Annotated in this window: 46 protein-coding genes and 1 tRNA gene; 25 read left to right on the forward strand and 22 right to left on the reverse strand. The window is 66.9% G+C overall.

Translation table 11 applies throughout. The features are described 5' to 3' along the window. Positions 1-96 precede the first annotated feature (96 nt). The gene (locus tag AC4LGL_RS30535; RefSeq protein WP_491842022.1) at positions 97-2,022 is read right to left on the reverse strand and encodes an Hsp70 family protein; all 1,926 of its coding nucleotides are present in this window, start codon (positions 2,020-2,022) and stop codon (positions 97-99) included. Between the two features lie 30 nt (positions 2,023-2,052). Continuing rightward, a complete protein-coding gene (locus AC4LGL_RS30540; protein WP_491842023.1) occupies positions 2,053-3,543 on the reverse strand; it encodes a dynamin family protein in 1,491 nt (496 codons plus the stop codon). Positions 3,544-3,669: 126 nt separating this feature from the next. Between AC4LGL_RS30540 and AC4LGL_RS30545 the strand changes: the two genes are divergently transcribed. Next, positions 3,670-3,984 carry a hypothetical protein gene (locus AC4LGL_RS30545; protein ID WP_491842024.1) on the forward strand — a complete coding sequence of 105 codons (315 nt, stop codon included), beginning with the start codon at positions 3,670-3,672 and terminating at the stop codon, positions 3,982-3,984. Beyond that, positions 3,981-4,259 carry a hypothetical protein gene (locus tag AC4LGL_RS30550; protein WP_491842025.1) on the forward strand — a complete coding sequence of 93 codons (279 nt, stop codon included), beginning with the start codon at positions 3,981-3,983 and terminating at the stop codon, positions 4,257-4,259. The genes AC4LGL_RS30545 and AC4LGL_RS30550 overlap by 4 nt, the downstream gene beginning before the upstream one ends. On the opposite strand, the gene iniA is transcribed toward AC4LGL_RS30550, so the two are convergent. The 3 genes from iniA to AC4LGL_RS30565 form a co-directional block, all read right to left on the reverse strand. Beyond that, positions 4,252-6,117 (reverse strand): isoniazid-induced dynamin-like GTPase IniA, encoded by a 1,866-nt coding sequence (iniA, locus tag AC4LGL_RS30555; RefSeq protein WP_491842026.1) that lies wholly within the window; start codon positions 6,115-6,117, stop codon positions 4,252-4,254. The genes AC4LGL_RS30550 and iniA overlap by 8 nt on opposite strands. Before the next feature lie 91 nt (positions 6,118-6,208). Beyond that, positions 6,209-7,330 carry an IniB N-terminal domain-containing protein gene (locus AC4LGL_RS30560; RefSeq protein ID WP_055110714.1) on the reverse strand — a complete coding sequence of 374 codons (1,122 nt, stop codon included), beginning with the start codon at positions 7,328-7,330 and terminating at the stop codon, positions 6,209-6,211. A gap of 284 nt (positions 7,331-7,614) precedes the next feature. After that, a complete protein-coding gene (locus AC4LGL_RS30565) occupies positions 7,615-8,163 on the reverse strand; it encodes an Rv0340 family IniB-related protein (protein WP_491842027.1) in 549 nt (182 codons plus the stop codon). Positions 8,164-8,360: 197 nt separating this feature from the next. Between AC4LGL_RS30565 and AC4LGL_RS30570 the strand changes: the two genes are divergently transcribed. From AC4LGL_RS30570 to AC4LGL_RS30605, 8 genes are all read left to right on the forward strand, one after another. After that, positions 8,361-10,148, forward strand: coding sequence for an Hsp70 family protein (locus AC4LGL_RS30570; protein WP_491842028.1), 1,788 nt, complete (start codon positions 8,361-8,363; stop codon positions 10,146-10,148). Between the two features lie 10 nt (positions 10,149-10,158). Further along, positions 10,159-12,651 carry an isoniazid response ATPase/transcriptional regulator IniR gene (gene iniR / locus AC4LGL_RS30575; RefSeq protein WP_491842029.1) on the forward strand — a complete coding sequence of 831 codons (2,493 nt, stop codon included), beginning with the start codon at positions 10,159-10,161 and terminating at the stop codon, positions 12,649-12,651. 175 nt (positions 12,652-12,826) lie between these two features. Continuing rightward, positions 12,827-15,790, forward strand: coding sequence for a (Fe-S)-binding protein (locus AC4LGL_RS30580; protein ID WP_491842030.1), 2,964 nt, complete (start codon positions 12,827-12,829; stop codon positions 15,788-15,790). A 158-nt stretch (positions 15,791-15,948) separates the two neighbouring features. Continuing rightward, positions 15,949-17,238 (forward strand): pyridoxal phosphate-dependent aminotransferase, encoded by a 1,290-nt coding sequence (locus AC4LGL_RS30585; RefSeq protein ID WP_055110719.1) that lies wholly within the window; start codon positions 15,949-15,951, stop codon positions 17,236-17,238. Positions 17,239-17,279: 41 nt separating this feature from the next. Beyond that, positions 17,280-18,509, forward strand: coding sequence for a YibE/F family protein (locus AC4LGL_RS30590; RefSeq protein WP_491842031.1), 1,230 nt, complete (start codon positions 17,280-17,282; stop codon positions 18,507-18,509). A gap of 42 nt (positions 18,510-18,551) precedes the next feature. Further along, on the forward strand, positions 18,552-19,076 hold the full coding sequence (locus AC4LGL_RS30595; protein ID WP_491842032.1) for a 2Fe-2S iron-sulfur cluster-binding protein: 525 nt from the start codon (positions 18,552-18,554) through the stop codon (positions 19,074-19,076). Next, positions 19,073-20,068: an FAD binding domain-containing protein gene (locus tag AC4LGL_RS30600; RefSeq protein ID WP_491842033.1), complete on the forward strand. Its 996-nt coding sequence runs from the start codon at positions 19,073-19,075 to the stop codon at positions 20,066-20,068. The genes AC4LGL_RS30595 and AC4LGL_RS30600 overlap by 4 nt, the downstream gene beginning before the upstream one ends. Beyond that, positions 20,065-22,167: a xanthine dehydrogenase family protein molybdopterin-binding subunit gene (locus tag AC4LGL_RS30605; RefSeq protein WP_491842034.1), complete on the forward strand. Its 2,103-nt coding sequence runs from the start codon at positions 20,065-20,067 to the stop codon at positions 22,165-22,167. The genes AC4LGL_RS30600 and AC4LGL_RS30605 overlap by 4 nt, the downstream gene beginning before the upstream one ends. 9 nt (positions 22,168-22,176) lie before the next feature. Here the strand turns inward: AC4LGL_RS30605 and AC4LGL_RS30610 are convergent, their stop codons facing one another. The 8 genes from AC4LGL_RS30610 to AC4LGL_RS30645 form a co-directional block, all read right to left on the reverse strand. After that, positions 22,177-22,545 (reverse strand): nuclear transport factor 2 family protein, encoded by a 369-nt coding sequence (locus AC4LGL_RS30610; RefSeq protein ID WP_166908455.1) that lies wholly within the window; start codon positions 22,543-22,545, stop codon positions 22,177-22,179. A gap of 18 nt (positions 22,546-22,563) precedes the next feature. Further along, positions 22,564-23,316 (reverse strand): maleylpyruvate isomerase family mycothiol-dependent enzyme, encoded by a 753-nt coding sequence (locus AC4LGL_RS30615; protein ID WP_463790425.1) that lies wholly within the window; start codon positions 23,314-23,316, stop codon positions 22,564-22,566. A 1-nt stretch (position 23,317) separates the two neighbouring features. Further along, positions 23,318-24,634 carry a cytochrome P450 gene (locus AC4LGL_RS30620; protein WP_491842035.1) on the reverse strand — a complete coding sequence of 439 codons (1,317 nt, stop codon included), beginning with the start codon at positions 24,632-24,634 and terminating at the stop codon, positions 23,318-23,320. Positions 24,635-24,672: 38 nt separating this feature from the next. Further along, complete coding sequence (locus AC4LGL_RS30625) at positions 24,673-26,004, reverse strand: UDP-glucose dehydrogenase family protein (protein WP_491842036.1); 1,332 nt, start codon at positions 26,002-26,004, stop codon at positions 24,673-24,675. A 165-nt stretch (positions 26,005-26,169) separates the two neighbouring features. Then, positions 26,170-27,777 (reverse strand): DUF7159 family protein, encoded by a 1,608-nt coding sequence (locus AC4LGL_RS30630; protein ID WP_491842037.1) that lies wholly within the window; start codon positions 27,775-27,777, stop codon positions 26,170-26,172. A 220-nt stretch (positions 27,778-27,997) separates the two neighbouring features. Then, a complete protein-coding gene (locus tag AC4LGL_RS30635) occupies positions 27,998-29,341 on the reverse strand; it encodes an ammonium transporter (RefSeq protein WP_491842038.1) in 1,344 nt (447 codons plus the stop codon). Between the two features lie 352 nt (positions 29,342-29,693). Beyond that, the gene (dcd, locus tag AC4LGL_RS30640; protein ID WP_491842039.1) at positions 29,694-30,263 is read right to left on the reverse strand and encodes a dCTP deaminase; all 570 of its coding nucleotides are present in this window, start codon (positions 30,261-30,263) and stop codon (positions 29,694-29,696) included. A 16-nt stretch (positions 30,264-30,279) separates the two neighbouring features. Next, a complete protein-coding gene (locus AC4LGL_RS30645) occupies positions 30,280-31,269 on the reverse strand; it encodes a DUF7159 family protein (RefSeq protein WP_491842040.1) in 990 nt (329 codons plus the stop codon). Between the two features lie 361 nt (positions 31,270-31,630). On the opposite strand from AC4LGL_RS30645, the gene AC4LGL_RS30650 reads away from it, so the two are divergent. The 4 genes from AC4LGL_RS30650 to AC4LGL_RS30665 all read left to right on the forward strand — a co-directional run bounded on the left by AC4LGL_RS30650 (position 31,631) and on the right by AC4LGL_RS30665 (position 34,165). Next, positions 31,631-31,704: transfer RNA gene (locus AC4LGL_RS30650), tRNA-Gly, on the forward strand. A 162-nt stretch (positions 31,705-31,866) separates the two neighbouring features. After that, complete coding sequence (locus AC4LGL_RS30655; RefSeq protein ID WP_491842041.1) at positions 31,867-32,115, forward strand: hypothetical protein; 249 nt, start codon at positions 31,867-31,869, stop codon at positions 32,113-32,115. A 257-nt stretch (positions 32,116-32,372) separates the two neighbouring features. Further along, on the forward strand, positions 32,373-33,473 hold the full coding sequence (locus tag AC4LGL_RS30660; protein WP_491842042.1) for a TIGR03857 family LLM class F420-dependent oxidoreductase: 1,101 nt from the start codon (positions 32,373-32,375) through the stop codon (positions 33,471-33,473). Positions 33,474-33,517: 44 nt separating this feature from the next. Then, positions 33,518-34,165, forward strand: a complete 648-nt coding sequence (locus tag AC4LGL_RS30665) for a TetR/AcrR family transcriptional regulator (RefSeq protein ID WP_491842043.1) — start codon at positions 33,518-33,520, stop codon at positions 34,163-34,165. A 51-nt stretch (positions 34,166-34,216) separates the two neighbouring features. On the opposite strand, the gene AC4LGL_RS30670 is transcribed toward AC4LGL_RS30665, so the two are convergent. Next, positions 34,217-35,005, reverse strand: a complete 789-nt coding sequence (locus AC4LGL_RS30670) for a rhomboid-like protein (protein WP_491842044.1) — start codon at positions 35,003-35,005, stop codon at positions 34,217-34,219. A gap of 142 nt (positions 35,006-35,147) precedes the next feature. Between AC4LGL_RS30670 and AC4LGL_RS30675 the strand changes: the two genes are divergently transcribed. The 3 genes from AC4LGL_RS30675 to AC4LGL_RS30685 all read left to right on the forward strand — a co-directional run bounded on the left by AC4LGL_RS30675 (position 35,148) and on the right by AC4LGL_RS30685 (position 38,990). Next, complete coding sequence (locus AC4LGL_RS30675) at positions 35,148-35,633, forward strand: MarR family winged helix-turn-helix transcriptional regulator (protein ID WP_491842045.1); 486 nt, start codon at positions 35,148-35,150, stop codon at positions 35,631-35,633. Positions 35,634-35,745: 112 nt separating this feature from the next. After that, on the forward strand, positions 35,746-38,265 hold the full coding sequence (locus AC4LGL_RS30680) for an arylsulfatase (RefSeq protein WP_491842046.1): 2,520 nt from the start codon (positions 35,746-35,748) through the stop codon (positions 38,263-38,265). 101 nt (positions 38,266-38,366) lie between these two features. Continuing rightward, positions 38,367-38,990 carry a maleylpyruvate isomerase family mycothiol-dependent enzyme gene (locus tag AC4LGL_RS30685; protein WP_491842047.1) on the forward strand — a complete coding sequence of 208 codons (624 nt, stop codon included), beginning with the start codon at positions 38,367-38,369 and terminating at the stop codon, positions 38,988-38,990. On the opposite strand, the gene AC4LGL_RS30690 is transcribed toward AC4LGL_RS30685, so the two are convergent. The 3 genes from AC4LGL_RS30690 to AC4LGL_RS30700 are packed head-to-tail and all read right to left on the reverse strand — an operon-like array spanning position 38,987 to position 42,482. After that, positions 38,987-40,810: an ABC transporter ATP-binding protein gene (locus AC4LGL_RS30690; RefSeq protein WP_491842048.1), complete on the reverse strand. Its 1,824-nt coding sequence runs from the start codon at positions 40,808-40,810 to the stop codon at positions 38,987-38,989. The genes AC4LGL_RS30685 and AC4LGL_RS30690 overlap by 4 nt on opposite strands. Before the next feature lie 25 nt (positions 40,811-40,835). Continuing rightward, the gene (locus AC4LGL_RS30695) at positions 40,836-41,750 is read right to left on the reverse strand and encodes a hypothetical protein (RefSeq protein ID WP_491842196.1); all 915 of its coding nucleotides are present in this window, start codon (positions 41,748-41,750) and stop codon (positions 40,836-40,838) included. 57 nt (positions 41,751-41,807) lie between these two features. After that, entirely contained in the window at positions 41,808-42,482 is a 675-nt protein-coding gene (locus AC4LGL_RS30700; protein ID WP_491842049.1) for a VldE C-terminal domain-containing protein, read from the reverse strand. A gap of 306 nt (positions 42,483-42,788) precedes the next feature. On the opposite strand from AC4LGL_RS30700, the gene AC4LGL_RS30705 reads away from it, so the two are divergent. Together AC4LGL_RS30705 and AC4LGL_RS30710 are read left to right on the forward strand one after the other, a co-directional pair. Continuing rightward, positions 42,789-43,616 (forward strand): helix-turn-helix transcriptional regulator, encoded by an 828-nt coding sequence (locus AC4LGL_RS30705; protein WP_491842050.1) that lies wholly within the window; start codon positions 42,789-42,791, stop codon positions 43,614-43,616. A gap of 131 nt (positions 43,617-43,747) precedes the next feature. Then, positions 43,748-44,902 carry a hypothetical protein gene (locus AC4LGL_RS30710; RefSeq protein WP_491842051.1) on the forward strand — a complete coding sequence of 385 codons (1,155 nt, stop codon included), beginning with the start codon at positions 43,748-43,750 and terminating at the stop codon, positions 44,900-44,902. A gap of 50 nt (positions 44,903-44,952) precedes the next feature. Here AC4LGL_RS30710 and AC4LGL_RS30715 read toward each other — a convergent pair whose 3' ends face one another. Beyond that, positions 44,953-45,807 carry a helix-turn-helix domain-containing protein gene (locus AC4LGL_RS30715; protein WP_491842052.1) on the reverse strand — a complete coding sequence of 285 codons (855 nt, stop codon included), beginning with the start codon at positions 45,805-45,807 and terminating at the stop codon, positions 44,953-44,955. A gap of 186 nt (positions 45,808-45,993) precedes the next feature. On the opposite strand from AC4LGL_RS30715, the gene AC4LGL_RS30720 reads away from it, so the two are divergent. Then, a complete protein-coding gene (locus tag AC4LGL_RS30720; RefSeq protein WP_491842053.1) occupies positions 45,994-47,304 on the forward strand; it encodes a hypothetical protein in 1,311 nt (436 codons plus the stop codon). A gap of 413 nt (positions 47,305-47,717) precedes the next feature. Next, positions 47,718-48,578 carry an AraC family transcriptional regulator gene (locus tag AC4LGL_RS30725; RefSeq protein WP_491842054.1) on the forward strand — a complete coding sequence of 287 codons (861 nt, stop codon included), beginning with the start codon at positions 47,718-47,720 and terminating at the stop codon, positions 48,576-48,578. A gap of 15 nt (positions 48,579-48,593) precedes the next feature. Here AC4LGL_RS30725 and AC4LGL_RS30730 read toward each other — a convergent pair whose 3' ends face one another. Continuing rightward, entirely contained in the window at positions 48,594-49,310 is a 717-nt protein-coding gene (locus AC4LGL_RS30730; RefSeq protein WP_463790444.1) for a GntR family transcriptional regulator, read from the reverse strand. Positions 49,311-49,487: 177 nt separating this feature from the next. Here AC4LGL_RS30730 and AC4LGL_RS30735 point away from each other — a divergent pair, with 177 nt between their 5' ends. Genes AC4LGL_RS30735 through AC4LGL_RS30750 form a run of 4 tightly spaced genes read left to right on the forward strand, consistent with a single transcriptional unit; the run spans position 49,488 to position 53,864 of the window. Beyond that, positions 49,488-50,465: a phosphate/phosphite/phosphonate ABC transporter substrate-binding protein gene (locus AC4LGL_RS30735; RefSeq protein WP_491842055.1), complete on the forward strand. Its 978-nt coding sequence runs from the start codon at positions 49,488-49,490 to the stop codon at positions 50,463-50,465. Positions 50,466-50,470: 5 nt separating this feature from the next. Continuing rightward, entirely contained in the window at positions 50,471-51,283 is an 813-nt protein-coding gene (gene phnC, locus AC4LGL_RS30740) for a phosphonate ABC transporter ATP-binding protein (protein ID WP_491842056.1), read from the forward strand. Beyond that, positions 51,280-52,875 carry a phosphonate ABC transporter, permease protein PhnE gene (gene phnE, locus AC4LGL_RS30745; protein ID WP_491842057.1) on the forward strand — a complete coding sequence of 532 codons (1,596 nt, stop codon included), beginning with the start codon at positions 51,280-51,282 and terminating at the stop codon, positions 52,873-52,875. Before phnC ends, phnE begins: the two co-directional genes overlap by 4 nt. Then, positions 52,851-53,864, forward strand: a complete 1,014-nt coding sequence (locus tag AC4LGL_RS30750; protein ID WP_491842058.1) for a zinc-binding dehydrogenase — start codon at positions 52,851-52,853, stop codon at positions 53,862-53,864. Before phnE ends, AC4LGL_RS30750 begins: the two co-directional genes overlap by 25 nt. A gap of 115 nt (positions 53,865-53,979) precedes the next feature. Here the strand turns inward: AC4LGL_RS30750 and AC4LGL_RS30755 are convergent, their stop codons facing one another. The 3 genes from AC4LGL_RS30755 to AC4LGL_RS30765 form a co-directional block, all read right to left on the reverse strand. Further along, positions 53,980-54,849 (reverse strand): glycoside hydrolase family 16 protein, encoded by an 870-nt coding sequence (locus tag AC4LGL_RS30755; RefSeq protein ID WP_491842197.1) that lies wholly within the window; start codon positions 54,847-54,849, stop codon positions 53,980-53,982. An 87-nt stretch (positions 54,850-54,936) separates the two neighbouring features. After that, the gene (locus AC4LGL_RS30760; protein ID WP_491842059.1) at positions 54,937-55,386 is read right to left on the reverse strand and encodes a cupin domain-containing protein; all 450 of its coding nucleotides are present in this window, start codon (positions 55,384-55,386) and stop codon (positions 54,937-54,939) included. Between the two features lie 183 nt (positions 55,387-55,569). After that, positions 55,570-57,426, reverse strand: coding sequence for an Hsp70 family protein (locus AC4LGL_RS30765; protein WP_491842060.1), 1,857 nt, complete (start codon positions 57,424-57,426; stop codon positions 55,570-55,572). Positions 57,427-57,671 lie beyond the last annotated feature (245 nt).

Genomic DNA, 57,671 nt, shown 5'->3' on the forward strand with positions numbered 1-57,671 from the left:
AATCCCCTGCCACATCCAACGACATGCCAGGGGAATCATCAGCCGCACAGAAAATGCAACAGCCACTATCAAGCAGCAATCCGCCACGTAAGCGGTTCAGGGCGCGGGCGCAGCTGAGGTGGGCGTGGCTGCGGGCGTGGGCTCGGGTGCCTTGGTGGGCTCCGGCGTGTGCGTGGGCTCGGGCGAATGCGACGGCTCAGGCGTCGGCTCTGGGGTATGTGTCGGCTCTGGCTTCGGCTCCGGCGTATGTGTCGGCTCTGGGGTATGTGTCGGCTCTGGCGTCGGTGAAGGAGTCGGCGACGGGCTGGGCGCAGGCACCGGCGGCGTGAACGTCGGGATCGGCAACTGCGGAAGCGTGACGGGCGGAAATACCAACGGCGGCACCGGAATCGGCGGCAGTGCTACCGGAGGCGCAGGCAGCGGCGCGGGTGCCGGAGCGGCCGGCGGTGGCAGAGGTGCCTGCGGCGCGGGAGCCACTCGCTGCGGAACGGGTGGACTCTGTGCGCTCTGCACCATCCGTGGCGCGGCCGCCGGGCGCGGCGCAGCCTGCGCGGGCTCACCAGTACCAGTACCAGTGCCAGGACCTGGCCAGGATGGATCACGCACCACCACGGTCCGGGTCGGCGGTGCGGGCGCGGACTGGGCCAGCGGGGACTCAGCCGGATCCGTCTGCGGCGCCGTCAGTCCGGATACCGCGGAGTCGAGGCGGTCGGCGCGCGCCGACAACACCATGCCGACGGTGCCGACAACGGCCAGGAACACCGCCGCATAGGCCACCACGCCGCCGCGCCGGTACCAGGCAACACGCGCCGGAGCGGGCGCCACAGGTGGTTCGGAGAACACGAATTCGGGGCGGGCCGAATCCTCGGTCACCGATTCGGGAATGAACTCGGCGACCTCAGCCGCCGAATCTTCCACCGACCAGGCCAGGGCGGACGCGGCCACCGTGCCGGTCGCCGAAGCCCAAGCCGAAGCCGAAGCCCAAGCCGAGACAGCAGACGCAGCCACAGGAGCAGCCACCGGCCCAACCGCCACCTGCGTCGCGGTCTCGTCGACCCCGCGTCGGGCCAGCAGGCCGGCTCCGACCGCAGCGATCACCTGGGCCTGCGGCACGGTGGTGACCGGAAGCCGGAAAGCCGATGAAAGCCGTTGGGTGACAAGTGGTATCCGCGCTCCGCCGCCGACGGTGACCAACGCCGCAAGCTGTGCGGGGTGAATACCGTTGCGGCGCAGCAGGTCCAGCAGGACTTCGATAACGCCACTCAAAGGTCCGTCCACGACCGCGTCGAGCTCGGCACGGGTGAGCCTCATCGCGCTGCGAACTCCGGCCAGGCTGGTGGCGCTCTGATCGCTCAACCGTTCCTTGGCGTCGCGGCACTCATCCCGCAGCCGGGCCAGTGTGGTCACCGCTGCGGTACCGGCGGGTTCGGCCTCCAGATTGCGCAGGACGAGTCGCAGCAGTTCCTGGTCGATCAAATCGCCGGAAAACTCGTCGAACCGCACCGTCTGGCCGATGGTCGCGAATCCCGCGGCAGCGTCGGCCAAGGTCAGGCTGGTGCCGGTCCCGCCGAAGTCGCACAGGGCGACCACGCCACGGGCGGGCAGACCCGGGTACGACTGAATGGCCGTCAACGCTGCGACGGAATCGGGAACCACACGGACGCCGGGCATCGCCCGTCGCACAGAATCGAAGGCCGCCGAGTTCCAATGCGCGGGCACCGCCACCACCGACGCATCCGGACGGTGCGCGGGGCTGACCTCACGCGTCAGCGCCTCGATCGCCGAGGCCAACAACTGCTCCGCGCGATGGGTCGAGCCGTCGGCGGCGACCAGCGGCACCGGATCGCCGACCCGTCCCACGAAATCGGTCAACACCAGCTCGCCATCGGCCGAGGACGGCGCACCGATCACCGGCCCACGATGCCCGGACACGGTGAGCACCGCCCGCCGCACCAACGGCGTGTGGTCGGCGATCGCCACCAGATTGGTCGCCCCCACGGACAACCCCAGGCAATCACGCATACCTCTATGTCGGCGGCGGGGCCCGATTCGTTAGTGCCGCGCCGAGTACTCGGCCACCAGCGCCTCGGCGCTGCGCACTGCGGCCCGACAGGCCCGCGTGGTGAAGGGGTCGTTGAGGGGATGCTCGGCACGCCGCCGCCAGCGCTGCGCCGCCGCGAAAGCCGCGCGGGGACCGTCGAACGGCGCATCGGGCTGCAGCCCGAGCCGGCTGGCCGCATCGGTGCCCGAGCCACCGATGATGCGGCGCAGCGACGCCATCTCGTCCTCGTTCAGCGTCGTGGGGCGCGAGCGCAACAGGCTGAGCAACCGCAGCTCTTCGAAGGCGTGCGTGTCGGCGAGCAGCGGGTCGATGTCGGCGAGGATGTAGGGCGTCGCGTAGATCGGGTTGTGCTGCACGAACTGCCGCAACGACAGCAGCGCCGTGTGCGCCTTGAGCAGCTCCGAACGTTGCGCGAACTGCTGGTCGATGACGTCGCGCAGGGCGATCAGGCCGCTGCGTTCCAGCAGTTCGTCGGCCAGGGCCACCGAATCGGACACCCCGGCGTGCATCACCGCGATCGCGATCCGGATACCGAACATGCCGAACCGGTCCAACAGCGCCGCGCGGGTGGCCGCGTCCACCGGCAGCGAGCTGTCCTCGCGCACGAACCGGTCCACCGAAAGCATGGCCTTCGTCAGCTGGGCCGGCTCGATGCCCGCGAGCTTCTGCAGCGCGACGAACTCGCCTTGCCGCAGGGTGCGGGCGGTCAGCGCCAGCAGGCCGGACACCGGGACCACGGCCTGGCAGATCCCGGTCTTGTCCATCTCCTCGGTGAACCGCTTGGCCACGTCCTTGGCCGACATCATCGCGTCGATGCGCCCGGCACCGATCTCGTCGGCGCGCGACGCCACCCCGATGACGCCGAGCGCACCGGACGACCCGCCGACGAGTTCGCCGATCTGTTTGAGCAGGGCGATGTCGGCGGCGTTGAGGGTGCGCAGCAGGAACACCACGGCATCGACGCGGGGCACGCCGTCCTCGGGCACCAGGAGCCGGTGGGTCCGCATCGACACGTCTCGCGACAGCGACGAGGTTCCCGGGGTGTCGATGATCGTGGTGTCGATGAGCTCGGCGGCCGGCCACTCGACGTCGAGATCGACTACGTCCTCGGGGTTCAGCCCGGCGAAGCTGAAGGTGAGACCGCGATCGTGCGGGTCCCGCGCGATCGGCACATTGGCGCGCCGCCCGCCGCGGTGGTTGGCGGTCACCTTGGGGGTGGGCCCATGCCGGAACCAGGTGACGATGCGGGTCGCCTCGGTGGCGTCGGTGGGCGCGATGTCCTCCCCGACCAGGGCGTTGACGAGCGTCGACTTACCCGCCTTGAGCGTGCCGGCCAACGCGATGCGGATCGGCTGGTTGAGCCTGCGCCCGATGCGGTCGAGCTCGTTGTGTACGTCGGGCCGATTGCGGTAGGCCGGATCGCCCCGGTACGCCTTGATGGTGCCGCCCAGAATCGAGCGCACCTGATCGGCCGTGCTCACGCTGCGGGGTCCAACCTTTCGACGCTGGGTAACCCTTCGAGCTTAAATCGTGCCGAACACGCTTGAATATTCACCGAGGCGATCGCGCGGTCAGCCTCTCGGTCCGCCGGCACGGAGGTGCAGAACATGGAATCTGCGAGCAGCGTCAGTTCCGACACCTGGCGGACCGCCACCTGGTCGGTACCGCTGGTTTTCCAGTTGGTGATGGCCCTCTTCCTGTCGACCACCTGGGCGGCAGGAAAGTGGGTGTTTGACGGCGCCACATTCCGGACGACGATGTCGGCCGGGGCCGCGACGTCAACCGTGATCGCCCTCGTGATCAGCATCGTGCTCCTCAAAGACCGGTCATCCCGTTGGCGCGGCGTCGGTCTGGCTGTCGCCGGTTCGGCTGCAGCCGTGTTGATCGGCTGGATGGTCGCCGCATTCTGGATCTACGGATGACGGACAACCCCGCGCCGACCAAGTTCGGTCCTCTCAGCTTCGCGGCGGCTCTGGTCACCAGCCTCATATTCGAATTCGCCGCGGTGACAATGGGATACTTCGTGATCTTCGTGCTCTACTTCGTGTTGCCCGCGCTGCTGATCGCGGTCGCGATCGGAGGCCTGCTCTACTTCTCGGGCGGCAAGGCGACTCAGGTCGGTCTCGGAGTGCTGATCGGCTGCCTGGCGGCTCCGTTGACCGCAGCGATCGCGGTGATCGTCATCGCTGTCACCTAGCCGGAGCCTGGTTGCCCTCGCCCGCCAGATTCGTGGCGTGGTGGACGACCTGTTTGAGGATGTTCTGCTGGCGTTCCAGTTCCGCGACCCGGGTATTGCGTTCGTTCTCCTCGACCTTCGCCGCCATCAGGGTGGCCTGCAGCGATTCGTTGAGTGAGCGCGTGGTCTGGTTGGCGATTCCGCGGTAGTGGTCGCGCAGTTGACGTTGGATGCCTTTGAGCCGGTCCCGAGATTCCTTGCCGACGACGAACGCAACGTCGTCGACGAACTTGCGGGTGTTTGTCTTGGCCTCGCCACGGACCCGCAGCATCCGGTTCTCCATGTCCTCCTTGTAGGCCTTGCGGCCCAGCACCAGGCCGGCGCCCAGGGACAGCGGGTTGAACATGCCCAACCCGGCGAAGGAGGTGAGCATGCCGAACATCAGCACACCGCCGTAGGAGCCGCGCATACCGGTGATCACCTTGTGCCCGGCCTTGATCGGCTTGGCCTCCAGCCGCGCCAGCGATTTCATCTCACCGAATCCCGCACCCATGTCGCGGGCGTCGATCTGCGGCAGCTGCACGGCCTCCAAACCGGCTTCGGTGAAGGTGCGGGCCACCTCGGCTGCGAGCGCCTCGGCCCGCTGGTACGCCCACACGAAGTTGTCGCCGACCGCGGTGGCCACCGCTTCTTCCAGTTCGGCGCCGATCTCGGCCCAGTGCAAGGTCGGGTCGCCGGAGTCGATGACCTTCTCGGTGTGCGCGGTGATGTTGCGGAACCGGTGGCGAAGATCGTGATCGACGTCAGCGGTCAGGTCGGCGATACCATCGTTGAGCACCTGCTGCCACAGGGCGGTCTGCTGCAGTGCCTCCTGAGCTTCCTCCTTGCGCCGTTCCAGGTCGGCGGTCAGCCGCTCCCGTTCACCGGGATCGTTGAACGCCGAGAGTTCGGAATCGACTGCCAGCAGAAGATGTTCTGCAGCCGAATGGATTTCGGCCACCACCTCATCGCGGACCCGGTCGTTCTCACGGGAGAGCACACGGTCGGACAGGAACTTCACGATCGCCGGGAAGTTCGACTCCTCGTTGAGTTCCTTGTCGTTGAGCTGGATCGCATGGCTGCGCAGTATTGAGGAGACTGGAGTAACCGGGGTCGATATACCGGCCCGTTGCAGGTGGCCGACATTGGCGCCGACGATTTGCCGCCAATGCGGGTACAGGTCGGTCTTGGTCGCGACAATCGTTGCCACCGGGCAGATTTCGATCGCCTGCCGGATGAAGATCATCTCCGGCTCGGTGAACTCCTGGCTGGTGTCGCTGACCATCAGCAGGGCATCCGCATCGGGCAGCAGGCCGAGGGTGGAGGACAGATGCGGTTGCCCATGGCCACCCACGCCCGGGGTGTCGATGAATGCCAGTCCGCCTTTGAGCAGCGGGCTGGGCGCGGTCACCTCGACGCGCAGCACTTCGCGTCCACCGGCTTCGGGCGCCCGGCGCAGATCCTTAGTCAGGTCCGAGGGCGGTATGGCGATCCGCTCGGGTTCGGCGCCGTCGGGCCGGGCCACCACCAGGTGCGCGGTGGGCTGGTCCCCGTAAGAGACGACGGTGGCCAGCACGGTGCTCTCGTCGTCGCCGACGCGCGCCACGGGGACGTTGAGCAGTGAGTTGAGCAGCTGGCTCTTGCCCTGTTTGAGCTGACCGGCGATGACCACGCGGATCTGCGGATCGTTGATCCGCACATTGGCCACTTTCAGCCGTTCCACCAGGTCACCGCGGTCCCGCGCGGCGGCGATCTTGGTGGTGTGGTCGATGAGCTCGACGATCACCTTGACCTTGCGCGGGTCACCCGGTTGCGTCGGCTGAGTTGTCGGTTGGGTCATTGAACGTTCCCTCCTGCGGAGTCCACCGTAGGCGCACGAACGGGGCGGAGACCCCCTGATGGGGTCTCCGCCCGTTGCGATGCAGTGCGGATCAGAAGGCGTCGAACCCGGTTTCGATCGGGTTGTGCGACGCCACGTCGGTGTGGGACTGCGAGTGCGAGTCGTAGCTGTTGCCCGAGCCGAGCGCGGTGTGCGACTCGTTGCCCGACCCGAACGCGGTGTGAGTCTCGTTGCCCGACCCGAGAGCGGTGTGAGACTCGTTGCCCGAGGCGATGTTCGACGAGTAGCTGGACGAGTTGTCCTCGACACTGTGCGTGGTCGACGTCGAGGTCGAGCTGTGCACCGACGAGTCGATCACGCTGCTATTACCGCTGCCCACGTCGTGACCGGCGGTGGTCTGGTTACCGCCGACAGCATGGTTGGAGCTGTCGCTGATCACGATGCTGCCCGCGTTGCCGCCGTCACCACCGCTGGCGTGTCCGCCACCGATGCCGAGCAGGCCGCCGCCACCGCTGGCGCTGGCGCCCCCGCCGTGTCCGCCGCTCATGTCGACATCGCTGATCACCGGGCCGTCGTTGCCGGAGATGACGTTGCCGCCTGCGTGCTGCGAGCTGTCCTCGATGGCGTTGCCCTCACCCACGTTGACGTGCGAGCCGGAGCCGGCCCAGACATCACCGTTGTTGACGGTGTTGCCGTGGCCGAGCACCGCACCGTCGCCGGTGACGATGGGCCCGTCGGCGTGGCCGGTGTTCACGACCGCACCGTTGGTGGCGGTGTTGGAGGTCTTGTCCCCCAGCGTGATGTCCCCGAAGCCCAGGTTGAACGCACCCTGCTGAGCGTTGGCGCCCGCGTCCTGGTTGGGGCTCATGACCGGCACGTTGTTGTGGCTGGCCAGATCGGTGGAGTTACCGCTCATGAAATCGGTGTTGGTCTCCGGTGCGAACGTCGGCTGCGAGGTGAAGGCCGTCTGCGGGGAGAACGGGGAGGCGATGCTGTGGTAGTCCGCCACGGCCCGCTGCAGTCCGTAGACCGGGTCGCCGTTGCCCAGCGCGATGCCGGCCGGGGCAGCCGATGCCGCCACAGAGGCGAGCTGGGCGGCCGACACGTTGGGCAGTCCCGCGTCCCGCAGTGCACCCTCGGGGTTGGCGACGTAGGACGCCGCGGCGGCCGGGCTGCGGAAGAGCTCGAGGATGAAGTCGATCAGAGTGGTCATTGCTCCAACCTTTCGGATGTTTCTGTGGAGTGTCTGGTGACTCCCCGTGCCGGGCTCTCCGGCGATCTGGAGACAACGTTATGGGCGCGCCGCAACACCGGAAACGGGGTCGATTCCCCTCCCCGCATCGCCCCCACCCGGGGTGCAGGGGGTTCCCCCAATAGGGGCATAGGGGATTGGTAGGGGCATAGGCCGGCGGCCCCAAATCTATTGACGTTTCCGCTGGTAAACGCAATAAGCGCGCGACCACATGGGTCGCGCGCTTATTGGTAGGTCGGCTGGTTTCAGTCGAAGATATCGAAGCCGCCTGGGTCGTCGGTGTGATGCTCGGTGTCGACGACGTGGTGATCCCACACCGCATCCGATACCGGATCGACGACGGGCACGTCCTCGATGACCGGCTCGTTGAGCTGCAGCGATACGTCGTCGAGCGGCTGTTGAAGGACGCCGACGTCGTCGATGACCGGCCCGGAGGACACCAGATGGTCCAGGGAGTCCGACTGGTCGATCACCTGACCCGCCGTCGTATCCCAGGCGTGGTTGGGGGCATCGACCGGTACGTGATCGCCGAAGGCGTCGAACGCCGCCGTGGCCGCGCCACTGGCCCAGACGTTGCCGCCCGGGTCGGCGGCACCCAGGTCGCCGAAGGCACCGCCACCGCCGGCAGTCGACAGCGACTCCGACACGACGGGAATCAGATTGTTGACGTCCGCGCTGGTCACATCGGTCAGATGCGCGTCGGCGATGGCCTGCGCCGGATCGGCGGCATAGTGGGCAGCAGCGTCAGGGTCGCGTACCAGCGACATCACAAAGTCCAACAATGTGTTCGCCATGCTCCACCTCCTCAACGGTTCGCTTCGAATGCTAGCCAGCTGTGAGGACGCTGGGATCGGTGCCGAACCCACCCCTGCCCGCCCACCATTAGGGGGGCGGACATTAGGGGATTGACGCCACTAGGGGAACAATGCCGGGCCCTGGATGCCTCAGCGGTTAGGGTGAGGGTCGGCCGAGACAACAGGAGTGACGCCTGATGACCGACTCACTGGGGTTGTCGATCGGGATGACCAATCTGGTGGCAGCCCGCGAAGGCCGCCAACCGGTGATCCGCCGATCGATTTTCACGCTGCACAGCGACCGCGCGCCGGACGTTGGCGAGTACACCGGCAGCGGGTTGCCGTTGGCCGGCTTCGTGGAACGCGTCGGCGACCCGGTCCCCCTAGTCGCCGCAGACGGGTCCCAGCACCGCGGTGAACTGGTACTGGCCGAGGCCCTGGACGTCATGGCCCGCACCGCCGGCGGTGGTGCGCCCGTGGTGATCGCGGTACCCGCGCACTGGGGTCCCAGCACCGTGGGCGCCTTGCGTGGCGCACTGCGCAACAAGCCCGCGCTGTCACCGGCCGGTGTGCCGCCGGGACTGGTGCCCGACTCCTTGACCGCGCTGGCGGCGCTGCAGGCCGATCCGGGATTACCCGCCGACGGCGTCGTGGTGTTGTGCGATTTCGGCGGCAGCGGGACGAGCCTGACGCTGGCCGACGCCGGCGCCAATTTCGCCACCATCGCACCGACTTTCCGTTATCCCGACTTCTCGGGCGATCAGATCGACCAGGCGCTGCTCAACCACGTGCTCAGCGGGATCGCGACCGCCAACGATGCCGACCCGGCGGGTACCGCGGCGGTCGGTTCTCTGGCGAAGCTGCGGGCCGAATGCCGTCAGGCCAAGGAGCGGTTGTCTGCCGACACCGCGACGGCGATTCCCACAGAACTGCCGGGCTTCAACTCCGATGTCCGGGTGACCCGCCCAGAACTAGAGCAACTCATGTCCGCGCCACTGGCGGGCCTGTTGGATGCCGTTGAAGACACCTTGCAGCGCAACAACATTGCGTTGTCGAGTGTGACCGCAGTCGCCACCGTCGGCGGCGGAGCAGCGATCCCACTGGTGACCCAGCGACTGTCCGAGCGGTTGCGCGCCCCCGTGGTGACAACCCAGCGACCACAACTCGACGTGGCCCTCGGCGCCGCTCTGGTCGCCGAGCGCGTCATCGACGCCGCTGCACCGACCGGCATGGCCCCCGAGGTGGCGGCTGCAGATGCTCCCACCGGCATGGCCCCCACCAGCCTCGGTCCGGCTGCCTGGGCGGCGGGTGCCACCATGGCGCAACCGTCGGCCGACGACGGGGATGCAGGGAGCGCCCTGGCCTGGTCGCAGGACGATGCACCTGGAAATGAACCGGTGCCCTATGCGGGCGGCGAGTACGAAACCGCTCCGGGCACGACCGCGGCGCGGCCACCCGTCCAGTTCAGCCATGACGAGGAGATGTTCGACGCCGCACCGGCGCCGCTGCCCTGGTACAAGCGCCCGGGGATCCTGTTCGGGGCTGCGGCCGCGGCTGTGCTGCTGGCCGCGGGCGGCCTCGCGGTGACGTTGACCAGTTCCGAGGGGGATTCCACCCCGCTCACCGAGACCAGCACCACCTACTCGATGGGTCCGTCCCCGGAAGGGCCGCCGCCCGAGCCGATCACGACCGTGACCGAGGGGCCCGACGGGGTCAAGACCACCACCGTCGTCGTCCCGCCACCACCGCCACCGCCGGAGACGACGACGTCTGCGCCGGAAACCACCACAACGACCAGTCCGACCACAACCACCACGACAACGACGACCACCACAACGACCACGACGCCGCCGACGACAACGACAACTACGACGCAACCGCCGACGACGACCACGCAGCCTCCGACGACGACGAAGCCGCCGACCACCACCCAGCCGCCGGTTACCACGACTGCGGCGGCGGAGGCCCCAGGCGGCGGAGCCTAGGTCGGCGCTGATGACCGCCCCGGCACCGGAACCCGTTCCGGAGCTTCCGTTGGCTGCCCGGTCGGCGATCGGTGCGGTACTGGCCGACCCGGCTGCGCCGGTGAAGCTGCTCCTGTCTGGCGGCATCGGAACCGGCAAGAGCACGGTGCTCGCCGAGATCCGTAGCGCACTGCGCGAGGCCGGCCGTACCGTGCTGACCCGCGCTCCGCGACCTGGCGATGCCGCCGAGGCGGCATTCGTCGTCGACGACGCAGACCAGCTGAGCGACGACGAAATTGACTGTCTTGCAGAGAAAGTCGCAGATTCGTCGGCGACGGTGGTGGCGGCGTGTGAGCCGTTGACCCACCGCCCGCCGTTGCATGCGTTGGCCACCGCGCTGGAGCGGGAGAACCCGGTACTGCGGCTCGGCCCCCTGCCGGCAGCCGAGGTGGGCCGGGTGCTGACCGCGGCGCTGGGATCACCGGCCACCGCGGAAACCGTGAGATCGGTGCTGGCCGCGACCGCCGGACTGCCGTTTCTGTTGCGGGCAGCAGCGGAAGCGGTCGAAGCCCCGGCCGACGCGGCAAAGTTCGCACTGCTGCACCGATTACGCCTGGTTGACGACGCCACCCGTGATGCGCTGCTGATCCTGTCGCTCAGCCACGATCTCGGCCCCGACGACGTCGCCGCGGCACTGCGGCTGACCGGCGCCGAGGCGTCGGCACTGGTGGATCGGGCTCGCGCCGGCGGCTTGGTGGAGCCGTCCCACGACCGGCGGTTCGTCCGGTTGGTACACGAATCGCTCGCCCAGATCGCTGGCGCCGCCCGCCACCACGACATCGAAACCTCCCTGCTCACTTCGCAACTCGAACTGTCGACCTTGTCTGCCGACCTCGCGGTACGCCTGGCCGAGCACGGACTGCGCGATGACCGGCTGGCCGAGGCGCTGGCCGAGCACGCCGCCCACAATCGGGCCCGGCCGGCGCGGGCGGCCCGGCTCTACCGCGCCGCGGTCACGGCCGGTGCTGCCGCGGTGAGCACGCGACTGGCCGACGCACTGGCGTTGGCCGGAGACTGCACCACCGCAGCCCGCATGGCCGATGAGTTGCTCGGCTCCGAGGACCCCTCCGAACGCGCCACCGCGGTGCGGGTCGCGGCCAGCGTCGCCATGCACGACGGCGGTGCAGCCCAGGCCGCCGACCTGTTCCGGTGGCTCGGCCCGTATCCGGACACCTTGATCAGCTCAGCCGCCGCGACCTCCTTCCTTGCCGCCGGTGACGCCGATGCGGCGCGGGCGTCGTCGAACTCGGAGGCGGCCGGACCACCCACCTCGACGGCGCGGGCAGCACGCAGCCTGGCCGAAGGTCTGGTGCTGTCACTGGATCAGCCGTTCGCCGTGACCGTGGCCCGGCTGGGACAGGCGGTCACGGCGGAATATCAGGCCGGCAGCGTCGCCCCTGATACCCCGGCGGCCCTGGTGACGTTGGCCGCCCTGCACGGCGGTGACTCGGTGCGGGCACGCAGCGTGATCAGCCGGGCGGTGCGGGCCGGCAGCGGCGATGAGGCGTTCAGCGCGGCTCGACACCGGCTGCTGTTGGGCTGGGTGAAGATGCAGGACGGCCAGCTCGGCGCGGCCGCCGCGGATGCTGCCGCCGCCGAAGTGGGTGAGGATCTGCACCGTCGCGACGCGTTGTGGGCGGCGGCGTTGCGTACCGCGATCGCCCGGCGAAGCGGAGACAGCGGCGCCGTCCAGAAGCACTGGTATGCCGCGGTCGAGGTGCTCGCCGAGTATTCGATCGACCTGTTCTCGCTGCTGCCGCTCGGTGAGCTGTGGGTGGCCGGCGCCAGAATGCGTCAGGTCGACCGCCTGGAACACACACTGTCCGAGGCGTGGAGCCTGCTCGCGGCGCTCGGTAATCCGGTGTTGTGGTCGGTGCCGCTGCACTGGGCCGGCGTGCACGCCGGGATCCTGGCCAATTCGCCCGGAGCCGTCGCCCCGCACGGACAGGCACTGACCGCGGCGGCCGGTGAGAGCGCGTTCGCCCGCGCGCTGGCCAATGCGGGGCGCATCTGGCTGCGGGTGCTGGCCAATCACGTCGACACCGATGAGGTCACGATCGCGGCCCGTGGGCTGTCGCAGTTCGGCCTGACCTGGGACGGCACCCGGCTGGCCAGCCAGGCCGCACTGCAGACCCCGGATCCCCGGGTGTCCCAGGCGATGCTGCAACTGGCCCGCGACCTCAAGCAGACCAGCGCGGTCGAGGAGGTCGAAGTCGTCTCGGCCCCGCCGCACGGCGCCGCTCCGCAGGCACCGGCTCCTTCGTCGACCAAGCTGTCCGACCGCGAACGTGAGGTGGCCGAACTGCTGCTGCTCGGCATGCCCTATCGCGACATCGGCAGCCAGTTGTTCATCTCGGCGAAGACCGTCGAGCACCATGTGGCCCGCATCCGACGGCGTCTGGGAGCCGAATCCCGCACCGAGATGTTGTCGATGCTGAGGGCGATGCTGGCGCCGCAGGGCTGAGATCCATACCACAGTGACCTCAAAGTTAGGTAAGCCTCGGTAGCGGCAAGAAACACCTAAATGTCACTATGAGCTGAAGGAAGCTAAGTTACTGACGGGTAACTATGCCCAAGTTACTCACGGGTAACATCCGAATGGAGGCGTTTCTGTGGAGAGTCTCGAACACACACTGGTTGTGTCGCGACTGATTCTCGGTGTGCTCGCAACGCTCGTCGTGCTGGTGTTCGCCGGCAAGCGCGTGCTGTGGCTGACCAAGCTGATCAGCTCGGGACAGAAGGTCGGCGACGAGCGTGGCCGCAAGGACCATCTCGTCCAGCGCTTCCTGAACCAGAACAAGGAAGTCTTCGCACAGTCGAAGCTGCTGAAGTGGTCCATCCCCGGCCTTGCGCACTTCTTTACCATGTGGGGCTTCTTCGTCCTGGCCACGGTGTATCTCGAGGCCTACGGCGTGCTGTTCAACCCCGAGTTCCACATCCCGTTCGTCGGCCGCTGGGCCATCCTGGGCTTCCTGCAGGACTTCTTCGCCGTCGCCGTGCTGGCCGGCATCATCGTGTTCGCGATCATCCGCATCCGCAAGAACCCCGAGCAGCTGGGCCGCGAGTCCCGCTTCTACGGTTCGCACAACGGTGGCGCCTGGACGATTCTGATCATGATCTTCCTGGTCATCGCGACCTACGCGGTGTTCCGCGGTGCCGCCGTCAACGTCCTGGGCGAGAACTTCCCGTACCAGTCCGGCGCCTTCTTCTCCGACGGCATGGCCGCTCTGCTGGCTCCGCTGGGCCACACCGCCAACGTCTGGCTCGAGACCATCGCGCTGCTCGCCCACTTGGGCGTCATGCTGGCCTTCCTGCTGATCGTGCTGCACTCCAAGCACCTGCACATCGGCCTGGCCCCGATCAACGTCACCTTCAAGCGTCTGCCCGACGGCCTCGGCCCGCTGCTGCCGATGGAGTACAAGGGCGACAAGATCGACTTCGAGGACCCAGCTGAAGACGCGGTGTTCGGCAAGGGCCGCATCGAGGACTTCACCTGGAAGGCCAACCTCGACATGGCGACCTGCACCGAGTGCGGTCGCTGCCAGTCGCAGTGCCCGGCCTGGAATACGGGTAAGCCACTGTCGCCCAAGCTCGTGATGATGAACCTGCGCGATCACCTGTTCGCGAAGGCCCCCTACATCATCGAGGGCAAGCCGCTGCCCGAAGAGGGTTCGGTCGACTTCGCCAAGCTGGGCGACAGCCTGCACGGACACGGCGTGCCCGAAGACGGCTTCGCCCGCATCGAAGGTTCCGGCCCCGAGCAGGCGCTGCGCCCGCTGGTCGGCACCGCCGAGCAGGGTGGCGTCATCGATCCCGACGTGCTCTGGTCCTGCACCAACTGTGGCGCCTGCGTCGAGCAGTGCCCCGTCGACATCGAGCACATCGACCACATCGTCGACATGCGCCGCTACCAGGTCATGGTCGAGTCGGAGTTCCCCGGTGAGCTCGGCGTGCTGTTCAAGAACCTGGAGACCAAGGGCAACCCCTGGGGCCAGAACGCCAAGGACCGCACCAACTGGATCGACGAGGTCGACTTCGACGTCCCGGTCTACGGCGAGGACGTGGAGAGCTTCGACGGCTTCGAGTACCTGTTCTGGGTCGGCTGTGCCGGCGCCTACGAGGACCGGGCCAAGAAGACCACCAAGGCCGTCGCCGAACTGCTGGCCGCCTCGGGCGTGAAGTTCCTGGTGCTGGGCACCGGCGAGACCTGTACGGGTGACTCGGCCCGCCGCTCCGGCAACGAGTTCCTGTTCCAGCAGCTGGCCGCGCAGAACGTCGAGACCATCAACGAGCTGTTCGAGGGTGTCGAGACGGTCGACCGCAAGATCATCGTCACCTGCCCGCACTGCTTCAACACGATCGGCCGCGAGTACCCGCAGCTGGGTGCCAACTACACCGTCGTGCACCACACGCAGCTGCTGAACCGCCTGGTCCGGGACAAGAAGCTGGTGCCGGTCAAGTCCACCGGCGGCCCCGAGGTCACCTACCACGATCCGTGCTTCCTGGGTCGTCACAACAAGGTCTACGAGGCTCCGCGTGAGCTGGTCGAGGCCTCCGGCGTGACGCTCAAGGAAATGCCCCGCCACGCCGATCGCGGCCTGTGCTGTGGTGCCGGTGGCGCGCGGATGTGGATGGAAGAGCACATCGGCAAGCGCGTGAACGTGGAGCGCACCGAAGAGGCGATGGACACCGCCTCGACCATCGCGACCGGCTGCCCGTTCTGCCGCGTGATGATCACCGACGGTGTCGACGACGTGGCCGCTGCCCGCAACGTCGAGAAGGCCGAAGTGCTCGACGTGGCTCAGCTGCTGCTGAACTCGCTGGACAAGAGCAACGTCACCCTGCCCGAGAAGGGCACGGCGGCAAAGGAATCCGAGAAGCGGGCCGAGGCACGCGCCGAAGCCGAGGCCAAGGCGGCAGCCGCGGCACCGGCTCCGGCACCCGTGGTCGAGGAAGCCCCGGCGGCTGAGGCGGCACCCGCTGCCGAAGCTCCGGCAGCCCCGGCCGCAGCTGCGGCCCCGGTCAAGGGTCTGGGCATGGCCGGTGGCGCCAAGCGTCCAGGTGCCAAGAAGACCGCGGCTCCTGCCGCCTCCGCTGCTCCGGCTGAGGCACCCGCCGCTCCGGCTGCTCCGGTCAAGGGTCTGGGTATCGCCGGTGGCGCCAAGCGTCCAGGTGCCAAGAAGACCGCGGCTCCTGCCGCCTCTGCTGCCCCGGCCGCACCCGCGGCGCCGGTGAAGGGTCTGGGCATGGCGGCCGGCGCGAAGCGTCCGGGCGCCAAGAAGGCTGCGGCCCCTGCTGCGTCGGCTGCACCGGCCGCTCCCGCCGCTGCGGCACCGGCTGCCGCTCCTGCGGCCGCCGAGCCGGCCAAACCGGAACCGCCGGTCGTGGGTCTGGGCATCGCCGCAGGCGCGCGTCGTCCGGGTGCCAAGAAGGCCGCTCCGGCTGCCCCGGCACCGGCTGCGCCTGCCGCACCCGCTGCCGAACAGGCACCGGAACCGGCAGCTGAGAAGCCCGCCGAGGCGCCTGCCGAGCCTGCGAAGCCGGAACCCCCGGTCGTGGGCCTTGGCATCAAGCCGGGCGCCAAGCGCCCCGGTAAGCGCTGAGCACGTCCGTAACGCACCGAACGGCCATCTCCGCAACGGAGGTGGCCGTTCGGCGTATCTGGGGCACGGTGCGATCGATATCGGGCCCGAAAGCCGGCGCGCCGTGACCCGCCGAGTGTGGCGGTGGCCACCTACCACATGGGCAAATTCCAAAATCAGTGGACGGTGATGAGACCATGGTGAGCGTGACTACCCATCAGTTGCCGTGGCAGACCGGTCAGCACCCGAAGCCGCGTACGTTCGCCCAGTCCACGAAGCTGCAGGACGTCCTGTACGAGATCCGTGGACCGGTACACGAGCACGCCTCACGGCTGGAAGCTGAAGGGCACCGCATCCTCAAGCTGAACATCGGCAACCCCGCGCCGTTCGGCTTCGAGGCGCCCGACGTGATCATGCGCGACATGATCCAGGCGCTGCCCAACGCGCAGGGCTATTCCGACTCGAAGGGCATCGCCAGCGCGCGCCGCGCGGTATTCACCCGATACGAGCTGGTCGAAGGTTTCCCCAAGTTCGACATCGAAGACGTATACCTGGGCAACGGCGTCTCCGAGCTCATCACCATGACCCTGCAGGCGCTGCTGGACAACGGCGACCAGGTGCTCATCCCCGCACCGGACTACCCGCTGTGGACGGCCTCGACCGCGCTCGCGGGCGGCACCCCGGTGCATTACATGTGCGACGAGACCCAGGGCTGGAATCCCGACGTCGCCGATATCGAATCCAAGATCACCGAGCGCACCAAGGCGCTCGTCGTGATCAACCCGAACAACCCCACAGGCGCGGTGTACAGCCGCGAAACCCTGGAACAGATGGTGGAGCTGGCCCGCAAGCACCAGCTCCTGCTGCTGGCCGACGAGATCTACGACAAGATCCTCTACGACGACGCCAAGCACATCTCGCTGGCCACGCTGGCGCCTGACCTGCTGACCTTGACGTTCAACGGGCTGTCCAAGGCCTATCGAGTGGCGGGTTACCGCTCCGGCTGGCTGGTCATCACCGGCCCCAAGGAGCACGCGACCAGCTTCATCGAGGGCATCAGCCTGCTGTCGAACATGCGGCTGTGCCCGAATGTGCCTGCCCAGCATGCGATCCAGGTGGCCCTCGGCGGTCACCAGAGCATCGACGACCTGGTGTTGCCGGGCGGCCGGCTGCTCGAGCAGCGGGACACCGCGTGGACCAAGCTCAACGAGATCCCGGGAGTTTCCTGCGTGAAACCGTCGGGTGCGCTGTACGCGTTCCCGCGCCTGGATCCCGAGGTGCACGACATCCACGACGACGAGCAGTTGGTGCTCGATCTGTTGCTGCAGGAGAAGATCCTGTTGACCCAGGGCACGGGATTCAACTGGCCCACACCGGATCACCTGCGCATCGTCACCCTGCCGTGGTCGCGCGACCTGGCCCAGGCCATCGAGCGCCTCGGTAACTTCCTGGCCAGTTACCGCCAGTAGCACCGCCGCCAACACTCAGCCACCCGCTCTACGCTGTCCGGGTGGCGCACACGCATTCCCACTCTCATTCCCTGGCCGGCCCGTCTCCCCTGGGTCCGCTGGCCGCCCGCATCGTCGTCGGCCTGTTGGTTGCCATCGGGCTCGCGATGCTCATTGGCGCCGCGGTGCTGTGGCCCAGCCACCAGAAGGTCGACATTCCGCTGCCCTTCCAGAACGCTGCGGGCGGCGCCGTCACCACCGAGGCCGGGCACGTCACATCCAGCACCCTGGCCGATTGCGGCAGCCCGTCGGCCGGAGGCGTGCTGACGTCGGCATCGAGACCCGCCGAACCCGGCGGCGGTACCTGCGTGCAGAACCTCGTGGCCATCGATTCCGGGCCCAACAAGGGCGCCAAGACGCTACTGGAATTCACCACCGGCCCCGGACAGCCGAATCTTGCTGCCGGAGACAGCATTCGGGTGAGCCGGCAGGTGGATGAGGTCGGCACGACAACCTATGCGTTCTTCGATTTCGAGCGCACCTGGCCGCTCATCGCTCTCGCGGTGGCGTTCGCGGTGGTGATCGTGGCAGTGGCGCGCTGGCGCGGACTGCGGGCCATCGTCGGCATCGTCGTGGCGTTCGCGGTGCTGATGATCTTCCTGCTGCCTGCCCTACGTGATGGCGCCCCGGCCATCCCGGTGGCCCTGGTGGCGTCGGCGGCCATTCTCTATGCGGTGATCTACCTGGCCCACGGCGTCAGCCTGCGCACGAGCGCGGCCCTGCTGGGCACCCTGACCTCACTGCTGCTGGCGGCGATACTGTCCTGGGCGGCAATCGAATTGGCCCATCTGACGGGACTGTCCGAGGACCAGAACAACGAGGTCGCGGCGTATATGGGCAACGTATCCATCACCGGACTGCTGCTGGCCGGGTTCATCATCGGCTCACTCGGTGTACTCAACGACGTGACCATCACCCAGGCCTCGGCCGTGTTCGAGCTCGCCGAGCACGGTGGCAGCCGGCGCTCGATCTTCGTGGGCGCCATGCGGGTGGGTAGCGATCACATCGCCAGCACGGTCTACACGCTGGTGCTGGCCTATGCCGGCAGCGCCCTGCCGCTGCTGCTGTTGTTCAGCGTGGCCAACCGGTCACTGGGCGACGTGCTGACGGGTGAGAGTGTGGCGATCGAGATCGCCCGCTCCGCGGTGGGCGGCATCGCCCTGGCGCTGTCGGTCCCGTTGACGACGGGGATTGCCGCGGTGCTGGCGACGCCGCAGACCAGCAGGCACTGAGCCGTCAGTTTTGGCCACCACCAGCCGGGGTACCCGGCGACGGTGAGCCAGCCCGATCACCATCACAGCGAGTTGACCCTCGAGGTCGACGGAACCCGTCGCGACCTGACGGTCGACAACCGCATGACGCTACTGGACGCCCTGCGTGAACGGCTGGGCGTCACGGCACCCAAGAAGGGTTGCGATCACGGCCAGTGCGGCTCGTGCACTGTGCTACTCGACGGACGGCGCGTCACCACCTGCCTGACGTTCGCCGTTGCCGCCGATGGGGCACAGATCACCACGGCGGCGGGCCTCGAGCAGAACGGTCAACTGCACCCGGTGGCGCAGTCGTTCTACGAAGAGGACGCCTTCCAGTGCGGCTACTGCACGCCCGGCCAGATCTGTTCTGCGGTCGGCATGTTGGACGAGGCCAAGGCCGGCGCTCCCAGCTTCGTCACCGACGATGTCGAACTCAGCCCGGCGCTCACCGACGAGGAGATCCGGGAACGGATGAGCGGCAACCTCTGCCGGTGCGCGGCGTATCCGAACATCGTCGCCGCGATCGGGCGGGCGGCGGCCCAATGAAGCCGTTCGACTACCACCGCGCGACGAGTCCCGCCGATGCGGTGGCCGTGCTGGCCGAGCACCCTCGTGGCGCCTATCTGGCCGGAGGAACAAATCTGGTCGATCACATGAAACTCGGTGTCGCACAACCTGATCTACTCGTCGACGTCAGCCGGCTGGATCTGACCGAGACCGTTCACACCGCAGACGGTGGCGTACGCATCGGCGCAAATGTCCGCAACAGCGATCTGGCGGCCGATCCGGTGATCCGCGCGCGATATCCGATGCTGGCCCGGGCCTTGTTGTCCGGTGCGTCCGGACAGTTGCGCAACGCTGCCACCACGGCCGGTAACCTGCTGCAGCGAACCAGATGCGTGTACTTCCAAGATGTCACGACGCCATGCAACAAGCGATCTCCCGGCACCGGTTGCTCGGCGCTCGACGGCTACGTGCGCTACCACGCCATCCTCGGAGCGTCCCCGCACTGCGTGGCCGTGCACCCTTCGGACATGGCCGTGGCGATGTGTGCCCTCGATGCGCACGTGGTGGTGCAGGCCCGAGATGGCGAGCGCCGGATACCGATCGACGAGTTCTACCGGCTGCCCGGAGACGAGCCAGACCGTGACACCGTGCTGCGGCACGGCGAGCTGATCACCGCGGTCGAGTTGCCCGCGCCACCGAAAGGGGCGGTGTCGGACTACCGCAAGGTCCGCGACCGCGCATCCTATGCCTTCGCGCTGGTGTCGGTCGCCGCCGAGCTGACCTTCACGCCGACGTTCCAGATCAGTTCGGCGCGAGTCGCATTGGGCGGAGTGGCGCACAAGCCATGGCGGGCGTGGCGAGCCGAGCAGGTTCTCACCGGCGATCAGCCCTCTGCGGAGACATTCGCCGCTGCCGCCGACGCCGAACTCAGGCAGGCACAACCCCTGCCGGGCAACGAGTTCAAGGTGGACCTGGCCCGCCGCACGCTGATGGCGCAGTTGCGCATGCTCACGGAACGGAGGCGGCCGTGACTCTGGTCGAACCACACGCAATCGGAGAGTCATTGGCCCGCGCCGACGGCCGAGCCAAGGTCACCGGTACCGCCCGCTACGCATTCGAGCAGCAGGTCGAGCATCCGGCGTATCTGCATCCGATCCAGGCCGCCGTCGCCCGTGGCCGGGTCGCGGCCATGGATACCACCGCGGCCGTCGCCATGGCGGGTGTCCTCGACGTGCTGACCGTGTTCGACGCCCCGACGCTGGCCGATACCTCCGATGGTGAGCTGGCGATCCTGCAGGACGACCGGGTGCACTTCCGCGGGCAGATCATCGGCGGTGTGGTGGCCGAGACGGCTGAGATCGCCCGGGAGGCAAGTGCTCTGGTGCGGGTCGACTACCACCGAGAACCGCACGACGCGGAACTGACCGCGGACCACCCTGCCCTCTACACCCCCGAGTCGGTCAACCCGTCATTTCCTGCCGACACCGACGAAGGGGACGTCGAGGCGGCGCTGGCGGCGGCCGAGGTGACCGTCGACGCGACGTATCAGACTCCGATAGAGCACAACAACCCGATGGAACCGCACGCATGTATCGCGCACTGGGCGATGCGCGATGGCCGCCCGGCGGTGACGCTCTACGACTCGACCCAAGGTGTTCACGTCGTGCGCAAGACACTGGCACCGATGCTGGACCTGCAGCCCGAGCAACTGCGCGTGGTGGCGCCGCATGTGGGTGGCGGATTCGGGTCGAAAGGCGCGCCCCACGCCCACGACGTCCTAGCGCTGTTGGCCGCCCAACGGTCCGGCGGCCGTCCGGTGAAGCTGGCGCTCACCCGACAGCAGATGTTCGCCCTCGTCGGCTATCGCACCCCGACCATCCAGCGGCTGCGGCTCGGCGCGGACAAGAGCGGCCGGCTGACCGCGCTGGTGCACGACGTGATCGAACAGACCTCGGCCGTCAAGGAATTCGCCGAACAGACCGCCGTCACCTCCCGCAAGATGTACGCCAGCCCCAACCGGCGCACGACGCACCGCCTGGCCGCGCTCGACGTTGCCGTTCCGTTCTGGATGCGGGCACCCGGTGAGTGCCCTGGCACGTTCGCCGCGGAGGTGGCGATGGACGAGCTCGCGGTCGCCTGCCATCTGGATCCGATCGAGCTCCGCTTACGCAACGAACCCGACGTCGATCCCGAATCCGGCAAGCCCTGGTCGGGCCGTCACCTCGTCGAGTGCCTGAATCTCGGTGCGGAGCGGTTCGGCTGGGCTCCGCGGGATCCCCGACCCGCCAAACGCCTGGCCGGGCATTGGTTCATCGGAACCGGGGTGGCAGCTGCGACGTACCCCGGAATGGCAATGGACGGCAACACCGCCCGGGTCACGCACACGGGACAGGGCCGCTACACGGTCCAGATCGGTGCCGCCGACATCGGTACCGGCACGTGGACGGCCCTGGCCCAGATCGCCGCCGACGCGCTGGGTTGTGGCGTCGCGGCAGTCGATCTGCAGATCGGTGACTCCGATCTGCCGCAGGCGTCGGTGGCGGGCGGCTCGTCGGGCATCACGTCGTGGGGTTCGGCAATCGTCGCCGCGGCCAAGCAGTTTCGCCGGGAGCACGGGGATCACCCGCACATCGGTGTGACGGCGGAGGCCGACGCGCCGCAAAACCCCGACGCGGAGAAGTACACCGTGCAGTCGTTCGGAGCGCACTTCGTCGAGGCCCACGTCAATTCCGACACCGGCGAGATCCGGATCCCACGCATGCTCGGCGTTTTCTCGGTGGGCCGGGCCATCAACGCGCTCACCCTGCGTTCCCAGCTGATCGGCGGGATGACCATGGGCCTGTCCATGGCTTTGCACGAGGAGAGTGTGCGCGACTTCCGGTTCGGCCATGTCGTCACGCAGGATCTCGCGTCCTATCACTTCAGCGCCCACGCGGATGTGACTGGTATCGAAGCGATCTGGCTCGACGAGGTCGAGGAGCATCTCAACCCGATGGGGTCCCGCGGTGCCGGTGAGATCGGCATCGTCGGCGCCGCAGCCGCAGTGGTCAACGCCGTCCACCATGCAACCGGAGTCCGGGTTCGCGAGCTCCCGGTGACCCTCGACAAGGTGTTGCCGGGGCTGCCGTGAGCCGTCGGATCAGCCGACGAGATCCTTTTCGGTGAGCTCGGTGGCGGCCAGGGCGGCGGCCAGGGTGTCGTGGCGGAACGCCGACGTGACGTGATCGTGCACCACCCGGAACGCCGCGGCACCGGTGCGGGTGGTCCCGTCGGCCGCCATGATGGTCTGTTCGACGACGACCACGCCGTCGTGCACGAACATCCGCCCCGGCGTCACCGTGTCCCCACCGGATGCGGCCCATTCACGTAGGGCGGCGTGCCCTTGGGCGGCACCGTTGGCATCGCCCACCTCGATGTCATCGCTGGACAGTGCGATCAAGGTGTCGATGTCGTCTTCGTCCAGCGCGTCGTGCCAGGCCAGAACCGTGGCGATCTCGGATGTGGTCATGAACGAAACGTACGCCTCTCAGAACGGTGTGCGGTCGAGCCACGCATCCCAGGTTGCGGTGTCGCCGAACACTTCCAGTCCGAGGTCGGCAGCTGTGCCCCGCCGCGTGACCGCCATCAGCAGCTTCTGGGCCGGGCCCTTGAGCGCGACGGTGCCCTTGCCGTGGCTGTGGGACCACCCGAGCCCGTCCTCGTCGTGCTCGACGGTCCACTCCCCCGTCGGCCCCAGACCGTCCTCAGTCGCGTGCAGGTGGATGCTGGCACCCATTGGCAGCGGTTCTCCGTGGCGTTTCTTGGCCATGGCGGTGGCGATCTCCAGCCATTCACTGACCGCGTCGGCGGCAAGGTCGGCCGGCAGCACGAACTCGGTTCCCACGGCCAGCGCAGCGTCGGCGTGGTGTACCGCCGCCTCGTGGACGCGTCGCCGTACCCACCAACCCGCGGGTTTGGGGCCCAGGAAGGTCCAGATCCTGGCGTCGGTACCGATCTGGTCCACGGACTTGAGGACCTGGGCCGCGCCCGCGTTGAGCCACTCGATGGCGGCGTCGGGATCGTCGGGCGGCTTCCCGTCATGGACCTCACGTGGGTCGAGCGGTGAGACCCGGCGCTCGGAGATAATCTGTGCCGCCCAACGGTTTCCGCGCCCGACATGGCGGAACAGTTGTTTGAGCGTCCAGTCCGGGCACGTCGGCACCGGCGTCTCGGGATCGCTGGAGGCGATCAGCTCCCCGAAGCTCCGGGTCTGGTCGAGCAGAGCGGCTCGGAAGTCCACGTCACGAACCTACCGCTGTGCGTGCCTTTCCGAGTGTGATCGGCAGAGTCGACCAGCCGCGCAGGATTCGGGTGTCGCGGCGACTGCCTTCGCCGGCGGCCCGCGCGTCGGGGAAGCGGTCGAAGAAGGTCTGCAGACCCACCTGGCCCTCGGCTCTGGCCAGGGCCGCGCCGAGGCAGAAGTGACGGCCGCCGGAGAACGACAGGTGGCGTCCGGCGTTGTCGCGTTCGATGTCGAAGCGGTGCGGGTCGGTGAACACCGCGGGGTCACGGTTGGCGCCGGCCAGGTGAATGATGACGAGTTCGCCGGCCTGCACCGCGGTACCGGCCACCTCGGTGTCGCGCAGGGCAACCCGCGCACTCATCAGCACCGGTGAGTCCAGCCGCAGGATCTCTTCCACCGTGTTCGGCCACAGCTCGGGGCGCGCCGCCAGGGTGTGTAGATGCTCCGGATGGTCGAGCAGCATCCGGATGCCATTGCCCAGCAGGTTGACCGTGGTCTCGAATCCGGCGGCCAGCACCAGCCCGGCCAGCGCCCGCAGTTCGGACTCGTCGAGCGGTTCTCCGGCTGCGCCGGCATCGGAGGCGGCGATGATCTGGCTGAGCAGGTCGTCACCCGGGTTGCGCCGCAGGTGGCGCAGATGATCGGTCAGCCAGGTCTCGAATCCGTGGATGCCGGAGTTCACCTGCTGGTACTGCTGCCAGCTCAGTCCGATGTCGAGACTCGGCGCGCCGAGCTCACCGAAGCGCAGGACCTGGGGCCGATCGGCGTCGGGGACACCCAGGATGTCGCTGATCACCGCGACGGGCAGTTGCGCGCAGTAGCGGTCCACGATGTTGACCACTCCGGCGTCGCCGTCCATCGAGTCCAGCAGGGCGTTCGCGGTTTCCTGGACGCCTTCCCGCAGCCGGGCCACCGCGCGGGTGGTGAACACCGAGGAGACCAGCTTGCGGTAGCGGGTGTGATCGGGCGGCTCCGTCGCGAGCAGCGACGGCGGCAGCAGCGGGTGCAGCATCCCGGTGTCGGTCTTGTCGGCCACCCAGCGCAACGGCTTCGGCAGGTTGCCGCCGAGCCGCGACACCCGGAAGTCGTCGGAGCGCAGCAGGTCGGTGGCCACGTCGTGGTCGAAGGTCATCAGGAGGGCGCGGCCGCGCACAAGCGGTCCGTGCCGGCGCATCTCGTCGGCGAAAGGCGCCGGGTCGGCCCGCACCGCTGGGTCGGCGATCAACCGAGCCTGCGGATCCCCGCGACGTATGCCGACCGCAGAAATGCCTCTAACCACCCCGTGCAGGGCCATCCATCGGATTCGTTCCCGCATGGCCCGAGCCTACGACCGCGGAAATTGTTCTACAAGCGTCAAACAGTGGCGACGGGGCGTCCCAGCGCGTAGACCCGCCACCCGGCTGCCCGCCACCGCTCCGCATCCAGGCAATTGCGGCCGTCCACAACGACTTTGACCCGCACCGTGTCGGCCAGCTCGGCCGGGTCCAGGTCGACGAACTCGGCCCACTCGGTGAGCACCAGCACCGCGTCGGCCCGATCGCAGGCTTCGATGACCGAGGTGGAGTAGTTCAGCGTGGGGAACACCCGCTGCGAGTTGTCCATGGCCTTGGGGTCGTACACGTTGACCGCGGCCCCGTTCAGCTGCAGCATGCCGGCGACGTTGAGGGCGGGCGAATCGCGCACATCGTCGGACTCGGGTTTGAATGCCGCGCCGAGGACGGCGATGTTGGCGCCGAGTAGCGATCCACCACAGGCCCGGGTGGTCAGTTCCACCATGGCGGTGCGCCGACGCATATTGATGCTGTCGACCTCGCGCAGGAAGGTCAGCGCATGGTTGGCGCCCAGTTCACCGGCGCGGGCCATGAAGGCGCGGATGTCCTTGGGCAGGCAGCCGCCACCGAAACCCAAGCCCGCGTTGAGGAATCGCCGCCCGATGCGTGGGTCGTAGCCCAGCGCGTCGGCCAGCAGCGTGACGTCCGCACCCGCGGCCTCACACACCTCGGAGATCGCGTTGATGAAGGAGATCTTGGTGGCCAGGAACGCGTTGGCCGACACCTTGACCAGCTCGGCGGTCTGCAGATCGGTGACCAGGAACGGCACGCCGTCCTCGATCAACGGCGCGTAGAGTTCGCGCACCGCGGCCTCGGCACGCAGCGAATCGTGCTGCACCCCAACCACAATGCGATCCGGGTGCAGAGTGTCGTGCACGGCGTAGCCCTCGCGGAGGAACTCCGGGTTCCAGGCCACCTCGACGTCGACGCCCGCCGGAGCGAGTCGGCGCGCCCGCTCGGCCAGGTCGGCGGATGTGCCGACCGGGACGGTCGACTTGCCGACGATCACCGCGTTGCGGCGCAGGCGTGGCACCAGGGTGTCGATGACGGCGTGCACGTGGCGCAGGTCGGCGCTGTATTCGCCCTTCTTCTGCGGGGTCCCGACGCCGAGGAAGTGCACATCGGCGAAGTCGGCGGCCTCGTCATAGTCGGTGGTGAAGCGCAACCGTCCCGCATTCAGGTTGTCGTTGAGCACCTTGCGCAGGCCGGGCTCGTAGAACGGGATGTCCCCGGCGGCGAGTTTGGCCACCTTGCCCGGGTCGATGTCGACCCCGATCACCTCGTGGCCGAGCTCGGCCATCCCCGCCGCATGTGTCGCGCCCAGATAGCCGGTACCGAATACGGTGCATCGCATACTGCCTGGATAGGCCGCGAGTATGAGCTAGCTGCTACGTGACACTGAGCGGCAGGCCAACGTCAGGTGACGGTTGGAGGAGGGGCCCTAGATCCACGAGATCAACGCCATGGTCGTGGTCGCGCGCTACGAACAACCATGCCGTTGCATTCGACGCGATTGGCGTCAGTGGCCGCCGAACGACGGGAACGGCCATAGCCCTCCGCCGTCACCGCCACTGCGCGAACCACCGGACCGGCCTGGGTTCCAATCGCCGGATCCCGAGCCACCCGGGTTCCAGTCGCCCGAGCCCCGGCCCGGGTTCCAGTCGCCGGACCCACCGGACCGGCCGGGATTCCAATCGCCCGACCCGCGGCCGGGGTTCCAGTCACCCGAGCCTGAGCCCGGCCACTGCGGGGTTTCGGGTTCGTGACGCGATGGCGGATCCCACGGCCGCTGACGCTGCGGCGGGTCCCACGGGGGACGGAAGATGTTCGGCAGCCGCGGCGCAGGCGGCAGCACGACCAGCGGCGGGATGTACGGCGCCGGCGGGTTGTAGATCGGGGCCGGCGGCGGCGCCACAGGCTCCGGGGCCGGCGGCGGAGCCTCGGGGGCCGGAGCGGGCGCCTCGGGCGCCGGAGCCGGAACAGCGGCGGGCTGCTCGACGTAGACCGTGCGCGGTGGCGCCTGCGGCGCCGGTGCCGGAGCCTCCTGGACCACCGGGATCGGGGCCTTGATGGTCTCGGGCGGCGGAGCCGGTGGTGGGGGTACCGCCGCTTCCGGCGGCGGTGCGGGTGCCGGGAGTTTGGCCGGAGCGCTGGGCGCCACGGCACCTTGAGCCGGGGAGGGCCGTTGATCGACCGTCGGCCGGATGCTCACCGCAAGCGAAATAACCAGGGCCACAACGCCAACCACGAACACAGAGGTCAACGCGGAACCGACGAGCAGGAACGGTTTGCGCTCACCTTCCATCGGCATCTCGTCGTTGACGAGCTCCACGACCGGCTCATCGCCCAGCGGGGCCATCTCGGTAGCCAGACCGGCCAGCGCGTAGGCGCTGCCCGCGGTGGTGCCGTCGGGATCCTGCGAATAGGCCAGCCCGACCGTGGTCGCCTCGAACGCGGGCGCATTGGCCGAGGCCAGCGCGGCGCCGCGGGCCAGCGCCATCTCCGGCTCGTCGGGGGCGCTGACCGGCAACGACACCAGGTTCTCCAGATGCGCCTTCACCGAGGCGACATCGACACCTGAGCCCAGCACGAACATGCCCTGCGGCGCGGAGTCGGAAGCCTCGACCGCGGCGGCCATCTCGGAGAGGACGGCCATGGCGTCGGTGCTGTGCAACGACTGGGCCAGCACCTTGACCACCGAGCCGTCGTCGGTCTTCACCACCGACAAGGTCGCGGCGTCACGGTCGATGAACAGCAGCGCCGTGGTGTCGTAGCCGACCGCGCGGCCGACCGCCTGGGCCAGTGCCGCGGCGGCGTGACTTTCGGAGACCAGCATGACATCGTCGATGCCGTGCGCAGACAGTGTGTCGCGCAGCGCCGCGGCGTCGGAATGGTCCGTCCAGGTGACGCCGATCGACTTCAGATGGTGCCCGCCCGAAGTGGCGCTCTCCTGGGTTCCGAGGATGGCCGCGACCACCTGATCGGACGCAGTGGTGGTTGCCGAATCATCACCGGCGGTGACATCGAAGACGTCGTGATCAACTGTGACCCCGTCGGCCTTCTCCCCCTCGACCAGCACCATGCGGACCGTCGTAGGTGCCATCGCCACACCCAATACGATGTCCACCAAGCCCTCCAATGTGTTTGCTGCACTGCTTTTGTCGCCATTGCGCACACATTCCGCACGAACCGACAACTAGAACCTTTTTCGGCGTAACCAGGTCGATCGTTACACCTGCCCGCATTAGCTGCGCCGCTAGATTCTGGTCGGACCGCGACGGCATGCTGCGCGCCGGCGCCGGTTAGTTAGACCCTACTCGGCATTACGACAAACAGCGCCGCCCGGTTCATCCCGCGCTGTCTTCCTCGGCGGGATCGGGGCGCTGCGTCAGGCCGCCGGGCTGGCCCAACTGGCCCAGGGTTCCACCGAACAAACCGGGCCGACGCTGGGGCAGATGCCCGTGCACACCTTCGGCGTAGGCGGACTCTGCGTGCTGGGTGAAATCGACGCCGGTGGTCTCGTCCTCGGGGCTGAGCCGGAAGCCCATGAACCGGTCGATGGCCTTGGCCAACAGGTAGGACATGGTGAAGGCGTAGGCCGCCACGACGACCGCAGCGAGCAGCTGCTTACCCAGCTGTGTCAGCCCGCCGCCGTAGAAGAGGCCCTGCGGACCCTGGGTCATCACCTCGGTGGCGAGGAATCCGATCAGCAGCACGCCGACCACGCCGCCGACGAAGTGCACGCCGACGACGTCGAGCGAGTCGTCGTACCCGAAGCGGAACTTCAGGCCGATTGCAAAGGAACACACCACACCGGCGGCCAGGCCGACGACGACCGCGCCGAGGGTGTTCACGGTGCCGCACGAGGGGGTGATCGCCACCAGGCCGGCCACCACGCCGGAGGCCGCGCCGAAGGTGGTGGGCTTGCCGTCGCGGACCTGCTCGACCGTCAGCCAGCCGAGCATGCCCAGGCAGCCGGCGACCAGGGTGTTGAGGAAGATCGCGGCGGCGGTGCCGTTGGCGGCCAGCGCCGAGCCCGCGTTGAAGCCGAACCAGCCGAACCACAGCAGGCCGACGCCGAGCAGGACGAAGGGCAGGTTGTGCGGGCGCATCGCGTCCTGCTTGAAGCCGATGCGGGGGCCGAGCACCAGAGCCAGTGCCAGCGCCGAGGAGCCGGAGACGATCTCGACGACGAGGCCGCCCGCGTAGTCGAGGACGCCGAGGCCGGCCAGCCAGCCGCCGGGACCCCAGACCCAGTGCGCGACGACGGCGTACACCGCGACCGCCCACAGCGGGACGAACAGCATCCAGGCGGCGAACTTCGCGCGGTCCGCGATGGCCCCGCTGACCAGGGCGGCAGTGATGATCGCGAAGGTCAGCTGGAACGTGGCGAACAGCAATTCGGGTACCGCGCCGTGGGCAGTGCTGGGCGTGATGCCGAGCATGCCGAAGTGCTGCAGGCCGCCGATCAGGCCGCCACCCGCGTCCTCGGAGAACGCCAGGGTGTAGCCCACCAGCAGCCAGGCCACCGTGACCAGCGGGATCGAGATGAAGCTCATCATGATCATGTTGAGCACGCCGGTGGTGCGGACCATGCCGCCGTAGAAGATGGCGAGGCCGGGGGTCATCAACAGGACCAGCGCGGTGCTGGCCAGCAGCCAGGCAGTGGCAGCCGGATCGATCTCGTGCACGTCGGGCTCCTTCGGTTCCGACGAGAATGTCCGGCGCGCGTTTCAGGTGCGCGGCGAGCGTGTTTCCGGCGTGTTTCGTGTTGCGGTGTGGTTACTGAAAGTTCACCGGGCTATGTGTTGGGCGCGGTGCTTTGGCGCGCTGAGCCTCGGCGCGGCCCGCTTCCGCTGAGCCTCGACGCCGCTTTCCACACCTGGGCTGGTGATCGGCAAATTCCACGACCCCCACGTAGAAAACGACGCACGGGGTGGGAGGGCTGGCCTCGCCCATCACGCCCAGCGGCCACTAATGGCACGCGAATCACTGGCCTGCGTGTCTTAGGTGGCCACTCGATGCCGCAGGCTCAGGCCCTGCCTAGGACTTGATGAAGTTCAAATGCGAGCGTGACGGCGTCGGACCACGCTGGCCTTGATATTTCGAGCCGACCTTGTCGCTGCCGTACGGGTGCTCGGCCGGGCTGGTGAGCCGCAGCAGGCACAGCTGGCCGATCTTCATGCCGGGCCACAGCGTGATGGGCAGGTTGGCGACGTTCGACAGCTCAAGGGTGATGTGCCCAGAGAATCCCGGGTCGATGAACCCGGCCGTCGAGTGCGTCAACAATCCGAGACGGCCCAGAGAGGACTTGCCTTCCAGTCGTCCGGCCAGGTCATCGGGCAGCGTGCACACCTCAAGCGTGGAACCGAGCACGAACTCGCCGGGGTGCAGCACGAACGGCTCGTCTTCGGCGGGTTCAACCAGGGTGGTCAGCTCGTCCTGCTGTTTGGCGGGGTCGATATGGGTGTATCGGGTGTTGTTGAACACCCGGAACAGGGTGTCCAGGCGGACATCGACGCTCGACGGTTGCACCAGGGCATCGTCGAACGGCTCGATGGCCAGGCGTTTCGCGGCGATCTCGGCCCGGATGTCCCTATCGGAGAGCAGCACCCGACGAGCGTATCGGTTAGCGACGGACCACCCCCGTCAACGGCGGCACAACGCTGTCGGCGTAGGGCGCGGCCAACGATTTCTCAGCCGCCCGACCGGCCAGGGGCACCACCTTGCGTACGACGACGCGCACGGGCGGCTCGGTCGGCGGGACCGGCGCCGCGTGTTCGGCCGGCGTCGACGCCTGCGGCGGAGGGCTGCCGTCCTTCCCGTGGACCGTGAGCGCCAGGAACACCGCACCCGCCACGATCAGCACCGCCGTGGTCAGGATCATGGTCAGGGTTCGCATCACCGGGTCGTACTTCGGAGCAGATGCCGCCTCGTCCCGAAACTCGGAGCTGGCGAGCAGCGCACCGCGCGCCAGCAGCAGCGCCGCGTCGTCGCCCAGCACGACGGGCCGCGACATCACTGAATTCACCTCTTCGACAAGGCTTTCCGCGTCTGGTGCGGATCCGGCGATGGCAACTTCGGCGATCGGCTCGGGGAAGCTCTCGCAGATGCCGCGCAGCGCCAGCACCGCCGTCGCCTCGTCAGCCCCGTCCAGGCGGCGGAAACGCAATCGGCGTGTGCCGTCCTCTTGCTCGTCGCCGATCACGGCCAGCATGGTCTCCTCGGGTTCCACCACGCACAGCGCGATGGAGTCACAGTCCGCCACCTGCACGGTGTATTCGGCGGCGGCTTCGAGCGCGTCGGTCGTGGAGACCACTGCCACGTTGGCGACGCCTTGCTCCGCGAGGGCGTCGAGCACAAGTTTGGCGTGAGCGTCGGCGGCGTCAGTCCAGGTCAGCGTGACGCGGGTGACGGTGTATCCGTTCGCCGGCGCGTCGGCGTAGGTATCGAGCACCGCCTTGACGACGTACTCGTGAAAGCCAGGGTGCTCGACGCCGATGCGCGTGTCCGTGTCGAGCGAGTCGTGGTCGATCACCGCGCCGTCGCCATGAGTGCCCTCAACCAGGAGAAGCCGGGCGTCGCGCGAGGTCATGGCAATACCGATAACAACATCCATGGGTAGAACCCCTTGATTGGTTCGGCCCGTCGTGCGGACCTGTTCGCTCCATTCAGCGCCGGATGGAGCCCACGACTACCGACGGTAGAGGGGGCTCCTGAGAGCGACGGCCCGAGGTTTTACGCGACTCTCAGGGTCGGGCATGAACAGCAATCATGTTCTGGGGTCATATGTTTCGCCACACCGTCCGAGACCCCGGATCCACACTGGGCAGCCGCGCGTCGACTGCGCCTGCGACCTTCGCCAGTTGCCGACGATCACCCTCGGCGTGCACTGGCGTCAATTTCTTAGACTCACCGAGACGATGCCCGCCCGCCTTACCCACAACCCGGGTCGGGTTGCTATCCTTCGTCAGCACCACGCCGATGTAGTTCAATGGCAGAACATCAGCTTCCCAAGCTGAATACGCGGGTTCGATTCCCGTCATCGGCTCCATACATGCAGGTCAGCGACGCAGCTGCGCATCCAGACCCCGAACGCGGGCAATTGAACATTTCCACCGCACCTGGCTAATCCGGTGCGCGATCATCGGAACCGACCTGGACCACACGAGTAGCATTGGCACTTGTCGGGGGCCATCGGCCGGAGGTACCGATCATGTTCGACGCGACCCGCTTACTCGTCGTTTCTGCCGCAGCAACACTGACGCTGAGCTTCGGCGCCGCCGTCGCCAATGCCGACCCGCCAACACCCGGCTCCCCCTGCGGCCCTGACAAGGTGATCACGTCCGTCAACACCTGCGAGCCGCTCAACTCATCGTGCACAGGGTATGACGGCATGGTGATCGGGCGGGTGGCCGCCGACGGCCGGTGCGTGATTCCGGGGCTCGACGGCACCCGGTGGTAAGCCGGACCGGTAGCGGGCGAGCCGTCACCGACTGGCGGTAATTGCCGCTGCTCCAGCACCAGGCGACCACGAGAGTGGTTGCAGCGCATTACTTCAACGAACGACTGCGGACGGCGTTCTTCACCGTCGTGCAGTTGCTTGATCTTGCCAGCGCCCGGCTCACGCCGCATCACCCTCCCATTCATTGAGAACCCTCATTGACAATTGCCCTCGCCGGCCTGACAGTGCTAGACGTCCGCGGAACGAAAGGCACGTCATTGAGCACGAACCAGCCCGAAGACCAGCTCAACGAGCTCGGCTACTACGCCGTGACCCGCCACCCCGCGGATGTCCGGGTGGTCCTGCCCGAAGCCCGGACCGCGGATGCGCTTGGCCTCGGCTCCTGCCACATAGGTGAACGCTTCACGGTGAAGGACCCGGCGGTCCTCTCGGGAGCGGTCGCGGGCGCCAGCACCACGCTGGGCATCGCGCCGTCGACGAATTACCACACGCGCCATCCCACGGTCACCGCGACGATCGGCTCGACGATGCACGCCCTCACCGAGGGCCGCTTCGCCATGGCGTTCGGCCGGGGAATGGCGGCGTACTGGCAGGCGATCGGTCTGCCGGTGGTGACCGAGGCCAGGCTGCGCGACTTCTTCGGCATCCTGCGCCGGCTCTGGGCCGGCGAGATGATCCTGGATCACGACGGCCCGGCCGGGAAGTGGCCGTTCCTGCGCCACGCCAGCGGCCTGCCCGACGGACCTCCGATCGGCCTGGTGGCCGTCGGCCCCAAGACGATGGAGCTCGCCGGCGAGATCGCCGATTTCGTTGTGCTCCACACTTTTTTCTCCGACGAGGCGACGACGTCATCCGTCGAGGCGGTGCGCCGGGGTGCGGAACGCGCCGGCCGGGACCCTGACAGCGTCCGCATCTGGGCGTGCCTTGCCACCGTCCCCGACGCGTTGTCGCCGGAGGATCAGATGCGCCGCGGGGTCGGGCGGCTCGCCACGTACCTGCAGGCGTACGCGGACGTGTTGGTATCGGCCAACGGCTGGGATCCCGCGGCGTGGGAGCGGATCAAGCAGACCGAACTGTTCGCCGAAGCGGCCGCCGCGGGGCCGATCGACGCCACTGCCTCGTTCGAGACGCTGCAGCGGATCGCCGACCTGATTCCCGCCGACTGGCTGGACTCGGTGGCCAAGGGATCGCCGCAGGACTGCGCGAAAACCATTGCCCGGCAGTATGACCTGGGCACTCACTCGGTCATCATGCATGGCGCGAGTCCGCACGAACTCGCGCCCGTCGTGCAGGCCTACCGGGACAACCGGCCGACGCTACGGCGCGCAGTCGCGGCGAACCCCGGGCGGTTCGCCTGAACTCCCACGAATCCCCGCAGGCCACCCGCGCCCGGGAGCAGTGGGTGGCGGCGGTCCCGTCTGCGGCCATCCAGTCGGCCGCAGGCACCCGGCTGAACAAGCGCGGCCTGGAAACCCGGGCACGCCTACTCGACGTCGCCATCCACTGCCTGGCCGACAGCGGCGGCGAGCCGGTGTCGGCCAATCGCATCGCCAAAGACGCGGGCGTCACCTGGGGCACGGTGCAGCATCAGTTCGGCGACCTGGACGGGCTGTGGGTAGCGGTGATCACCGAAATCCATTCCCGCAGTTGGTCACCCAATGCAGACAGGCCGGCGCGCACCGGCACCTTGCGCGAGCGGGTGACAGCAGCCATCGACTCGGTCTGGACATACCTGGACACCACCGAAGGTCGGGCACTCACAGCATTGCGCACCTCACTGCCCGCACGCCGTTCTGATATCGCCGCCGAGTATCCCTTGACGGCAGCAGCTTTCGCGGCGCGCGAACTCGACTGGATTCAAGGGTTCGACTACCTGATGGACGGACTCGATCTCGACCCGAACCAACTGTACCGGGTTCGGTGCCTGTTGCCCGCTGCGATCCGGGGACTGAGCAACGAGCGCCAGATCGGCTTTACCTCGGACCTGGAGATCGCCCGCGTGACATTGGCCGACGCGATCGTGGCTTTGTTGACCCAACAGCGGTCTTGATGCGCCCACCCCGGCACGGTTTTCCACACCCGGGCTGTTGACCGGCGGCGACTACGACCCTGCGGTAGAAACCGGCGCCGACGCAGGCCCCCGCCCCGCCCGAGCACCCCTCCGCGTGAGCGGATAACAGCACAGCCCGATCAGCAGCGCCGCCATATGTCCGATCGCGGTGAAGTTGATATTGCTGACCAGCGCGGCGCCGAAGTACACAAACGCCGCGCCGAGGTACACCCAGCGCCACGGGCGCGGCATGCGGTAGGCCAACACCGCCCCTACCCCGGCGAGAAAGTAACTAACCCCGACGTCGCGGACATGGACGAGCCGTTCGGGTGCGACGTGGTCGTGGATCGCCAGGAATAGCAGACCTTCGCTGATGTAGGTTGCCAGCACGTGTGCGATCAAACCGACTGTCAACCAACGGATCTGGCCGAGCCAGCGCTCTGCCGGGGCAAGTATCAGGCTAAACAGCACCAGGTAGGGCGTCCAATAGCGGCCGTCGATCCACAACAGGCTGGTGACCAACACGTAGAGCGGATCCGTGCCCAGGTGGTGAATATTGGTCGATCTCTCGACCAACAGAGCATGAAGCTCACGCCCGTGCATTTGGTGCTGAATAATCGTGGTGACCAGCAGCGCGGCCAGCCAGGCATAGGTCAGCGGGGCGCTGCGAACATATCTCCACACCGCCGCCGGCCATGCCCTCGGGCGCACGACATTCAGTATGTGCGCCAAACCTGGGCGTGCGCCGAGATTATGCAGTCCTGGATGGGCGGCGCCCCGTGGCAGCACCTCGCCCGGCGCCCGAAACCCAAAAGCGACCACAATCGTGAGCCGATTCATGTTTACGAATTAACAAGGCGCGCAATAATTTTGATCGATTCATGATGAACCGACCGGAATGCATTGAATGTATAGGCCAGAACATCAGGCCTCCACAGCAGACTCACAACCACCAGGCCCCTTCACATGGGATACTCCCTGGATGGGCAGCGCGCCGCAGCACGAGATGACCCGAACTCCGGTCGATGAACTATCGGCATTCGAAGTCGCAACCCGAGATCTGGTAGGCGTGGCGCTGCGCAGCGTCGACCAACTGGAGATCTCACTGCCGCAGTGCCGACTACTGCTCGTGCTCCAGGCGCGCGGGAAGTCGACATCGACGGAGTGCGCGCAGGCGCTCGGGGTCGTCGGGTCGACGGTGACGCGGTTGGCCGACCGGCTGGATGCCTCCGGCCATCTGACGCGCGGCTCCGACCCGAGCAACCGCAGTGTCGTCACACTGTCGCTGACCGACCGTGGCCGCAAACTGGTCCGGCAGGTGAACACCCGCCGCCGGCGGGAACTCAGCAAGGTACTCGATCGGCTCGATCCAGCCGAGCGGGCGGCCTGCGCATCGGCATTGCGCAGTTTCCATGAGCTACTCGCCGACGATGACGCCGACGATTTGAATCGTCCGATTCCACTGTAGGAATATCACCCATAATGGGTGATCTCTTGGCCCACAATGCAAATCAACTGTTAGCAACTCGTGCCGTCAGTTATCCGGACAATCTGTTCAATCGGGCATAGTGTCAGCGGACATGGAATCGAATACCGATGACATGGCCCAGTCCGAGGACAATAAGCGCGGCAAACTGTCGAGACGTTCGATGCTGGGGGGCATCGCTGCCACCGGAGTCGGAGTAGCCGCTGCCGGAGCGTTCGTCGCCGGATGCGATGACAACTCTGGAAAGCCGGGCGCCAGTACCAAAGCCGGCCCTCCCGACTACGGAACGGGCATCAACGAAGGCTTCGACGGCAAGATCGAACTGGATGTTCGTGACTCAAAGCCGGATTGGAAACCCTTCGAACTCAAGCATGCCCCGGAGGGCGCACCCAACGTCCTGGTGGTGCTCTTCGACGACACCGGTATGGCCTCGTGGTCGCCGTACGGCGGCCGGATCAACATGCCGACGTTGCAGAAGCTGGCAGACAACGGGCTCACCTATTCGCAGTGGCACACCACGGCGCTGTGTTCGCCCACCCGGTCCTGCATGTTGACCGGCCGTAATCACCACGTCAACCGGTTCGCGACCATCACCGAGGGTTCCGACGGCTTCCCAGGCGCGGCGGCACGACTGCCCGCGCAGTGCGCGACGGTCGGGCAGGTGCTGCAGGACAACGGTTACAGCACCTTCTGGGTGGGCAAAGACCACAACGTGCCCGAAGAGGACGTCTCCAGCGGCGGTAGCAAATCGGAATGGCCGCTGCAGAAGGGCTTCGACCGGTTCTACGGGTTCCTCGGCGGTGAAACCAACCAGTGGTATCCCGACCTGTCCGAGGACAATCGGTTCATCGATCAGCCGTACCCCCCTGAACAGGGCTACCACCTGTCGAAAGACCTTGCGGATCAAGCTATTCGGATGCTGCGTGACCAGCGCTCCAGTAACCCGTCCAAGCCTTGGTATATGTGGTTCTGCCCCGGCGCGAACCACGCTCCGCATCACAGCCCCGAGGAGTACTCCGCGAAGTACAAGGGCAAGTTCGACGATGGCTACGAGGCCTACCGGGAGTGGGTACTGGGCCGGATGATCGACAAGGGCATCATGCCCAAGGGCACCGAGCTGACCCCCATCAACCCGTTGCCGGCCGACGTGGCTTCGGAGGCCGATGCGGTGCGGCCGTGGGATTCACTCAATCCCGACGAGAAGAAGTTGTTCAGCCGGATGGCCGAGGTGTTCGCCGGTTTCTCCGAGTACACCGATGCCCAGGTCGGCCGGGTCGTCGACTACCTGGAGCAGACGGGGCAGCTGGACAACACCGTCATCTTCTACTGCGCCGACAACGGCGCGTCCGGTGAGGGTTCGCCGAACGGGTCGGTCAACGAGAACAAGTTCTTCAACGGCTACCCCGATGACCTCGCCGAGAACATGAAGATGCTCGACAAGCTCGGCACCCCCGACACCTACAACCACTACCCGACGGGCTGGGCGGTGGCATTCTCCACACCGTTCCAGATGTTCAAGCGGTACTCGCAGTTCTCGGGCGGCACCTGCGATCCGATGGTGATCCACTGGCCCAAGGGCATCAAGGCCAGGGGCGAGGTGCGTCACCAGTACCACCACGCCACCGATGTCGTCCCGACGATCCTCGACGTCGCGGGGATCGAGATGCCCGAGGAGTACCGCGGCATCAAGCAGTACCCGGTCAACGGGGTGTCGATGCGGTACAGCTTCGACGGCGCCGATGCCCCCACCACGAAGAAGCGGCAGTACTACGCGATGCTGGGTACCCGCGGTATCTGGCAGGACGGCTGGAAGGCCTCGGCACTGCACGCACCCATCAGCGGTAAGGGCCATTTCGATCAGGACAAGTGGGAGCTCTTCCACGTCGACGAGGATCGCTCCGAGGCCAAGAACGTCGCCGATCAGAATCCGGACAAGCTCAAGGAGCTCATCGACGTGTGGAACGAGGAGGCCAAGAACAACTACGTCCTGCCCCTCGACGACCGCACCGCCGTCGACCTGATCACCATTCAACGGCCCCAGTTCGAACCGCCTCGCACCCGCTACCTCTACTACCCGGACACCGCGCCGGTGCCCGAGGGCGTGGCGGTCAACATCCGTGGCCGGTCCTACAAGATCATCGCCGACGTGGATATGACCAAGGATGCCCAGGGCGTGCTGTTCGCGCACGGTTCCCGCTTCGGCGGGCACTCCTTGTTCATCAAGGACAACAAACTGCATTACGTCTACAACTTCCTCGGTATCAAACCCGAGCAGGTGTTCGTCTCCGGTCCGCTGCCGGAAGGCAAGCATGCACTGGGCATGGAGTTCGTCTGGGAGAAGAAGGGCGAACATGGTGAATCCCTGGGAACCACAATCCTTTACGTAGACGGCAAAGAGGCCGCGAAGGGACCGATGCGGGCCCAGACCGGCAAGTTCACCCTCGCCGGTGACGGGCTCTGCGTCGGATTCGACAGTGGCGACAACGTGTCCGATCTGTACCAGAACCCGGGACGGTTCACCGGCGGCACCATCAAGGGCGTCGCGGTCGACGTGAGCGAGGAGAAATACCTCGACCTCAACAGGGAGGCGCAGGCCGCGTTCGCGACCGACTGATCCACGGAGCCGACACTCTGGCCCAGCACCCGGTGCTGGGCCAGAGTGCTGTTTGCAGGCCCGACTAGTTTGTTCAGAGAACCCTGACGATAGGAGCGGCCATGGACTCCGACACGATCTGGCGCAATGTCGATGAACAGCGCGGACACCTCGCTGATCTCCTCGACACTCTCGAACCGCAACAGTGGGCCACCCAGTCACTGTGCGCGGGTTGGACGGTGCGCGAGGTGGCCATCCACATCACGCAGTCCCACGCGAGCATCGGCGAGATGTTGCCGGCGGCGCTCAAGTCGGGCTTCCGGTTCGACGCGATGGTCCGCCGGGCGGCGCTGGAGGACCCATCCGACCCGGCCGCTATCACTGCACGACTGCGCGCCATGGCCGGGTCGCGTAAACGCCCGCCGCTGACCAAAGAGGTCGATCCGCTGCTGGACATCCTGATTCACACGCAAGATATCTGCATCCCGCTCGGGATCGACCGGCCGATGCCCCCAGACGCCGCCGTCGCCGTCGCAGACCGCCTGTGGCACATGAAGTTTCCGTTCGCCCCGCAACGGGACCTACCGGGCTACCGGTTCGTCGCCACCGATGCCGACTACGCCGTCGGCCCGGAATGGGGCGGCCGGCGCGAGGTGCCGATCCGAGACATGGTGCTGATGTTCGCGCGACGACGCGACGTGCCCGACGCAGAACCCGAGGCCGACGACGAGACCCCAACCGACTAGCTCCCGTTCTGCACCTCGTGCAGCCGCTTGTACAGGCCGTCCTGGGCCATCAACTCTCGATGGTCGCCGCTCTGTGAGATGCACCCGTCCTCGAGTACCAGGATCCGGTCGGCTACCGCGGCAATGAAATCCAGATCGTGGCTGATCACCAGGCAGGTGCGCTCGCTGGCATAGCCGCGGATCACCCCGATCATGCGGGCCCGCTCATCGGCGTCGAGATTCTCGGTCGGCTCGTCGAGCAGCAGCACCTCGGGACGGCGCAGCAGACAGCGCGCGAGGGCGATCAGGCGTTTCTGCCCACCGGAAGGGATCTGGACATCGACCACGGTGTCGTAGCCGTCGTGCATCTTGGTCTCGATGACCGCATGGATATGGGCCTCGGTGCAGGCCTCTTCGATCTCGGCGTCGGTGGCCTGTGGGCGGGCCAACCGGATGTTCTCCCGGATGGTGTCCTTGGTGAAGAACGGGAACTGGGCGAGTTTGGACACCTGGTCGCGCAGTGAGACAAGCGTGACAGTCGAAATATCCTTGCCGTCCAATAGGATCCGCCCACGCTGCGGGTCGCGGAATCTCAGGAGCAGGTTGAAGACCGTCGACTTTCCTGACCCGATTCCGCCGACCAGTCCCACCGTCTCGCCCTCAGCGACCGTGAACGACAACCCGTCCAGTACGTTCTCGCCGGCGACATAGCCGAAGGTCACGTCCTCGAATACCAGGTTGCCGTGCACCTCGCCGAGCGCCACCGCGTCCTCGGCTTCGCGCACCGAAGGCTTGGTGTCGAGCAGCTCGTAGGTGGACATCACGTTCGGAGCCAACGACTGGTAGGTGGTGTAGGCGCCCAGGACTCGTTGCGCGGCACCGAACATCGCCGGAACCACACCCGCGAACACCAGCAGCCCGGCGAACGTCAGCCCGAAGTGCCCGCTGAGCCCGACACCGACCAGCAGCACGACGACGGTGCTGAGGGCGACGAAGATCTGCGAGCCATTGACGGTGGCCTGCATCCAGACCACCGAGGCCGCCGATCCCTTGGCGGCCTCCTCTGACACGGCATGAAACCGCTTGCTGCGGACTGGTTGCGCGTTGAACGTCTGAATCTCGGCGATCCCGCTGATCGTCTGCTCGACCTCGGCGGCCATCGCCCGCTCGGCGTTCATCACCCGCCTCATCACCTCCTGCACGTGGCGGCCGGCGAATTTGAGGGTGAGCAGAGCCAGGGGTGTCAGCACCAGCGCGGCCACGGTCATCTGCCACGAGATGGCCAACAGGTAGCTGATCACCACCACGAGCACCACCGCGTCGATCAACGGGGGCAACAGGCAGTCGGTCAGAAGTCGCTGCACACCAGCGGATTCCGTCATCACCCGGTGCATCAGCTCGCCGCTGCGCGAAGTCAGGAAGAAGTCCAGGGACAGCGACTGTAGGTGGTCGTGGACACGCTGGCGGATGTCGACCAGCAGGACCCGTTCGACCCTCGCTCCGATCCAGGCGTTGACGAAGTACATGAGCTGGGTCAGCACCAGGGAGGCCGCCCAGACCACGAGCAGCACCGCGAACGGCACCGGTCCGGCCAGCGCGTGCAGCAGGCCGTCCTGACGGGCGACCAGCGGTCCGCTCAGATCCCATACCCCGCTGAGGTTTCCGCTGTTGCCGGCCTCCGAGATGACCTGGACCATCGGCCCGAAGGCCGCCACGGTGACATAGGGCAGCGCCGAGGCGATCACCCCGATCACCAACAGTAGTGTCAGCACGCCCCGCACCGACCGCAGCATGCTCAGACTGCGCCGCACCAGATACAGCGACGATGCCACGTCGGCCACGCGCACCCCCTCTGTCCCGCGAAGGCTAACCTGCCGGGTCGTTGCTGTCGCGCGGACCGTCCGACGGAACGGGTGCTTGGTCGTCCTCGAAGAACCTGCGGATCGCGAGGAACCCGCCGCGCCGGTACGCCTCGTAGGCCCAGATCGCGGCGATGATCGGCAGTGGGCCGAACGCCACCCACCAGCGCGCTGAGGGCGGAACCAGTTCGGCGATCACCTGCGCGCTGGGTTGTCCGTCGACCTCGGCGGGCAGCCATTCGTGCAACAGGATGGTCAGCATCCGGGTGGCCTCGAATGGGCCTGCAACGGTGGACAGCACCCAGCTGAGCGAGGCGATGATCAGTGCCCACGGCCAGGCCAGCAGCAGGGACTGGTCATCGACGATGTCTGCGGCCGAGCGGATCGACTCGGCGATGAACGCAAAACCCAACGCCACCAACAGCACACCGATCTGCGCCGCCAGCAGGTCGTCGAGCACCGAATTGGCCAGTTCGTCCGCGGTCCGGGTCGGCAGACCGAACGCCAACGACAGCAGGCCGGCCAGCAGGGCCAGCAGCATCAGCGCCGAGGTGGAGTCGTCGATGCGCATGAAGGAGTCGGTCAGGATGCGCATCACCAGGCGCGAGGACGACGCCGGCCGGGTCCGGTAGAGGATCATCACCACCAACCCGGAGATGATGATCGAGATCAGCCAGGCCACCACGGCCACGCAGATGATCACCAGGGCCAGTGAGCCGATGACGGGGACCAGTTGCTCATTCGCGGTTTCCCCGTTGCGGACCACCAGGAGTGGCACCACACCGATGGCCACCACGCCCAGGGCACGCACCAGGATCGGCAGGGTGAAGCCGGCGATATCACCCGCGTCGAGGTCGGGGTCGCTGCGGCGGATCGCGCCGATCTCGGCGCTCATCACCGACCGCGCCCGGCGGAACGACATTCTGCGCGCCACGACGCGAATCTAAACGTCGTGCGCACCGGTGATCGGCCGACACGCTCAGCGCAGGTACTGCTCGCCGCCGGTCGGGTACCCGCCGCCCTTGGTGGTGAGGTGAACGTGGTCGTAATGCCCGTAGCCGCCGGCTTTCGCACCGCCGTCGGGCGTGTAATAGGTGCCGCGCCAGATCGCATCCTGCAGCGCGAACCGATCGGCGTTCTTCAGGGCATAGGCGACGATCCGGTTGCCGAGCGCAATGCCTTCAGAACTGCTCGGATTGGGGATCATCACGTCGAGCGCCAGGCCGTTGGGATGCCAGCGCAGCGCGTCCGGACGGACGCCGCCGATCTCGTGGATCTGAGGGAAATCGGCGTGGACGCTGCGGGCGGCCAGGATGGTTTTGACCTGCAGGCCACGCTCGGGTGCGATGCCGACGGGTAACAGCTGGGGAATGTTGAGGACGCGCCAGCGCGAGGCGGTGGCCGGCTGTGCCTGCGCCGCGCTCAACGAGAGAGTCTGTACCGAGGGAGCCGACGCGGACGCGGCCGATGCGGCCACGATCTCCATGCAGCACGGCGCAGCTTCAGAGGCCGCGGCGGGCTCGGCCACGTGCTCGACGGGATAGGGGTGGGCATCGCCGCCGGCGGCGAAGAACGCAGCGACCGGCGCAACGATCGCAGCCGCTACCGCCGGAAGTTTGCGCTGGCGGGGGCTGGCTAATGCATGTCGGCCCACACGGGCACCATACGGGTCGTTCTGTGACAACGCAGCAACCGCTCCCCGGATCTACGAGTTTCCTCAGAAACGTGTCAAGCATTTGCTCGGCGTGTTTTCGCAGGTCATTAGTCACAAATTGGTCACGGAATTAAGAGGTTTCTAAGACAACTTTGGTTGGCACGTACCGCGCTCCGATCGGTACTTCAAGGCGAAAACACCCACCCGCTCATCTCCGCATCGCTACGCTCCGAGCCGGATTGACGCAGCCGACAGCGCGCAGGAGGGACGCATGTGGCGATGAAGCCGTGGACCGGCGATCGGCCCATGACCCGACGTGTCGTGCTCGGTGAGCGGGCCGTCGCGACCCGCGGCTTGTCCATCCGGTACGCCACCGAGCAGATTCACGCGACGACCGATTGGTGCTGTTACGACGACGCCCGGCACCTGGTCTACGTCCACCGAGCCGGACAGCTGCGCTCGATGGAGACAGATCTCGATTGGGGCCCGTCGGGCCGGGCACTGCCCAGCGTGGGCGATATCTGGGTGGTGCCCGCCGGCGACAAGTGCGCGTCACTGGTCGTAGGCGACACAGCGGCGTACTGCGAGATCGCCATCCCCGATCAGCTGCTCGGCGAGACGACGTTGATTCCGCGCGTGAAGCACCGCGACCCGCTGATCCATCAGATGGTGGAGCGCATCTACGAAGTTGCCGATCGCGGCGATGCGCTCGCACGGCTGCTCACCGACTCCGTGAGCGAAACCTTGAGGCTGTTGCTCACCGACATGTACACGGCGGATCCACCGCGCCGGGTTGAGCGGAGGCCCGACACCCTGGATGCCGCCACCCGCTCGAAGATCATCGAGTTTCTCGAGGACGGCATGGACTCGGAGATCACTCTCGAAATGCTTGCGCAGCAAGCGAAGATGTCAGTCGGCGGCTTCATCAAGGCATTCCGGGCCGCATTCCACACCACGCCCTACCAGTACCTGCTTGATCGACGGATCGAACGCGCGAAATCGCTGCTGCTACATACCACTCGGACTGTCACCGAGATCAGCGCAATGGTGGGCTTCTCGACGCCCAATCATTTCGCCACAGCCTTCCGCCGCCGGGTCGGCATGTCACCCCGCAACTATCGCGCCCCTCGCTGATCAAGGGGAGCCACCCTCGCCGCGTCAACAATTCAAACGTCGAAAAGAATGCGAATGTTGTTCGGCGACTTTCCAGATACCTTCGCGCGGTCAGCAGTAGCTGGCATCCCGCTGTTGCGAAGGAGACCTTCTTGAACCTCGCTCTACGGCCATATATGACGGCCGGTGTCGCCTTGGTCGGCGCCGGCGTCATCGCAGTCACCCCGGTGGCCGCGCCCCCGCCCGAGATGCAATCCCACTCGATACAACTCAGTGCGGCGATCGATAACCCCATCGAGGTGTTCTCCCCGGTATTCACCAAGGCGAGCACCGTAATTCAGAATGCGATCCAGGCCGAGATCGACGACCCGTTCCCCATCATTGTCGGGCTGGCCGGCAAGCTCGCCGCGGACGGCAAAACGCTTGGCGATATTGCCAGTACCCTCGGTCAGTCCTATGCCGGGCTGGTGGCCGGGCTCCCAGGGGCATTGACCACCTACGCGCAGAAATTGGCGGCAGGCGATTTCACCGGAGCGGTCGGGGCGTTCATGCCCATCGCCATGGGACCGTTCATGACCACGTTCATGCAGCTGATGAACATCCAGAACTTCGTGAAGACCCAGTTCGATGTCGCGAGGGATCTGACCAACGCCGCAATCATGGGTGCCTGGTCCCTCGGCCCCGGACAGCTGCTGTCGGTGTACAGCGTCATCGGCGCGGTGACAGGCACCCTGGACAAACTCGTGAAGGCAGTGCCAACGGGTGATCCCGGCGAAATCGTCAACGTCATCCAGCATGGTGCCGCGAACATCGCAACCGCGGCCCTCGGTGTTGCCGACTTGTGGAGGTTCTCCCTCGACGACACACGTCAGAATTTCCGCGACATCCTGAACCCGCCGCCGCCAGACCCGGAGGAAGAGTTCCGGACCGCGAAACTGGTTCCCGATCTTGCAAAGTCACTGCCGGCCGCGCAAACAGTGCCAGTCGAGGCACCGTCGGTCGAAACACCGCAGGCGGAGCAGGAAACCAAGGCGGCGACTGAGGTCGTTTCGACCCCCGACGCGACGTCAGCGACAGAGGCGACGCCCGAGACGAAGCCTCTTGTTCGAGACAGTCTCGTCGCGGCGCCAGGGAAACCCGGCCTGAAAACGTTGAGGAACGCCCAGGCCCACAAGATTGCCTCAAGCGTGAGCGAACAAGTCTCGGCTACTGCCAACAAGATTGGCGAAGGGATCAAGTCAGCCCTTGGCAAGCCGGCCAAGAAGCCGGCAGGCGCATCGGGCGACAGTTCGGGGGATGCCAGGTAGTAGACGCCCCGTCCCCGCCCGGCCTCGGGCGGGGACGCTCGCTCAGGCACTCACGAACGCTGACGGTAACCGCTGGGTGAGACTCCCACCCGCCGCCGGAATGCCGTAGCGAAATGGCTCGGCGTCGAAAACCCCACTGACGAGCCGATTTCCGCGATCGTCTTCGAGGTGGTCAGCAGCAGCGTCTTGGCCCGATCGATCCGCAGATCCAACAGGAATTGGTAGGGCGTGGTGTGGAAGGCGCGACGGAAAGCACCGATGAATCCCTGGACCGGCATCCCGGTCAGCCGCGCCAGCGCGTCCAGGTGGATCTCGGAATCCAGGCTGTCGTTGAGGAACTCGACAAGCATCGCGCGAGTCGCGGTATCCAGGGTCCGGAGTTCGCGCTCCGCCGGCGGAGCCTCGGCATACTTGTCCCTGATCAGCAGCGCCATGGTCTCGGCCACAGAGTCGGTGAGCAACCGAGCGATCGCGTCGTCGCGGTCCGCGACGCTGTAGATCTCCTCGACCAAGTGGTGCATCAGCGGATCCCGGTATTTTATCCGGGGAAGCAGCGCGGTGTCGCCGATGATCCGGCGCGGCAATGCGATCTCGCAGTATCCTGCGATGCCTCCCTGGACCAAGGCCGCGCATGGGATGCCGGCGGGTTTCCACCAGACATCCCCCGCCGTCGGCAGCGTTTGCCCGGACGACCCCCAATCGAGGGCGGTCTGCATCGAATGCATTGCACCACCGCGGTATACGTACACCAGATGATGCGTGTCGCTGAAGCTGCACCAATCTGTCGGCTCGGATATCTGCTCAGTGCCGAAGGTGAATGCCAAGCCACGCGCCGCGACATCCTTCTGCTCCAACACAACGCGCGGGGTCAGCGGCCGGTCCCCATCCCATGGCTTCATACCCATCCGAGCAACCCCCAGGCAGCACCATCACGAACGGCGTCAGGGTACGCCCGCTGCCCGCCCCAGATCGACGATTTGGCCGGAGTAGCCACATCTCAACGGCGCCGGTCGGAATATTTCGAAAGCCAAAAAGAATGTGAATGCGCGTCCGCAGTCCAGTCCGTATTTTCGGCCGGTCAGTGATAGCTGATGCCCTCATCTGAACCGAAGGAGACCGAGTTGAACCTCGCTCTACGGCCGTATGCGACTGCGGGGATCGCCCTCGTCGGCGCCAGCGTCATCGCGGCCACGCCTCTCGCCCCACCCCCGGCAATCCACCCGCCTGCGCTGTCATCGCAGGCAGCGGTCGAACTCTCAGCATTCACAAACCCGCTGGACACGTGGGCCTCGGTACTGGCGGCGACAATAACCAACCTCGAAGTGCGCGGCCAGGTCATTATCAATAATCCAGCGCCGATCCTGCGCCAGGTGATCGCCAATCAGATGGCGAACGCAACCGCGCTGGCTGGTATCGGTCAGCAGGTGGCCACCAACATCGAGGGCCTGCTCGATCCCAGCAATCCGTACGGTTCAGTCGGCTGGCTGCAGAAAGCTGTCGACCAGGTTGCGGCAGGCGACGTCGGGAGCGCCATCGGAAGCATCTACCAAGCGCTCTGGTACTTGCCGGCCGCGAGCATCGGATTTCCTCTGCTCGGCGCTTTTAACATCGTGAACACGACGATGACGCACCTCCAGAAGTTCGTCGCGACGATACCGAACCTCATTGTCTCCGCCGGTCAGAACTTCGCCTTCGGCACAGGGGGCGCTGTCCAAGCGGCGCTATCGGACACTGCACAAGGACTCGTCGATGCGATTGAGGTGGGCGACGTCGAGACCGCAGCAAGCATCGCGCTCAATGCTCCTGCCGTGCTTGCGGGCGCCGTGCTGAATGGGTACGGCCCATACGGTCAGAGTGGGCTGCTCGGCGAATATGGCCCAGTCAAGTACGCCGTGAAGTGGCTGGAAACCGCAGCTGAGGCAATCGGGAAGCCTAAGCCGTCGATTACCTTCAATTTGCAGCCGGCCGAACTGCCCACTGTTCCGGATGCTGCCGCCGCAACCTCGGTAACCCTGGCGGCGGGACCGGCAGCCTCGGCGCCGAAAACTGACGCGGCACCAACAGCAGATCCTGTTGCACCAGAGGCCGATTCACTGGCAGCCGACGCCCCTGCGACCGCGAATGGGTCAACCGCGACAGAAGCCGTCACGCCTGCACCCGCCAAAGAGCCATCGATTCGCCTAGTTCGGGAGAGCCTCGTTGCGGTTCCCGGGAAGGGCAGCGCCACCACCAACAAACCTGCGGGCAAGTTGGCCTCCGATGTCCGTGACGGAATCTCGTCCACTGCCAACAAGATCGGCGAAGGACTGAAGAAGGCACTCACCAAACCCGCCAAACAAGCCAAGGCGGACAATTCGAGCAAGAGCGACGCCGGTTCCGGCAGTTCGGGGGACGCCAGGTAACACCGGCGCACGGGACCTGGCCGAGATCATCACTCGATCTCGGCCAGGTCGCAATCGGGCCGGCGGCTCCGCCCGACGAAAGCTGCTGTGACTGAATTACATATGGGCGCATCAGCTCGTGATAACGATCGAACGCCCACATCGCTGACCACGGCACCGCGCCGGTTCGAGCGATCCAATGTCGACAATCATTTGCATTCAACATTCACTGAGCTATCCCGCCAGGGGGGCCAGGGCCAATGGTGTCCCAACCGACTTCGCCACGGAGTACGCCGCAACCCAGCCAGGAGGGCAAGGCGTTGCTGCAGACATTCACCCAATTTTTTTGAATCGAAATAGCCCGCAACATTGGCCCGGATCGATACCCTGTTGGCAAGATTGACGTAGCCGTTGATAACTCAGGAAGTTCACGCGTGGCAACGAAGCCGTGGAACGACGACCGACCTCAGTCCCGACGCCTCGTATTGAGCGAGACGCGCGTCGCCACCGGTGGCATGTCCGTCAGGTTCGCGACCGAGGAGATCCACTCCACGACCGAATGGTGCTGTCTCGACGAGAATCACCACCTGCTGTTCGTGCACCGCGCCGGGAAAGTGCGCTCCATGGAGACCGACTTGGATTGGGGCCCCTCGGGCCGAGTACTTCCCAAGGCCGGCGACATCTGGGTGGTGCCGGTCGGCGACGAGTGCGCGGCCCTGGTCGAAGGCGATACCGTCGACACCTGCGAGATCGCCATCCCCGATGTCCTGCTCGAGGCTCCGACGCTGGTTCCCCGTATCAAACACCGCAATCCGCTGATCCATGAAATGGTGGAGCGCATCTACGCCGTCGCCGATCGTGACGTCCCTGGCACCCGGCTTCTCACCGACTCGGTGGGCGAAACCCTACGGTTGGTGATCTCCAGGACCTGTGCAGAGAACCCACCGCCCCCGGCCGAGCGTAGGCCCGACACCCTGGACGCGACCACTCGCTCGAAGGTCATCGAGTTTCTCGAGGACAGCATCGATTCGGCAATCACACTCGAAACCCTTGCGGGGCAAGCCAACATGCCCGTGGCGGTATTCATCACCGCGTTCCGGGCCGCCTTCCACACCACCCCGTACCAGTATCTGCTGGATCTCCGATTCGAACGCGCCAAGCATCTACTCCGATATACCTCGCGGACGATTGCCGAAATCAGTGCACTCGTCGGATTTTCTCGGCCGAGCCACTTCTCCAGTGCCTTCCGACGCCGTGTAGGGGTATCACCCCGTGCCTACCGCGACCGCTGTTGAGCACACAGCGCTCCGCTACGGCGCGGTCATCACCGCGGTAAAGGTCATCCGGTCACCCCGATACAAGGAACGCCGCTGTTCGATCGGGATTCCGTGCTGGTCGTAGGACACCCGGTTGAGCAGGAACATCGGCGTCCGGGTGTCGACGGTGAGCAGGGCCGATTCGCGTGAGTCTGGCAGCGCCGTCTCGATAGTGTCGACCGTGCGCGCGAAATGCACCCCGCGGCTGCGGATCTCGGCGTAGAGCGAGTCGCGGTAGTCGAAGGTTTCCCGCAGGCCCGGGTAGCGGGCGGCGGGCAGCTTGGTAGTCTCCAGCCCAACCCGGATGCCGTCGGTGGTCAGGACTCGCTCGAGCTGCAGGATGGGTCCTCCGACGTCGATCGCGAGCTGGCCGGCCAGGATGTCGTCGGCGCTCAGATCGCTCCAGCCCACCAGGATGCGCCCACCGCTGCGGCCCTGTTCCTTGGCAGCCTCGGTGTAGGACCCCATGGACAGGGGTTGCAGGATCTTGGGCCGCGCGACGATGGTGGTGCGACCACGTCGTTCAATCCGACCGGCCAGCAACAACTCTCGCAACGCCTGCCGGACTGTCTCGCGGGCTACGTCGAACCGTTCCGCGATCTCCCGCTCTGCCGGAAACGGGTCTCCGACCTCCAGGTCGTCGAGCAGTCGCTCCAGTTGCGCACGGACAACCTGGTGCTTGAGAACCCTCGGTTCTGCACTCGCGGACACCTGCCCACAGTAGCAAGTCTTGGTATAGACCAAGACTTGCCGTGTTGTTAACCTCCTCGCCAACTTGGATGCACCCGCTGGTATAGACCAACCCACAGGGTGTGGGGCAGGGCAGTTGCGCACCCCCGCTCGCGCACTGCCCGTCAAACGTCCCCCGCCCGAAAGGTCCCGCGCGCCATGAAGTTCCGCACCGCCCGCACCTCAGCCCGCATCGCTGCCGTGGCAACCGCCAGCGCCGCCCTCGTCCTGTCCGGCTGTTCGAGCTCCGAGAACTCCGACGCCAAGACCGCTCAGGGCTTCCCCGAAACCCTCACCCTGGCCGCGATCCCGGCCGAGAACTCCACCGACCTCAAGGCCAGCTACCAGCCGCTGATCAAACTGCTGGAGAAGGAGACCGGCTCCAAGGTCGAGTTCGTCCAGGCCTCCGATTACGCCGGGGTGGTCGAGGGCATCATCGCCAACAACGTCGACCTCGCCTTCTTCGGCCCGTTCGCCTACGTGGTGGCCGGCGTCAACGGCGCGAAGGTCACCCCGGTTGGCGCCGTCATCCAGGAGCAAGGCGCCAAGCCCGGCTACCAGTCCTACGGCCTGGCCCGTGCCGACGAAGCGAACGTGAACGGCCTCAAGGATTTTGCCGGTAAGAAGGTCTGCTTCGTGGACCCGAGCTCGACGTCCGGCTTCCTGTACCCCACTGCCGGCCTGATCGAGGCCGGGGTGATCAAATCCGGTTCCGAGGGCGATCTCTCCGGAGCGATGTCCCCGATCTTCGCAGGTGGCCATGACTCCTCGGCGCTGGCGATCGCCAACGGTGACTGTGACGCGGGCTTCGCCTTCGACACCATGGTGGACAAGACCATGATCGCCAAAGGCGACCTCAAACCCGGTCAGCTCAAGACGGTCTGGAAGTCGGAGATGATCGCCGGGTCGGTGTTCGCCGCCAACGATTCCCTTGGTAGCGAGGCGATCGGCAAGCTCAAGACCCTCTTCGCTGACAAGGTCAACGTGCCCAACCTCGAGGCCGAAGGCTTCTGCCAGGGCGACGCCTGCCGGATCACCGACGAACGCGCCTGGGGATTCGTCCCCGTCGAGGACTCTGATTACAGCGGCGTGCGCCACGTCTGCGACGTCACCGGCTCCGAGAAGTGCAAGGGCTGAGATCCATGAGCGCCGACGGACCCCACCATTCCGTCGCGGGCGACGATCTTGTCGTCATCGCCCGCGACGTCACCAAACGCTTCGGTGACACCCTGGCCCTGGACCAGGTCAGCCTCGACGTCCGGCGCAGCGAGATGCTGGTGCTGCTCGGACTTTCCGGGTCGGGCAAGTCCACCCTGCTGCGCTGCCTCAACGGACTGCACCCGGTCAGCTCCGGCAGTGTCGAGGTCGGCGGCACCCACGTCGACACCGCCTCGGCCAAACAGTTGCGCGCACTGCGCCGCAACGTGGGGTTCGTCTTTCAGCATTTCAATCTGGTCGGGCGGCTGAGCTGCCTGGAGAACGTCCTGATCGGCGGTCTCGGACAGCTGCGGCTCACCCGTTACGGCGCCCTGACCTACCCCAAGACGATGCGCGTCGAAGCCCTGACCTACTTGGACCGCGTCGGTCTGGCCGACTACGCCGACCGCCGCGCCGACACTCTCTCCGGCGGCCAACAGCAACGAGTCGCCATCGCCCGCACCCTGATGCAGAAGCCGGGCCTGCTGCTGGCCGACGAGCCCGTCGCCTCACTGGATCCCGAAAACGCCGGTGTGGTCATGGATCTGCTGTTCCGGGTGTGCATCGAGGAGAAGCTGACCGTGGTGTGCACGCTGCACCAGGTGGACCTGGCCCTGGGCTGGGCCCACCGACTGGTCGGCCTGCGCAATGGCCAGAAGATCCTCGACCGGCCCGCCGTCGGCATGACCCGCGACGACGTCATGGAGATCTACCAACGCGTCGACCCCGCAGCCCGGTCGGCGGCCCGGCCGTCGTGAGTACCGACCTGACCGAACGCCCGACCCCGTCCGCGCCCCGGACGCCCCAGCGCCGGCCGCTACCGAACCTCCTGCACCTGGTCGGTGTCTCCGCGGTACTGGCCACCCTCGTCGCGGCCTGGTCGATCGACTTCGCCCCCGCGACGCTGCTGAACGGGTTCGACGAAGTGATCGCGTTGCTGCAGCGCATGATCCCGCCCCGGCTCGATGATCCGGGACGCATCGGCGGCCTCGCGGTCGAAACCCTGCTGATGGCCGTGCTGGGAACGGTGCTCGCCGCGATCGCCTCTGTGCCCCTGGCCTTCCTGGCCGCCCGCAACACCACGCCTCACCCGGCCGTACAGGCGGTGGCCCGGGGGATCATCACGTTCTGCCGCGCCATGCCGGACCTGTTGTTCGCGGTGCTGTTGGTCCGCGCGCTGGGAATCGGCGTGCTGCCCGGCATTCTCGCGCTGGCCATCCATTCCATCGGCATGCTCGGCAAGGTGTTCGCCGATGCGATCGAGCAGACCGACCCCGGCCCACGCGAGGCGGTGCGCAGCACCGGCGTCGGCTATTTCCGCGAGATGCTCAACGCTGTCGTTCCCCAGGTCATCCCGTCCTGGATCGCCACCTTCATCTACCGCATCGACATCAACCTGCGCATGTCGGTGGTACTCGGCTTCGTCGGCGCGGGCGGCATTGGCTTCGCCCTGCAGGATGCCTTGCGGGGCTTGATCTATCCGCGGGCCCTCGGCATCGCCTGTGTCATCCTGGCGATCATCGCCGCGATGGAGCTGCTGTCCATCCTGATCCGGCGGATGCTCCTGGATTCCGCGCAGTCCAACCCGGCACGCGAGCGCGCCGCCCGGTTCTTCTTCGGCGGTGCGCTGGTCGCAACCTGTCTCGCGGCCCTCATGGTGCTGAAGATCAATCCGCTGTCCCTGATCACCTGGGTGGGCCCGGCCGCCGAGGTGTTCACCCGGATGATCCCGCCCAACTTCTCGGCGCTGGGCGGTGAGTTGTTCGCGGCTGCAGGACAAACCGTCGCCATCGGGGTGGTGTCCACTGCCATCGGCGTGGTGTTGTCGATCCCGGTCGGCATCCTGGCGGCCCGCAACGTCACACCCCACCCGGCGGTCTACTGGCTGGCCCGGGCCTGGATCCTGCTGGTGCGGGCGGTACCCGAACTCATCCTGGCCGTGGTGTTCGTCGCCGCACTGGGGCTCGGGCCCATCGCCGGTACCTGCGCACTGGCCATCGGCTCGATCGGGTTCCTGGCCAAACTGGTCGCCGATGCGGTCGAGGAGATCGACCCAGGGCCGCTGGAGGCGGTGCGATCCGTCGGCGGCGGTTGGTGGAAGACCTTGTTCTCCGCCGTGATTCCGCAAGCCATGCCGGCCATGGTCGGATCGAGCCTCTACCTGTTCGACGTGAATGTGCGGACCTCGACCATCCTGGGCATCGTCGGTGCGGGCGGCGTCGGCTACCTGCTGTTCGAGTCGATCCGCACACTGAACTTCGACGTCGCCGGCGCGATCGTCCTCGTCATCTTCGTCATCGTCTACGCCATCGAAAGGTTGTCCGGATGGATCCGATCCCGCCTCGTGTGACGATGGCCGCCGTGTGGACCGGCGCCGACGTCGACGTACGGACGGTGCCGGTTCCCGCGCTCGGCGCCGGTGAGGTCCTGGTCCGGGTGCGACTGGCCACCGTGTGCGGCAGCGACCTGCACACCGTCACAGGCCGGCGTCCCGCGGCCTGCCCGTCGGTTCTCGGCCATGAGGCCGTCGGTGACGTCGTCGCCACCGGCTCGGGCACGGAAGTCGCGGTGGGCCAACGCGTTATCTGGTCGGTGACGGTGGCCTGTGGTGAGTGCCCGCGGTGCCGGTCGGGTCTGAGCGCCAAATGTCTGTCGGTGCGCAAGGTCGGCCATGAGCCATTCGACGGCGACTGGGCCCTGTCGGGTTCCTATGCCGTACATGTGGTCCTGCCGCGCGGCACCACCATCGCCGTCGTCCCCGACACGCTTTCCGATGCCGTCGCCGCACCTGCGGCCTGCGCGACCGCGACGGTGATGGCCACTCTGGAAGCGGCAGGCGAACTGACCGGCCGTCGGGTGCTGATCGGCGGGGCGGGCATGCTCGGGCTGACCGCAGTCGCGGCCTGTGCAGACGCCGGTACCGATGTGCAGGTGGTCGACCGCAACGCCGACCGCCTGGCGTTGGCGGCACAGTTCGGTGGCCGCTCCTCCGATGGTGGGCCGGTCGATGTCGCGATCGACTACACGGGTTCTTCGGCAGCCGTGGCAGATGCGTTGGCGCGCCTCGACATCGGCGGCACCCTGGTGCTGGCCGGATCGGTCACCCCCGGACCGCCGCTGACGGTGGATCCGGAAGCTGTTGTGCGGCAATGGCTGACCATCACCGGTGTGCACAACTATGAGCCTCGGCACCTGCACCGGGCCGTGGATTTCCTCGACCGCACCCGCAAGTGTCATCCGTGGGACGCGCTCGTCGTCGCGCCGGTTCCGCTCAAGCAGATCGCATCGGCCCTGCGTCCGCCCCCGCCCGGCAAGCTCCGGACGGCAGTCTGCCCTTAGACGCGGTCCGGGTCGCCTTGCAGCGCCCAATGTCACGCTGGAGTGGCCCTCGTGTCCGAGAGCCACTCCAGCGTGACAAAGCAAGGTATAGCGGGCGGAGGATCGAGAAGAAAACTCAGCCCTGGAAGACGCGGATCCAGTCGACCAGCATCTCGGCCGGGTAGCTGCCACCGCTCGGATCGCGACCACCGGAGCCGCCGACGGCGATGTTGAACACCGGCACCAGGGTGTAGCCCGGGTCATTGAAAGGCCAGTCTTCCAACGAGTTTGCCGGGACCTCGAAGAAGGGGTCCATGCCCGGGGCATAGTCCTTCCAGAAGTACATGCCCTGCGGCGTCCATGACATCCGCCAGGTGTGCCACCCGCTGTCGATGGGGTGCGGGTCGGTGGCGAAGGACTCGCCGTCCAGCCGGGCGTGCACCGTGGAGCCCGACGGCCAGTCCCGGTTGCCGTACCACTCGACCAGGTCGACCTCGCCGCCGCGGACGGGATCGTCGTTGAGGAGCCAGAACGCGGGCCAGGCGCCGTCGGTCAGGCAGTTGAGCTTGACCCGGGCCTCCCACGTGGTGCCGATGCCACCGCGCCAGTTTCCGACGACCTTGGCGCTGGCGTACTTCTCCTGGACGGTGGTGCCCGGGCCGCGCGTCGCGCGGATCACCAGGTTGCCCTTGCCGTCCTGGAAGGCGTGGTCCGTGTCGGTGACGTAGCGGCCCATGTTGAACGGCTTGTCCCACTCGACCGGGTTCTTGATGGTCTCGCGCTCGGGCACCAGATGCCACCACGCCGGATCGGGCGGGGACCCGGCCGGACCGTTGAACTCGTCCTGGAACAGGAACGTCGGTGACGCCGCGGTAGCAGCCGGTGGGGTGGGCGCTCCGGGCGCGGCGGGACCAGGTGCGGCTGGGTCGGCGTTGGCCGTCCCGGCCGGCAGCGCTGCCGCTGCCACCCCCAGACCCATCATGAACATCACACTGCGACGATCCATCTCAGGCACAGCAGAACCTTAACCGAACTCTTACCGAGATATTCGCCCCCTGCCCAAAGTTTCGTGGTCGCAAGCCCGTTTCCCCAGCTAGAGGCATTGGGCGGGCGCGTCGTTCCGCACCGGAGCGTCGGCGGGCAGCGTGTAGGTGACGACGACATCGGCGTCGACGGCGCCTTCGTTGTTCACCCGGTGGGGCACCCCGGCGGGAATGACGACCGCCTGGCCCGCGGTGTACTCCGCAGGCACACAGTCGACCGCGGTCTGTACCACCACGGCACCCTCGTTGATCACCGACTGCTCCGGTCCGGGATGGGTGTGCCAACCGCTGCCGGCCCCGGGTTTGAGCTCCAGGCCGTGCACATGCAGCGTGGTGGGCTGGCCCGCGGTGAACACCCAGATCGGCGCAGTGGTGGTGCCTTTGCCGAGATCGGTGCGCACGACGTCTCCCTCGGCCGGAGTTGCGGCGGCCGGACCGACCGAGACCCCTGCGGCGATGACGGCGGTGGCGCCCACGGCGACGGCATGAATGCGCTTCATCTTTCCTCCCGGTTTTGACCGAGAAGGTACAGCCGAACCACGCGGCCGGCAGGGTATTGCCCCACCCAGCCGTCAGTCGTCGCCCGAGGCCGCCCCTTCCCGCGCGCATGGCACGGAACGTTGCGCCGCCGTCAGTTCAATGTATTGACAATGCGCACAATACTTTTCGGCCCAGCAACACCATCAGGGATAGGGCTGGAACGGATTCTGCGGCTGCTGCTGGTAGGGGTACTGCGGCTGTGGCTGATAGGGGTATTGGGGTTGCTGCGTCTCGCCACGGTTCGGCACCTGGATCGGAATGGGCACCGGGACGAACGGCACGGTGACATACGTCGTCGTCATCGGGTTCGTCGTCGTGGTGGTCGTGGTCGGCGTCGTCGTAGTGGTGGTGGTCGGCGGCGTCGTGGTTGTCGTCGTCGTTGTCGTGGTGGTCGTGACCGGCGGAGGCGTCGTCGTCTGCGTGACGACGTGCGTCTCCGTCACGGGCGGAGGCGGGGGCGGAGGCGCCTGAGTGACGGTGACCGGCGGCGGCGCGGGTGCCTGGGTGACGGGCTCGGGAGCCGGTGGGGGCTCGACCGGCGGCGGGGGTGCGACCGGACTCGGTGCCACCTCCTGCGGAGGCAACGGCTTGGGCTCGGGTGGCTTGACCTCCGAACTCGGCGCGGTACCCGTCGCACTGGTCAACGCATACGTCACACCACCGATGGCGACCAGGACCAGCGCCGCGGCCACCGCGAAAACCGTCAGCGGCAACCGCTCCCACCCGCCACGCGGCTGCTCGATGGGACCCGTCGGCGCAACGTACTGCACCGCCGGGCGCGCCGCGGTCTCGCTGCCGTAGGACTCCACCAGGTCCGGGCCGGTATAGGGCACCACGTCGTCGCCCGCGTCGTCTTCGGACCACGCCAGCGCCCGGAACGTCGACGATGCCTCAGAACCCCCTGCACCGGCAGGCATTTCGGCCAGCGGTGGCACCGCGGCCACGCCAAGGGTAGGAGCCACGCCCGTCTGCGCCTCGGCGTCTGCGGAGTAGGCGGCGGACAACGCCGCACCGATCGCGGCATCCAGTGCCGGTTGCGGAGTAGTCACCACCTGCGCCTGCGAGTGTTGTGAAAGCTGTTGGGTGACAAGCGGAATACTGGCGCCACCACCGATGGTCACCACTGCCGACACCGCCGGCCAGCTGATCCCGTTGCGCTCCAACGCCTTTTCCAGCGCATCCAACGCACCGGCGAGCGGCGCCTGCATCAGCCCCTCGAGTTCGGTGCGGGTCACCCGCACCGTGGCCGAATATCCGGGCAGGTCGACCACCAGGTCGGTGGCGGTCTCCGCCGACAGACGTTCCTTGGCCTGACGGCACTCTTCGCGCAATCGGGCCAGGGAGCCGACCGCCGCGGTGCCGGCCGGATCGATACCGCCGGCCTGGGCGACACCGTCGAGCACATGGGTCAGCAGCGCCTGATCGATCTGGTCGCCCGAGAAATCGGGATAGCGGGTGGTCTCGTCGATCGGCTCGAAGGCCGCCGCGGCGTCAGCCAGCGTGATGCTGGTGCCGCCGCCGCCGAAATCCAGCAGGGCCACCACGCCGTTGGACGGCAGGCCCGGGTTGGCGCGTAGCGCCGCCAGCGAGGCGACGGCATCGGGAACGAGCCGGGCGGGCCGACCGTCACGCGACAGGCTGGGGTTGTGCCGCAGCGCGTTGCGCAGAGCCCGCAAGGTGGGCGCACCCCAGTGCGCGGGCACCGCGATCGCGAGCTGGTCGGAAGGCCCGCCGACCAGCTCGACCATGGCATCGAGGGCCTCCACCAACAGAGTGTCGGCGGGATAGGACGCGCCGTCGGGCGCCACCAGCGGAACCGGGTCGCCAACCCGTTCGACGAATCCGCCGAGCGTGACACCGGGACCGGATTCGGGCACGCCGACCTGCGGCGTCCGGTCGGTCGACAAGGTCAACACCGAACGCCGGCTGACAGGTTGATTGCCGACACGCGCCGCAACCAAGTTGGTGGTCCCGATCGACAACCCCAACGGGCCGCTCATAACGCACGCCACGATAGCCGCACTGCAGCCCCGGGGCCCCTCGACACTCCGCAGCGACCCGGCGAAGCCCGTTCCGCCGGTGCGGTTTTGACTTCGTCAGCAACGCTCACGTGACACACAGGAACATTGATGGTTACTGCAGATGGCGGCCAGGCGGGCTACCTGGCAACAATTCTCCAGGCGGCTGTGACGAGCGTGCAGCTTCTCGGGCCGGACGTCGAGCGCCCGTCGCGAAAGCCTGCACA

The organism is Mycolicibacterium arcueilense (genome assembly GCF_058536225.1).

Excerpts from the sequence above, each read along its gene's own strand:
- AC4LGL_RS30610 (WP_166908455.1), bottom strand. The coding sequence starts at position 22,545 with ATGACCACATCCGAGATCGCCACGGTTCTGGCCTGGCACGACGCGCTG.
- AC4LGL_RS30570 (WP_491842028.1), top strand. The coding sequence starts at position 8,361 with ATGACCGACTCACTGGGGTTGTCGATCGGGATGACCAATCTGGTGGCA.
- AC4LGL_RS30715 (WP_491842052.1), bottom strand. The coding sequence starts at position 45,807 with ATGGGTATGAAGCCATGGGATGGGGACCGGCCGCTGACCCCGCGCGTT.
- AC4LGL_RS30565 (WP_491842027.1), bottom strand. The coding sequence starts at position 8,163 with ATGGCGAACACATTGTTGGACTTTGTGATGTCGCTGGTACGCGACCCT.
- AC4LGL_RS30680 (WP_491842046.1), top strand. The coding sequence starts at position 35,746 with ATGGAATCGAATACCGATGACATGGCCCAGTCCGAGGACAATAAGCGC.
- AC4LGL_RS30735 (WP_491842055.1), top strand. The coding sequence starts at position 49,488 with ATGAAGTTCCGCACCGCCCGCACCTCAGCCCGCATCGCTGCCGTGGCA.
- AC4LGL_RS30535 (WP_491842022.1), bottom strand. The coding sequence starts at position 2,022 with ATGCGTGATTGCCTGGGGTTGTCCGTGGGGGCGACCAATCTGGTGGCG.
- AC4LGL_RS30765 (WP_491842060.1), bottom strand. The coding sequence starts at position 57,426 with ATGAGCGGCCCGTTGGGGTTGTCGATCGGGACCACCAACTTGGTTGCG.
- AC4LGL_RS30645 (WP_491842040.1), bottom strand. The coding sequence starts at position 31,269 with ATGGATGTTGTTATCGGTATTGCCATGACCTCGCGCGACGCCCGGCTT.
- AC4LGL_RS30755 (WP_491842197.1), bottom strand. The coding sequence starts at position 54,849 with ATGGATCGTCGCAGTGTGATGTTCATGATGGGTCTGGGGGTGGCAGCG.
- AC4LGL_RS30600 (WP_491842033.1), top strand. The coding sequence starts at position 19,073 with ATGAAGCCGTTCGACTACCACCGCGCGACGAGTCCCGCCGATGCGGTG.
- AC4LGL_RS30550 (WP_491842025.1), top strand. The coding sequence starts at position 3,981 with ATGACGGACAACCCCGCGCCGACCAAGTTCGGTCCTCTCAGCTTCGCG.
- AC4LGL_RS30620 (WP_491842035.1), bottom strand. The coding sequence starts at position 24,634 with ATGCGGGAACGAATCCGATGGATGGCCCTGCACGGGGTGGTTAGAGGC.
- AC4LGL_RS30670 (WP_491842044.1), bottom strand. The coding sequence starts at position 35,005 with ATGAATCGGCTCACGATTGTGGTCGCTTTTGGGTTTCGGGCGCCGGGC.
- AC4LGL_RS30560 (WP_055110714.1), bottom strand. The coding sequence starts at position 7,330 with ATGACCACTCTGATCGACTTCATCCTCGAGCTCTTCCGCAGCCCGGCC.
- AC4LGL_RS30675 (WP_491842045.1), top strand. The coding sequence starts at position 35,148 with ATGGGCAGCGCGCCGCAGCACGAGATGACCCGAACTCCGGTCGATGAA.
- iniA (WP_491842026.1), bottom strand. The coding sequence starts at position 6,117 with ATGACCCAACCGACAACTCAGCCGACGCAACCGGGTGACCCGCGCAAG.
- AC4LGL_RS30720 (WP_491842053.1), top strand. The coding sequence starts at position 45,994 with ATGCCCTCATCTGAACCGAAGGAGACCGAGTTGAACCTCGCTCTACGG.
- phnC (WP_491842056.1), top strand. The coding sequence starts at position 50,471 with ATGAGCGCCGACGGACCCCACCATTCCGTCGCGGGCGACGATCTTGTC.
- AC4LGL_RS30705 (WP_491842050.1), top strand. The coding sequence starts at position 42,789 with ATGACCCGACGTGTCGTGCTCGGTGAGCGGGCCGTCGCGACCCGCGGC.
- iniR (WP_491842029.1), top strand. The coding sequence starts at position 10,159 with ATGACCGCCCCGGCACCGGAACCCGTTCCGGAGCTTCCGTTGGCTGCC.
- AC4LGL_RS30695 (WP_491842196.1), bottom strand. The coding sequence starts at position 41,750 with ATGTCGTTCCGCCGGGCGCGGTCGGTGATGAGCGCCGAGATCGGCGCG.
- AC4LGL_RS30760 (WP_491842059.1), bottom strand. The coding sequence starts at position 55,386 with ATGAAGCGCATTCATGCCGTCGCCGTGGGCGCCACCGCCGTCATCGCC.
- AC4LGL_RS30750 (WP_491842058.1), top strand. The coding sequence starts at position 52,851 with ATGGATCCGATCCCGCCTCGTGTGACGATGGCCGCCGTGTGGACCGGC.
- AC4LGL_RS30655 (WP_491842041.1), top strand. The coding sequence starts at position 31,867 with ATGTTCGACGCGACCCGCTTACTCGTCGTTTCTGCCGCAGCAACACTG.
- AC4LGL_RS30625 (WP_491842036.1), bottom strand. The coding sequence starts at position 26,004 with ATGCGATGCACCGTATTCGGTACCGGCTATCTGGGCGCGACACATGCG.
- AC4LGL_RS30685 (WP_491842047.1), top strand. The coding sequence starts at position 38,367 with ATGGACTCCGACACGATCTGGCGCAATGTCGATGAACAGCGCGGACAC.
- AC4LGL_RS30545 (WP_491842024.1), top strand. The coding sequence starts at position 3,670 with ATGGAATCTGCGAGCAGCGTCAGTTCCGACACCTGGCGGACCGCCACC.